Consider the following 57671-nt stretch of genomic DNA (forward strand, 5'->3'; position numbering starts at 1 on the left):
CACATCAAATCAACAGTTGTCGCTGTTGTACCCATACTATGTAATCCTTTTGGTTGAGTCGGAGCCTCTTTATCTGGGATTGCATGTGTTGTCTTAACCTTTAGTTTTTCACTTTCTTTTGATATGTTTCCAGCAGAGTCTAATGCCTTTATTGTATAGGTATATTCCGTATCTGCTTTTAACTTTTTATCAATAAAAGTTGTACCTGGTACCGTATCAATTACTTCTCCATTACGTAACACTTGATATTCTTTTACACCTATATTATCAGTAGAAGCCTTCCATGTTATTTCAACACTATTGGCAGAAACTTTAGAGGCATTTAATTCAGTTGGTTGACTTGGAGCTACTGTATCAGGTGTTTCATTATTTACTAAATTTACATCAATTACATTATAAAAGGCATTTGACGTATCTGCTACATCCCATACAGCTAAAATAACATGATAACCATTACGATCAGTTGGTACATTAATTGTATGTGTTAAATTATTTGATGCAGCCGAACCGTCATGTTTCACAGTTCCAATTGGTTCTAATTCAGCACGCGTTAATGGTTTATTAGGATCCCATCCCTTTTTTGTAATGTAGTAATGCCATTTACTTGTAAGATGTGCAGCTGTATATTTCCATGTAAATGTATTTGCTCCACCCTTAATTGTGTTTTTGAACCAACGATTTGTTGTTTGTTGGTCAAGAGTTCCTCCAAATAATCCTCCTGCCGAAGCAATTTTACCATCAATCGGTCCACCATCTGGAAACCCTTTAGGTGCTTCTAGACTTTGAGGTTCATACATTACATTTCCACAATTTAAATTTAATGCCCCATAATTCTGACTACATAAAGCAGCACGACTACTCGGTTTTTCAACAAACCCATGTGCATACGCACTTTGAGGAATCATTGTAATTGCCGTCATCCCTGCAGCCAGAACACAAGCACCAATTCCTTTTTTACTTTTTCTTAATCTTTCCAATTTAGATGTTAATTTCAAATTCATTCTTGTCCCCCCAATATATTGTTCTCGCTAATATAATAGCAATATAGGGATAAACGAACAAATCACCAATTAATATATTAATATCTCTCATAAATTGGTACATTTATTATTATTTTTAATCTCCTATAAAAATAAAGTAAATACAATTACGCTATTTTGTAACATTATGTATTTAAAGAAGACTAAAAACTCCGTTTAATTTCACAAAAAATTCAAATATTAAAACAGATAATTAAATCATGTAGGAAAAATAAATTTTTTATATTACAAAAAAGCAAAAAAAGTCTGGAAGAAACCGATTATATCCGTTTCTTCCAGACTTTCACTTCTTTTATACCACCACAAATCCTTTAACCTTAAACATATACACTTGAGGTTAAAACCCACATAACTAATATTATCTATATATTGACTAGCTTCTAGATGTTAAAATTCATAAATTAATAGTAACAAATCAAATAAAACAAGCCTTTTAACAAACACATATAATACTCCTACTAATTCAAACTAACGCTTAATTACTCATAAAATAACTTAAGGTATCTAGCTTAACTATATTTTCTTTATTAATAGCCATTTTCTATCCTGTATTTCCTTACTTTAAACAGATTATCAAGAGATTATTAATGTCCAAGAAAAGAGAAATGATTTAAAAATCCAATTTTAATTATCATATTTTAATAATTTATTGTGTTATTTTTATCTAATAAGGTACAGAAACAAAGGATGAACTTCAGTGTGCTTGAGAAATGTTCTTAGGGTGGAACGTTTAAAGGGTACTTTAGTACTGAGTTTTTATTAAATGTTCCTGTACCTAATATTTAAATTAACGTATGTCAAAATATTTTACAATACGAGTATTAAACGTTACATATTTTTATATAAAATGATATATTTCATCAACACGCCTCTTCTAATCTTTATGATAAATATAGAAAATTTAGCTCTTTAGGATTTAATTTTAGAGTTCTCATAAAAGTATATAATAGATTAGACACATAATTGTCACAAATTAATAGTTTATCTACTTTTTGATTAGCTATGAAAACTTTATTACCACTTCAATATTTACCTCTAAACTAAAGCACCTCTATACCTACAATTTCTTAAAATTCTTTTAAATAATCTTTCAAAAGAGTCAATAGTTTTATATTTTTTATTTTTTTATTGTACATTTGTACATTTGATGTTAGGATTATGCCTATTAAAATTGAATCCTAACGATTCTTCTTTATAATTTCCATGTTTTAATTGTTAAATAAAAATATTGATTCTGATATATATTTAAAATCAGAACGAAAATGTCGTTATTTTACAATGATGTCGTGGAATACCTTTAGAATGGAAAGATATATGCAACAACGCGTTAAGGGGTTACAGGGGGAACAAAAATGAGAGACTTTTTTGATGATAAGTATAAAAATATTGAATTGAAAAGGAGGTTAATAAATTTAATAAGTGAAATTAGCGAATTCAAAGGAAAATTAGCTGCTTATCAGGAACAAAACCCGGACATATTTAATAGCTTAGAAAAAACTATACCACTACATTACATAAAAAATTTCACAACTATTTACGAGGATATAAAAGTTCCTAATAAAAGATTAAAAGAACTTATTTTAGATGATATCGTACCTCAAAATATTTCGGAAGATGCTATTTTTTGCTATTATCAAACACTTTCTTTTGTACATAAAAACTCCTGTACTTTATTAATCAATCCAGCAACTATACAGGAATTACATTTTCAACTAATACATTACATTACCTCTGACAGTGCCAAATGGCGTGAAAAACCTTTTATTATTCCAGGAATTCCAGAACATGGAATGCACTTGAATAGTTACCGCATTCTTCCGCATGAACTTATTCCACAGTTTATGGAGCAATTATGTGATCAATACAACTCATTAAATACTAGTAAGGGGCTTCATTCACTTTTATTAATAGCTCGTTTTATATTAAATTTTTATTGCATAGTCCCTTTCAATCAAGGTAATAACAGGTTGGCATTTATGTTAATGCAATTGCTGTTAATTAGGAGTGGACACACATTTGTAAAATATGTATGTTTGGATAAATATATTAAGAAACATGAATCTGATTATTACAATTCGATTTATAAATCTTCGGTGAATTGGTACTGCGGGGAACATAATAATAGCTTTTGGTTAAAAACGTTTTTAACAATTATATTAGAGGCTTACAAAGATCTTCATAACACAGTTCTAGATTCTATATGTAAACATACTAAAGTTGAGAGAATTCAGGATTTTATACTTAAACAAAAACAACCCTTTACCAAGGAAAGTATTCGTAACACTTATCCAGACATTGCAGAGAGTACAATCAGTAAGGCTTTAAATTCCTTGCAACTGTTTGGCCATATTAAGCTAGTTACAAAAGGAAGAAGCGCAAAGTGGATTAAAATTTGACCATACTTTCAAGATACCTGAGGTTCACAAATTCAATAATAACTTTATCATTGAATTTCATTTTCCTTTTAAGCTATTATTACTTTTTTAGTTATTTCTAATTCCAACAAAACAGTTTATAGGAAAAGGTCCGCTTCCCTCCGCCTTTTCCTATAATAAAATTAAATATAAACATAGAATAATTGTCGAAAAAAGTCGCATTTTAATATTTTTTCTTTATTTTCTGGTTGTAAACGTTTCACTTTCATGTTACCATCTTAATCAAACAATAGATGGTAATAAAAATGAAAGTATTTCTTTCCCTTAGAAACATATAAACGTACGGTAATATCAAGAAAATAAGGCCAAAGAAATATTTGATACCTACCAAAATAATGAATAGGAATTTTGTTGCGCTGTTTTTTCTGATAATTAAGAAAATGCATTTTGTCCCTAAACAAAATTTGTTGGTGCGCAAAATTCAAATACACTAGAACATCCAAATAAATGAAATATCCTTTTTCATTGAGTATTAAGGTATGAAAAAAGAATTCTTCCTACAAAATTTAGCTGATTAACATAAAGACATCTAAATTACTACCTTTATCGCCATCTATTGTTGACAACATATTTACCAAATAAAAAGAACCTATCGAGGGTTCTTTTTATTATAATCATTCAAATTTCAATTCTATCTTAATACTTACATTTCCACACAAATTACATCTACTTTTTGCTCTCAATTATTGAATTAATAATATAGCACATCAAATTTATTAATTCTTATCTTCAATTAGTTTAAATTAGTGAATAAAATTCAATCATATAAAAATAATAAATACAACTAATCGTTATATATTAAAGAGGTGTCAATTTTGTCCTTACATGAAGAGACCTTAGAAACTAAGACAGATAAAACCATTGAAAAGATCCAAACAAGTAACTTAAAACAACTTAAAAATACACTAGATAATATCTTTGATATTAGTGCAGATTTAATTGAACATCCTTTGCAATTAAAAACAAACACGAATATTTTACTATATTATTTTGAAGGCCTTACAGATGGTGTTGCATTAAAAACCAATGTTGTTACACCATTATTACAAGAAGTAAATGAAGACAGTCAAATATTTAATTCTAATATTATTGCTACTCATACCAAAATAGTATATACATGGAATGAAATTAAAGAAGGATTACTTGAGGGGCAATGTGTACTGTTTATGGAGAAAGAAAAGCGGTCACTTCTAATAAATACAAAAGGCTGGGCAGAGAGAGCAATTCAAGAGCCAATTTCAGAAGTTACTATTAAAGGATCCCATGATGGATTTATTGAAAATGCCACAAAAAATATAGGTCTTATCCGTCGATATATTCCTTCTACAGAGTTAAAAATCAAAAAGCTGACGATTGGAGAACGAGCCACTTCTTTAGTCTATTTAATTTACTTAGGTGATGTAGCAAACGCAGATGTAGTCCAAGAAATTGAAACTAGAATCTGTAAAATCAAAACAGATGCGGTATTAAGTATTGGAGAGCTATCTAATTATACAAAAGATCAAAATTGGACTCCTTTTCCACAGGCTTATTTAAGCGAGCGCCCAGACGCCATTTCAAATCATATACTTGATGGGAAAGTAGCAGTATTAATGGATAGATCCCCTGGTGCAATGGTTGTTCCTATGAATTTGATTGGATTTTTTCAAACCCCAGATGACTATAATATTCATTGGCTCATCGCATCATTTTTTCGCTTATTACGATTTGCAGGATTTATTATAGCTATTTTTTTACCCGCATTTTATATTGCTATAGTCTCTTTTCACTTTGAAATTATTCCTATAGACTTATACACTTCTATTGCAACATCAAGAGTCAAAGTCCCTTTCTCCCCCTTATTGGAAGCTTTTATAATGGAAATTACACTAGAAATGCTACGTGAAGCTGGTATTCGCTTACCACAACCAATTGGACAAACTATTGGGATCGTTGGAGGGATTGTAATTGGACAGGCGGCTGTTCAAGCTGGTCTTGTTAGTAACGTTATGGTTATTATCGTATCTATTACAGCCATTGCTTCATTTATTGTTTCTAATTATGATTTATCAAGTTCTATACGCCTTATCCGTTTTCCAATGATGTTATTGGCCTACTTTTATGGGATTGTCGGTATTGTTAGTGGATTAATGCTCTTATTTGCTCATTTTGTTTCACTAACTTCCTATGGTTCACCATACGGCATGCCAATCGCACCATTTCGTCTCCAAGAGCTAAAAGATTCTTTTGTAAGATTTCCTATTTCGATGATTACCACCCGCTCGAGTACAGGACAGCCGAAACAAAGAAAGAAAAAAGAAGGTGGTTAACATGGGGAATCTTAAGTTCCAAAAAGTAACTTTATTCGAATTTATTATTTTCATTCATTCGCTGCAACTTGCATCTGGTATGTTAATTATGCCAAGCCCACTTGCTACTACTGCTGGTACAGATGGCTGGATTTCGATCATTCTCGGATGGATAGTTACTTCTATAATCGGTGTATTTATTATATTAATGTTACAAAAAAATCCTAACAAAAATTTCTCACAAATCTTAAAAACATACTTTGGTAAATGGATAGGGACAATTCTTTTTCTTGCATATGCCTTTTATCTATTTTTTGCTGGATTTAATACTTTATTAAAGGCAACTGATATTGTAAAAGTGTGGATATTCCCTTCCACTCCTGCTTATCAAATCACCATATTATTACTATTACCTTTCATTATTTTAGCCCTGAGTGGGTTAAGGGCTCTTACTAGTTATTCTATGCTTGTTTTCTTCTTCACTACTTGGATGCCACTATTTCTTCTTTTTTCACTAAAGACTAACTACAATCCTTTACACCTACTACCTATATTTAAAGAAGGATTATACCCTATTGTAAAAGCAACAAAAGAAACCATTACTCCTTATGCTGGGCTAGAAATTGCATATTATATATACCCATTCTTACAAAAAAAACAAAAAGCCATAAAAGGACTACTAATAGCGAATACTGGAACCATGTTTTTCTATCTATATGTTACTATTCTTTCTTATATATACTTTAGTCCAGAGGGGATAAAAGACGTAATCTGGCCAGTATTTCATCTGTTAAAAGGGGTTCGTTTTTCTTTCATGGAACGATTAGAAATTATATATATCGCTTACTATTTAATTGTATTTTCCACTACGATATATCCGTATTTATTTTTCAGTTTTGAATCTGTGACCATTTCACTTCAAAAAAACGCCCGCAATTGGGTGCTGCTTGCTTTTATGTTATTTATAGTTGGCCTATTTATTTTCCTAAATCCTGATGTGGATCAATATTTGTTTATATATTCTCTTATGGATATCTTAAATGTCGTTTTCTTTATTCTATTACCAATCTTATTTTTCACTTACAGTATTCTTTTTACTTGGATTACTAGGAGGAAACAACTTTGATTCGAAAATGGATATGGATTGTAATTTGTTGTGTATATATAATTGGTTGTAGTCAGAGAATTCCTCTTGAGAAGGTTTCATTAATCCTGTTAATTGGCTTGGATAGAACCCCTAATGGAGATATAAAAGTGGGAACAAGCATACCACTCTTTCATCATAAACAGCAAAAAAGTACTATAGAACATTGGACACAAGCATCAACTGTATATACTGGATTCAGTAAGATAGACACAAAGTTAACGGGCTTTATGACAGCTTCCAAAGCTGAAATCATTTTAATTGGGAAAAAATTAGCGCAAGAAGCAAATTGGTTGCAGGAGCTTGATTCTTCTTACCGTGATCCTTACGCTACCATTAATGCTAAAGTAGTACTTGTAGATGGACCTGCAGAAGAAATTTTTAAAATTCATAAGCCTAGTAAACCATCACTTTCATCTTATATAAATGGTGTAATTGAATCGTCAATTCAAAATAACCAATCCGTCTCTTCTACAATTCAACAATTAATGAGAGAACAAAATGAAGAAGGAATGACGCAAGCTGTTCCAATTATCAAAAAAACAAAGAATGAAATCGACACAGTAGGAATTGCATTTTTAAATCGAAAAGGGAAATATTTAACTCATATCCCTAAAAAAGATGTTAAATTTTTCAATCTTATAAATAAGCAAAAAAGTAGCGGGCGAATGATACTACACCTTGCGCTTCCTCCTAAAAAGTCCAACAAAAAAACAAACACTTCTATCTTCGTACAGAACGCGACAAGGAAGGTAGTTGTTAATTTTCAAAACGGAAAGTTTGTATTTAATCTCGATATATATGCTAATGTAGCTTTAATAGAAAAAACCAATGCGAATTTAATTAAGGGGCACTATGATAATAAAAAAAATATAAATAATTTAAAAAGGGCTATTCAAAAAGAAATTAATAATAATTTACAAAATATGTTGTATGAAATACAGCAGAATAAAATTGATCCAATCGGATTATCCCTATATGCTAGAGCATTTCAATATAAAGAGTGGAAAAAAGTAAAAGGTGATTGGTTGCAAGCGTTAGCAGAGGCTAAAATAAATGTAAAGACGCACGTCAAAATAAAAGATACTGGGACCATTAGAAATTAGACTGGGATTTAATAGCATTACTCAGTAGTATTTTTTCTCTTAAATAATTATTATGTAAAAAATGCTAACGTAAAAAATCTTTCCGTTCTTTTAAAAGAGAAATAATTCAACTACGTTAATCAAACACCAGTTTCTAATTTAATGAGCTGAAGAAATTATAACTCTGTTGTAGTAGATATGCCCGATTCCATTCCGATTGTAATCCATGAAATAGCGTCAAAGCCTAAATTAAGGAATTTAGGCTTTTTGAGTTCGCAAGAATATCTTGGTTTTAGTTCTATGTACCTTACTACAATAATTACAGGGTCTTTGTTTATTTTATTTGCTTTTAGATAATACACACCCAATTTCAGTTAAAATTGTTTAAATGTTAATTAATTTTTAAAATGATATATCTATAAGCTCTTTTAGCAAATATAATATAATATTATACATATATAACCAACTTGGGGACTATTATTAGTTTTCTAAATACAGACTTAATTAACACTATACAAATAGTGTTAATTATCTTAATTGAATATTAGTAATAGTAAGTATAAACATTATCAATTTACTATATATTACATTTATGTAAAAATAGATGTATGTTAAGCTTATTCAAAATCTTTCCCCTAATAAAGATTTGAAGTAGCATTTCATGATTCTCCTTACTGTTAATATGCCTTGAAAAAGAACCCTATAGGGTTCTTTTTCTTTTCATTATAACCTCAGTAAGTCCTTATTTAACATGTAAAAAGGACTGCTAATTACTTGCAGCCCTTTTACACGTTAATATACACTTGTATTAAATACTTAACACTTTATTGTATTAAGGTGTTTATAAAAACTAAACATGCCATTATCATTTAAATATATAACACTTCAAAGTTTAGAAGTATACAATAACAAATCTTTCCCAGCTTCCAGCTACATAACTAGTAGCTGTTAATTCTCTACCACCATTTGCTGATATATATCTACCATTACTTAGTGCTTGTAATACATATATCCTATTGTCTCCACCATTATATAAGATAAACTTTTCCCATGCCCCAATTGATGTACGATCTGCTACTACTCTACCATTTGGCTCAAACGAAACATACTTCCCATTACTTTTAGCTTTTAAAGCGTACGTATATAATTCCCCAGTCGGAATTAATTCGAATTTCTCCCATTCATTAACTGCATTACGATTTGCTATTACATTTCCAAAAGGCTCAGCGGAAACATATTGTAAATTTGCTGCCTGGATAGCAACTGTCCAACTTCCATTAAATAAATTCACGCCTTTTAGTGAACCTGCTTTTGATAGGTTGGCTGCCGATACATCATTCGATGGGGTAATCATCAATATCATTAAAACCATCGACAACACCATTAAAACTAACTTTTTTGAGATTGCATTACCACTTACACGTGTTATGAACCTTTTCATTCCCATTCCTCCCTTAATATACAGAACTCATATACATCATACTAAATATGTAAAATATTGTAATATAAAAGTTGATTTATCAACAAATACCTTACTATTCTGTTTCTTTTTTCTCAAATCTATAGCACTTAAACATGTATCAATTCTCAAGCACATTTTTAAAATTATTTTCTCCTGATAAAAGAATGTAGCAGTTGATAGCAACGAGAGTATATACAAAAGAGAGAATCTTTTCATTTCACTTCTCTTTAAATAAAAGCCAAATAGCCGTTCATAATGAACGACTATTTGCATCTAACTAATAATTAGAATGTTTTTCATGTTACTCTATTTTGTTTAATCCCGTTGAAGTAACTTGATAGGTTCTTTTTTTGCCCATATATTCTTGTTTATTATTCTCAAGATTAATAAGTATAGCGCGTGTTTTTTCTTTTACTGCTTCCCCTTCTATATGGGTAAACTCAATGTAATCTCCCACTTTTACGGGCACGGTTTGGCTTTCAGCAGTTTGCTGTCTATTTCCCACTATTCCCTTATTGTACAAAATACTACCGGTTGAATTCTTTACTGTAATACTTGCATACGTATTATTAAAGTAAGAATGTGGTACGCCCGCTTCTAAATTCACCTGCATTTTCTCTGTTGTCTTATTATAATCTACTTTTGCGATTTCTCTATCACTATATCCTTTTAATGACCACCCAAAATGATTTCCATCTAAAACCGTTGTTTCTGGCATTTTTTCTACTTTCTTCAAGCCTTCTTTTGTAACTTGATATCTTGCTGTTTTTCCAATGGTTTCATTTTTGTTATTTTCAAGGTTAATTAAAATTGCTCGCGTTTTTTCCTTTGTTGCTTCTCCTTCTATATGGGTAAATTCAATGTAATCCCCTACCTTGACGGGCACAGTTTGGCTTTCAGCATTTTGTTGTTTATTTCCCACGATCTCCTTATTGTACAGAACGTTACCAGAAGAATTCTGGACCTTAATACTCGCATACGTACTAGCAAAATAGGAATGTGGTACACCTGCTTCTAGTTTTACCTTCATCTCTTCTACCGTTTTATCATAATCTACTTTTGCAATTTCTCTATCACTATATCCTTTTAATGACCATGCAAACTTGTTTCCTTCTAAAATTGTTGCTTCTGGCATTTTTTCTACTTTCTTCAGGCCTTCCTTTGTAACTTCGTATATGGCTTTTTTTCCAAAGCTCTCTTGTTTACTATTATCTACATTTGTAAGAGTAGCTCTATGTACACCTTCTAGATGTGTTAACTCTATATAATCGCCTACTTTGACTGGAACTTTTTGCGATTCAGCATTTTGCTGCTTGTTTCCATAAATCTCTTTGTTATAGACCACTTTACCTGATGTGTTTTGCACTTTAATACTTGCATATGTACTATCAAAGTAGTCATGTGGTACACCTGCTTTTAGATCAATTTGCATTTCTTCTGTTGATTTATTTAAATTTACTTTCGCAAATTCAAAATCTCCAATCCCTTTCAGCGACCATGCAAATTCATTACCTTCAAAAATGTTTGGAGACTCATTTTTGATTTGTACCTTTTTCTCAACAGTTTGATCAAATATATCCGTTAATACAATCTTTGCATAAGCATTTGTTGGTAATGATATAGATTGACTGATTACATTTTGATAGGATTTAATATCATTAATTACGTTAATAGGTTGGCCCGTCATATTTTCATTGTTATAAATTTCAATTTTCCCCTTAAATTGCGGTGTACTATTTTCTTTTAGTTTCCAAGATACATTTAATTTTTCATTTTCATAATATATAGATTGGATATCAAAATCTAGTTTTCCTATTTCAGGTTGAGTAGGTTGATTTAGCGTGAATATTTTTCCTGACCCAATAGTAGACTGCGTATTACCTCCTGCTTTGACCCATACATATTCTGAAGTAGATCCTCCATCATATTGATAAGTATTATCATGCGTCCCAGAAATACTTTGATTATTCCAAGAACTCCATTGTTTATCAACTAATTTTCGGCTATAACCATTTTTTAGGCGCGCTTCTCGAACATTCTGTCCACTATCAGCCCAGTCTTCTTGAAACATTCCTAATCCATGATTAAATGCAACATTAGCAACCGGAAAGTCCATAATTGCAATTTGATGCCATTTATTCTTTGTTACATCTTTCATCCATTGTCCAAATTTAGTATGACCATTTTCTTGCCATGAACGCATTGTCATTGTGTACCAATTGTAGTCTTTCCAACCATAAGTTGTTTGAACCTTCATTCCTGTTCCTTCTCCTCCAAAGGGTCCAGCTTGCGAATTCGGAGATAAGTATTCGGCCTTTATTGCTTCTTTAGAGGAAATTGGATCCCATAAGGCAAAATGTAAAGTACGTTTTCCATTTTCATCAAACCCACTTTGTTGTTGAAAACCAGCATATCCTCCAGCTTCACCACCTGCATTCCAGTTGTGTACAGCCCAGTACGTATAAGGTGGAGTCTGAACTGGTGACCAGTCTATACTAATAATATCTGAGGCAGGTATATTTTGGGGACTCACATAAACTGCTGGAGCAGCTGAATGTGTTGCAGCTTTAGTGTGCGAAATAGACGTTCCAAACATAGAAAACATGCTACATGCTGCGGTCATTATAATAACTTTATTAAATCTTTTCTTCGTTTTCTGACTAATCACTAATCTACATCCTTTTCTAATTTTTATTATTGAATAATAACTTAGTAGAGAAATCTATCAAAATTCAAACAACATCCAGTAAATCTTTAAAATACTGCCCCAATTTTATGTTGTTCTATCTTCACATCTGATTCTTACATGTTATTTGATTGTAAGTGGTTTCCATAAAGATAACGCAAATATCCAATTCGGGTCACCATTTCCTTGATGATTTTGAACCGCTTCATACACTGTCCCTTGATGTTCTACTTTATCGCCCTTTGTATATGCCTTCTTTGGATCCCATTTTTCATAAGATATATTTTGATCTTTGGTTTTTACCGGAAGAATTTCACTTTGAATTGATGTATTTCCAGCTGCATCTACAGCCTTCACTGCATATTTATATTCCTTATTAGCTGTTAAGTTTTGATCAATAAATGTCGTTCCTTGTACGGTTTGAATCAATTGTCCATCACGTAATACCTGATATTCTTTTACACCTATATTATCTGTAGAAGGATTCCATTTTAGCTCTACACTGTTAGAAGTAAGATTGTTTGCATATAATCCTTGTGGCTGTGTGGGAGCTTCTGTATCTGGTTTCGGATTAACAATTTGATTTACTTTTTTCAGGCCATCCTTTGTAACTTCATACATTACTTTTTTATCAAGACTTTCACGTTTATTATTATCTAAATTTATTAATGTTGCCCTCTCTCCGCCTTCTAAATGTGTAAGCTCAATAAAATCGCCGGTCTTTACTGAAACTTTTTGTGTTCCAGCATTTTGCTGTTTATTCCCATAAAACTCCTTGTTATATACTACTTTACCTGATGTGTTTTGCACTTTAATACTTGCATATGTACTATTAAAGTAGTTATGTGGTACACCTGCTTTTAGATCAACTTGCATTTCTTCTGTTGATTTATTTAAATTTACTTTTGCGAATTCAAAATCTCCAATCCCTTTCAGCGACCATGCAAACTGGTTTCCTTCTAATATATTATTTACATTAGGCATATCTGGTTTAATTGGATTAGCATCCGTACCCTTCCAAATCTCTGCTGTTAAAATTGGATATCCTAATGCAGCTACTTTTTGAATGGTATCGTTATTTGGACGTAATCCCCACTTCTCAAAGAAAGGAATCAAATTTTGTTTGGCTACTTTTGATGCTGAAATCATAAATAATTGTTTTTTATTTTCATCAGTTTGTGGAAGTTCACTTGAAGGCATGTCTCTATACAATTGATGCAATTTAGGATAGAAATCCTCTCCATACGCTAACTGTAGTTGCCAAAGCATAACAAGCTTTACAAAAACATCGCTAATTTCATCATAATTTTTATTCACTTGCTCTAGATATTGAAATGCTTTTGGATAAATTCCACTTTTCTCTAAGTTGGATGGTTGATTAAATGCTTTTTCTACAGAAAGGCTGTATATATTATTTTGTACTTCTGTCATATTATAAAACTTCCAGGGCGATTGTTGTCTCAAATGTCCTGCCTCATGCCAAGGGCCCCAGCCATCTGTTATAAATTTATTAATATCTAACACGTATTGGATTGCATCTCCTACATATGCTGTTCGATAAGAAGTTGCATACATATAATAATCAGGAGAATGATTTTCTTCTACGTAATGAACATAATGTTTATCTACCTGTTCTTCAGATAATCCAGCTACTTTGTCTTGAATTCGAGTAGCTTCATCCATCTTTTTTAAGAGTTGTACAGGATCTGTATTAGAACCCAACAAATATTTCTTAACACGTGCAGGGCTGGCCGTAATTAATACACGTTCTCCTTTTAACTCCACTGCATGTGCATTAGGATACTGGTCCAGCATGTTTATTAAATCTTGTTTCGTATGCTTTCCTAGTTCAAAGAAAGGCGTAGTCGTTCCACCTGTTGTAATTGTTGTTCGAATGCTATCTCCTGGTTGTTTATTATAAAAATAAATCATCCCCCCATTTGGAGATTGGATTGTGTTTATACCAGGTTTTAATGTAAATGATTTTATCTTAGAATCTTCTCTCCAAGAAGCATCATACGAATACGTTCCAATATATACCTGAATATCTTGATTACCTTCTACATTAATCGTTATTTGTTCATTTGGCTTTGCATATAAACCAGTTGGTTCGTACGGACTAAATGCCATACTTTTTCTTTCCTGTTGTTTTAATACCTCAACATCCCCTTTTCCTGGGACTGTAAATGTTCTATTTTCTGATTTAACTGACTTTTCACTTTGCAGTGATGTCGATAAATTTTTTTGCTGCTCCTTTTGCTCTGCAAAGACATCTGATGAAGAAATCATTCCAGTCGCAAGCATAGTTACTGTAGCAGTAGCTGCAAGTATTTTTCTAGTTTTATGTTTTGAATTATTCCCCATATTATCTCCCTCATTTTTCCTTAGTACTCTTAAGGATTTTTTGTTTTCTTCTTCATGTTTTTACAATCAAAACTATTCATACTATTTAAGTTGTGTCTATTACTCTATATTTTTTCATAAATATCTCCTTTTCTTTATTTATTATTGTATATAAATGTTATTTGATGACACATTAAATAACAACTTTACGATAAACTCATCGATAACAGCCTATTATGTTTTGATTCTGTATTCTAAACTTCCATCTATTTGGAGAAATACACCCAATTGGAGAAATAAGTAAATATTTTTCAGCATTTAAGGGTTCGGATCTCACAAAAAAATTCATAAAACTTTTTTCACTTTAAAGGTTAATACAATTGCAACCACATTTGTTTAAGCCTCCACCTTTTTTGAAAAAAAAGCATCTAATTCCATTTGAATTAGATGCTTACATTTAGTCCTTAGGACAAATATTCTAAACTATTTATGTACTTGTAAATCTTTTTTTATTACTTCCCAGAGTGAATTATCTTGACGCATTGGTTTACCCTCTTCATCCCATTTTATTTTTCCTGTTCCCAATTCATAATCCATCCCTGTCCATGTGTCTTCACGAAATGCATAGAATGATTTATGCCAACCTTTTTGGTTGAAGATAGAAATAAGATCTTGCATGTATTGGGTAGCTCCTGGAACAGTACGGTTAATTCCAAACTCTTCTGCAATAATTCGATTAGATGATACATGATTTTTCTTAGACCATTGTTGGATTGGCTTCAAAAATTGCTCTAATCCCTGCTTATTCCACATTACAGGTTTCTCTAAATCTCCTACTTTTACTAATCCTGGATATTGATACTCCTTATTTTGTTTTTCACCTTGACTCGTTAATTCATATGGTTCATACATATGAAATGCATATAGGGTTTTTTTATCATTTACTGGTTTTAAATATTTAAAGGCCCATGGAGTAGCATATAAACCTGAATCTAAAATAATCGGTGTTTCTTGGTCTACTTCACGAATGGAATTGATTACTTTTTGATAAAATCTGTTTAAATCCGCTGTCGTTCCCTTCACTGTTGAATACCATTTCTCATAATCTTCCGTCCAAAAATCATTATATCTATTATTTTTAGCTGTTTCTGGATGTGGTTCATTTATAATATTATAACCAACCACCGCAGGGTGATCTTTTAATTCCAGAGCAAGATCCTTCCAAAATTGACTTGCTTGTTCTTGATACTTCTCTTCTTCCCATATTCTGTCGTCATTCTTGTTATTATTAAATTGGCGCCATCGATCACCAGGTAAGGATAACATTGTAAGAACAACTTTCATTCCTTGTGATTGTGCGGCATCTAAATCCGCCTTTAATTTTTCGAAATCCTCCTTTACTAATCCCTGATAGTTATCTGCATTACCTATCAGAAAATCCTTTCCAGAAGTATCTGGTTTATCCTCAAATAGAAAATCTTTATCTTTTGCCCATTTATCAGGTGCTAAACGTACATATTCAATATTAGCTTCTTTTGCACTTTTATAGTTTTCAGGTAATGACGTACTATTCATGAAATTAGTACCCTTTCTTTTCGAATCCCAAAAACTAATTTTTGAATCGCCTTTGTGGTATGTATCAGCTCTTACATTCATTTCCTGTACTCCGAAACTCATCATGCCTAATAACGCAACAATTGGCAAAATTTTTTTCACAACTTTTCCTTCTTTCTCTTTATATTTAACACACATAACATACCTTTGTTTTGTTACAGGAATATGGCAATTTTCCAAAAATGCCTTTTTAGTTTATAAGATCGCAGCGCATTCATAAAAATGAAAGAGATAATTAGAACATTGCTTCATTTTCAAAGAAACAAAAAAGGAATCCTTTACGGATCCCTTTTTGCGATGCACTCTTTTTCAAATGGTACATTTTGCACCTATTTTTAGTATACCTTATAATTCCTATAAAATAAATAAGATTAAATGAAATTCACTTCAAATTGTGATAGAAAACATAATTAAGAAGCGCAGATAACTAAATATTATCCCTTTTATTAAATAAAAAAGATTAAATAATTCTCCCTCCAAACTAGGACCCCTTTACATTTTTTACAAATATTGTTATAATTAGATAAACCAGAGCATTACCCCATTAACAAAGGGACTCCATAATTGGAGTCCCTTTGTTAATTAGCTATTAAAAATGATAGCATGTGATTATTGTATAATTTCTTCCTTTTTTAGATCTGCATATTCTTCTACGAAATCCCATAAACCTTGCTTTTCGAAGTAAGAAATACTTTTTTCACTTCTTCTAAGAGTTTAATTGCTTCATCTTCATTAAGAGAACGTAAAATATTGAAATGATATACATACTCTTCATTTCCTAATTCCATACAAACTGCTAATCCTTTTTCAAATTGCTTTAAGAATATACAAGCTGTCCCTAATGCGTTTTCACAAGAAGCAATTTTCACCTCATATCCCATTAGCCCAAAATACCAGGAATATAGATACTTATTTTACTTTCAAAGGCTGAAACCTTGCTGCACAACTACTGAAAATAAACATAAGAAAGACGTTCAAATCCATATGGATAGAACGTCTTTTCACTTTACTTTATACAGATACTGATTTTTCACTTATTCATTTTGCATTGTACTTAAAAAATCGATAAATTCATCTTCATTTACAGGTTTACTGTAGTAATAGCCTTGAATTAGATAACATGCATTACGTTGCAACACTGTTAATTGTTCTTTCGTTTCTACCCCTTCTGCTATCACTTTCATGTTTAAAGTATGAGCAAGTGAAATAATGGTTTGTATAATTTCATCTCCATCAGTAAAAGTTCCGATCCTATTAACAAATTCTTTTGGAATTTTCAAAGTATCAATTGGATAAAGAGGCAAATACGCTAGTGAAGAATAACCTGTACCAAAATCGTCAATTGATAAATGTACACCATATGATTTTAATACTTTTAACTTCGATAAGGTTTCTTTTTCATCTACCATTGCTATTCGCTCTGTTAATTCCAAATCAATTGAATTAGCAGGTACTCCTATCTCTTCTATGGTAGATATCATTGTTTGAACAAAATCTTTCTGTTCAAACTCTATAGCTGATAAATTTATCCCCATCTTTAGATTTGAATAGCCCGCAGAATACCATTCTTTCAGTTGTCGACACGCTTTCTGTAACGTCCACTTCCCAATTGAAATAATCTGCGCCGTTTCTTCTGCGATAGGTATAAACTCAAAAGGAGAAATCAGCCCAAGCTCTGGATGTTGCCAGCGTATTAAAGCCTCTGCACCAATAACCTTACCTGCCTTACTATCAATTTGTGGTTGATACAATAAAAACAACTCATTATTTTCAATTGCATTTGGTAAATCCTGTTCTAATCGTAATCGACGAGTTACTTTTTGTGATAATGTCTCGTCATACATACAAACAGCATTGTTACCTTTTTCCTTTGCGCTATACATAGCGATATCAGCGTGTTGTAAAAGTGTAGTAGTATTTATTCCTCCAAATGGATACACTGCTATTCCTATACTAAGAGATAAGTAAAAACTATGCTGATTTACTACAAATGGTTCTTCAGTTATACGAAATAGAGTTTTACACAAATCCAATAGCTGTTGCTCTGTTTGGTTATGGACAATGATTGCAAACTCATCTCCACCTATTCTTGCTAGAGGAATAGTCGGTGACAGACATGTCCTAAAACGTTTGGCAACTTCTTTTAAAACTCTGTCACCAATCGAATGACCCAATGTATCATTAATGGTCTTAAAGCGATTTAAATCAATATACAGGAGCCCGAACTTATCCTGTGTTTTTTGTGCACGCTTAATGGATCTATCTAATTCTTGTTGGAAGAATATACGATTTCCAATCTCCGTCACCGTATCATGGAATGCAAGATAATTTATCTCATCCTGTTGTTGTTTCATCCTCGTTATGTCTTTTACCATTACATAACTCCCAAAGGTTTGTCCTTCTATCATAATAGGAACTATAGTGACATACCAAAAGAGGATATCCTTCTCATTGTTATTTTTCACACGTAACTGTAACGAAGATGAACTACATCGTTTCCCTTTCTTTATAGCCGATTCCAATTCAGATTTATCTTCATCTAAAAAAATAGAGAAGCACTCTTTCCCTATTAATGCAGCACTTTCTTTTCCTAATAACATACTTCCAGCCTGGTTTATATTTAATACGATACCATTTGAATCAATCGTTAAAATAGGATCTGGATGATACTCATATAAAGACTTAAATCTCTCTTGATTTTTTACCAAATCATTAGATTTGTTTATTAAATCCCGTGTTCTTTGAGTTACTGTTTGTTCTAATTGATTATTAAACACTTTTAAGGCCTCGGTTAAATCCTTGTTTTGCATTCGTACAATTGTATGACGAATCAGTACAAATACAAAAGCAATACAATTTCCCGTAATCAATGTAGCTGAAGAAGTTTGTTCTTTCAAAGTAAAGCCAATTAAGACTGCAACTGCAAGATAAGGAAATATGACAAGAAGTTTCTCTCCAAATGTTGGATTGACAATAAAATAATTTCTTTTAGAAGAAGTATTCTTTGGAATTGTAGCAGCAATAGCGATAAATAATAGGAAAACTCTATACAAACACCTTAATAATATAACTGAACGATCTGACAAATCATCTTGTAAGTAAAAATATAAGTAGTCCGTAATAGCCAATCCAGTTAATACTAGGATAAAAATAAACAATTTACTTTTTGCATTGAAAATAGCAGGTCGAAAGATTAGTGTAACTCCAAGTAATAGAAGCAATAAATCTATAATCGGAAAAATAAATGAAAGAAAAACATCTCCAATTGAAAAGAATAAGATATTTGCAGAAGGTTTATTAAATAGGTACCACTCTAATGTAAAAATAGCAGTAACAACAATGCATAAATCACAAAGTAAATACGCTTTCTCCCATTTGTTACATTCCATCATAATTTTATAAAAAAACGCAAAGAGAAAGAAAAATAAGAAAAACAACAAAAATACATCAGAGATACTAAAATTTTGTATTGGTAATTCTACATTAAGTACTTGAAAAGCAGATATGAAATTTCCTATCAGGAAACACCCTATCGCAATAATTATGCAAATCCAGAATACTCCTAACTTAATTTTTCTGGATAATATAGAATACAGTAATGAAATAAATACAGTAGTTTCAACAACTAAAGATGATAGCCGGATATTAAAATCTGATACGAAATAATGATTCGGAAGAACAAATAAAAATATACAGCAAAAGCTTATATAAGCTATTAAAGCCAATATCAATACATAAAATTGCACATATGCATGTTTACGCAATGGACTCACCTTCTTGAGTTTTTTCTATACTTTTATTAAGAAATGTCTTGATAGTGGCACAACTCCTACTAATTAAAATGTGTGCTACCTATTATCCATATTATGACCTTTTTAAAAGATTTTTTTCTACATACAACAGTCTTATTAACTTTTTGTAGATTTTTACAATTTCCAATACTGAGGATTCCAAAAAGGATCAGTTAAAAAATGTAGTTTTTCAAGTATTTGTGCATCGTAAATTTGGATTGTACAACTTATCTACTCTTTAAATATGAGATAAAATCTAATCCTCTATTGAATTATAGTTAGTTTCTAACTGTCACACTTAAAAAGGAATGAAAATATACTATCTTTAACATAGAAATTCGAATTAGTTTTCGAAACCAACTGTAACAATTATAGTTACAACTTAGATTGATGTCAATTTCATCTTTCCTCCTTACTCAAAGAATTATAAATAATCTAGGATTAGGTGAAGCTGAAGCTGATATTGCATCTCTCTAAAAAGAATGTTACTCTAAAAATAGAATTATGAAAGGAATGATGGATGAATAATGATTAACTAATTTATATTTTAAGTTGAATTTTATAACTTCAAACTACAAAATATAGGGTTAGTCTATCCATTTTTAAAATTCAGTTCATACTTTATTTGTCATGATTCAAATGATTAATAAGTACTTATTAAGTATAGACGAAAGACTAATCCTTCCGATTACAATTGGGGGATTTTTTTATTCCCGTTTATGTTAGTTGGAACTTATTAATTGTTAAATGTACCTAACAAATAAAGGAGCGAGAAAAATGAGTACTTCAGACACTATTGTTACACATGTAATGCTCTATATAAGTCGTTAATATCCATCAAACTTATATAGAGCAATTAAAAAATGGATGGATGTTCCGACTTTATACGAAACGTTTCGATATATAAAGGAGGAATTATTATGTCAATGATAAAAGTCCAAGATTTAACTTTTTCATACCCAGGTAGCTTTGATAATATTTTTGAAAGTGTAAACTTCCAAATAGATACGGATTGGAAGCTAGGATTTATCGGTAGAAACGGACGAGGTAAAACGACATTCTTTAATTTATTGTTAGGGAATTATGAGTATGGTGGGAAAATCCTTGCTTCGGTAGAATTCAATTACTTCCCCTACTCTGTTGCAGATAAGAACAAATTCACTCATGAAATCCTTGAAGAAATTTGTCCCCAAGCAGAAGATTGGGAATTTCTGCGTGAGATATCCTATTTAAATGTTGATGCTGAGGTCATATACAGACCATTTAAAACATTATCAAATGGGGAACAAACAAAGGTGTTGCTTGCTGCACTGTTTTTAAATGAGGGCCAATTCCTATTAATTGATGAACCAACAAATCATTTAGATACTGATGCACGAAAGATAGTCTCTGATTATCTAAGGAAGAAAAAAGGATTTATTTTAATTTCACATGACAGAATCTTTTTAGATGGGTGCGTTGACCATATCCTATCTATAAATAGAGCAAATATTGAAGTTCAGAGTGGTAACTATTCTTCTTGGAAGTTAAATTTTGATAGACAGCAAGAGCACGAAGAGGCTACAAATGAGCGTCTACAAAAAGACATAGGGAGATTAAAACAGTCTTCCAAGCGTTCAGCAAGTTGGTCTCATGATGTGGAAGCTTCAAAAAATGGAACGAGGAATTCAGGCTCTAAGTTGGATAAGGGGTTTGTAGGTCATAAAGCAGCCAAGATGATGAAAAGAGCAAAAAACCTTGAATCAAGACAACAAAAAGCTATTGAAGAAAAGTCAAAATTACTAAAAAATGTGGAGAAAACTGAGTCCTTAAAATTGGAACAATTACAATTTAAATCAAATGAATTGATTACTTTGGTTGATGTGTCCGTTAAGTACAATAACCAAATTGTGAATGATTCGATTAGCTTCATAGTTGAACAAGGTGACCGAATTGTACTTGATGGAACGAATGGGAGCGGAAAAAGTAGTATCCTAAAACTAATTCTAGGACATCCGATACAGCATACAGGCTTAGTTATTTTAGGTACAGGACTCATCATTTCCTATGTCCAACAAGATACTTCTCATTTAAGGGGATCGCTATCAGACTTTATTGAACAGCACAAGATTGATGAGACCTTATTTAAATCCATCCTACGTAAGATGGACTTTGACCGAATTCAATTTGAGAAAGATATATCTCATTATTCTGGTGGACAAAAGAAAAAACTGCTTATCGCTAAAAGCTTATGTGAAAAAGCTCATATATATATATGGGATGAACCACTAAATTTTATAGATATCTATTCCCGTATGCAAATCGAAGAGCTTATTCAACAATTTAATCCCACAATGGTTATTGTTGAGCATGATAAAGCATTTCAACAAACAGTTGCAACAAAAACTATATCTATGTAGCTCAAAACGAATACTTGAAAATATAATCAGCAAATTGAGTCATTGAATTATAAATACTTTAATGACGTGTTGAAAAAAGCCTAATTTCTCTACAATACATTGAGAAATTAGGCTTTAAATAGTAATAATAGAATTCATATACACTGAATAATTTACACGTTAGGTTTATCTGTTAATGCAGTAACAATCCTGTTCACTAAGTCTTCTGGCATCCATTCATGATTTGTATCATTCGTTTCATTTGGCCCTAAAGAATCAATAAACTTTTTAAACTTTGGAAATAAAACAATAGAAGTGATCCAATGTATCGTATGATTTATGGAGAAGAAATGAAAAACTCCTTGCTTTTCACCCTCCTGTAATATTTCTTTTAACTGTTCAAAATTACCTATGAAATACGGTTTAATCTTTTCTAATCGTGCACTTTCCTTAATAATCTCCTCATATGCCAATGATCCAATTTCAGGGTTCTCTTTTATATGTGTAGTAAAAACCGTTAAATATTCTCTAAGGGCATTGATAGGATCAAATTGATTCTTCTCAAGAAAATTGGGTAGCTCATTAGCAAGACCATATTTCTTAAACACCTCATAATATAGGTTTTCTTTCCCATTAAAATAGTAAGAGGCCATAGCAACATTCACTTTCGCTTCTTTTGCAATTTCTTGTATGCTCGTACCTTCGTAGCCACGCTCTCCAAATTTTTTCTTAGCAGCCTTTAAGATATTTTCCATCGTCTGCTCTCGAGATTTCCCCATTTCACACACCTCAAATAGTATATATTTCACTTCAAAAACCCAATAAGGACTTTGAATAGAGTATCTTTTTAATGAAATTTAATTATATATTTAAAGTGATAACTTAACAACCGATGAGGTTCTGATTACTTTAAACAATATCCCCTTGCGTAGCATCAATAGCTTTCAACTACTTTACGCTCTTTTCTAATTGAGTAAAAGAATAGACAAAAAACATCTAATTTCATCTTAATTTCGTGCGCGAATAAAAACATAATAAGGACCAAAGTTTATTTATTTTATAGATAAACTTTGGTCCTTTCGTTACATTATACAGATTTAAAATAAAGTGAAACTTTAATCAGTGGGGGTTTTGTTCATCCACCACTGATTATTAGGTGAACCAATCGGGCTGCCCGTTAATGCGGGATAAACTAGTATACTCGTATCTTGATGAGATAATTATCCATCAATCGTCCATCATTTTCTGACTAAATCTGTTTAATCTCGATATAAGGTCCTTTAATGTTTAATTTGTTAATATCATTAGATATATTGCCTACAGTTGATTTTTCATTAAAAGTATAGACCTTTTCACCATTTACAAAGATACCCCAATTTTTATCTTCGTAACTGATACCATAACCAGCATTGCTAGACGTAGCTTTGAGTTGATTTCCATTCATTGAAAGAGATAATTTCCCTTTTCCTTTGTTAAGTTTATCATTCACGCTGTTGATACTATCCATTTGTTCTTCAAGGGCTTTTTGGTTATCAAGAGTAACTTGATGATTTTTCCAGTCTAATTTATAGTGGTTCGTAAAGAATTCATTATATGTATCTTTATTATTTGTTCCCCACCATTTTGAACTTACCCATTCGATATTGTACTGATCTGAAATTCTACGATTTGTTATTTTTAAATCTGATGTAGTTTCTGTTTTATCAGCAGTAATAACCGCTACTACGTTTGGAGAAAAACCATATCCTGTTAAAGCTGGTACTGTATCTTTTGAAACAAAATTATTCGTTCCTTCATTATAACTACGTGATTTCATAAATAGTTGATTACCATAGAAAGTATTGAATGAATCACGATTATAAATTCCCCACTCTGGGAAATTAAATGATTGGAATCCTACTTTCCAATTTAATTTTTTATCTGTGTGAGTCTCTAATACCGTTTTATAATCTACTTGATCATAAGATACACTTTCTTTCCAAGCAAAGCTACCTGTGATACTTGCATCGGCATTTGGCCCTTTATCATTTACTCCTACTTTAACACTTCCACCAAGTGTATACCCTACCTCAGAAGTGACCTTTGCTGAAGTCATTGTATTAACTGGGGCAGCTTTATGGAATTGAGCACTATCACCACTTGTTATTTCTGCTTCAGTATGATAGGCTGATGGCCATTTTAAACCTGCGTTATAGTATCCGCTATTAATTGTATATTTAGCATCTATATTACTACCATCAGTGGTAACAATTGCAATCTTTTTATCTGCGTAAGGATCCTCAATAAAAGAAACTTTTATTGAATTTTTGATATTCTGCTTCATGTCATAAGTAGTTTTAAAACTATTATAGACCTTCCCACCATTTTGAAGATTTTCCACAGTTCCTTTAGAATCTGCAAATGCAGATGTTGCTTGTAAACCAAATGATCCAGACATAATAACGGACACTACCGCAACGCATTTAGCTATTTCTTTTGCTTTTTTCATGCAGACAGCCACTCCTTCTTAAACATTTAAAAGATATAAATATATTATTTCTAGTTCACAAAAATAGAGATAGATTCATAGCCATACAATATAGAAATTCATTAACTTTTATGACACTAACTAAAAACACATGTTTCACTAATCTTCCTCTCACTATTATTGATAACTATTATCAACATTATTAAAACATAAAATAACGATTTAAACAACAATTTTAAATACAAATTTAAAATTGTTGTTTGAAAAACTGCAAAAAAATTATAGAATTCTTCATTTCGAGAATTACTATATTTTCAATTACTTATTACAGCCTATATTCAGATACATTATTTCCTTTCCATTCATAATAATCTAAAATTCCTTCATAAATGGCTTCTGCTGCAATTTGTCTGCCATTTTCCGTAGATAATTTACTGTAATCAATACCATTATCTATAAACGCCAGTTCCGTCAACACAGCTGGCATGTCATTTTCTCTTATAACATGAAGGTCTCCATGTTTAACTCCTCTATCTCGTGTTTGAAGTGCCTCTACTAAACGTGTTTGAATTTTTTCCGCTAAAACACGACTTTCTTCCACATGAGGATTTGTTTTTTCGGATTTAGAAGATTTATAGTAATATGTTTCTGTCCCTTTTGCATTACCATTAAAAGCATTTGCATGTACGCTTATAAAGATATCACCCTGATTTTTCTTAGCAAATTTAACACGTTCCTGTAAAGAACTTTTTTGATCATGTCCTGGTCTATTATCAGATTGACGAGTTAATAAAACTGTAAATGGTGTATGCTTTTCAAGTAATTGTTGTAGACGTAAAGAAGTGTCTAGTACAATCTTACTTTCAGGTAATCCCTTTGTGGATTTCCCAGGATCTTCGCCACCATGTCCAGGATCAATAATGATTATTTTGCTTTCTAATGGGTTTTTTGGACGATGTTGCATCATATCTGTTTTTGCAGTAAGTTGAGCAGCTTCAGCACGTGTTATAAATCTATTTGGTTGCCAACCGTTCTCAGTACCATTAGAAATTTTCAAACCGATTAAAATATTGGCATATTTTTCTCCCCAATGGCCTTTTAAATCTTCAAATTTAACCTGCTCGTTATGATTTGGTGTGCTTTGTAGTTTATATGCATTTACTAGCATCGTAGCCATAGCAGCGCGAGTTACTTTTCCAGATGGATTGAAGATTCCATTACCCTCACCTTTAACAATACCAGCTTTTTCAGCAGCAGCAATATACGGAGTAGCCCAGTGGTTTTGTGAATCTGTAAATGATGGTTTTGCATTAGAGTCAATTTGTATACCTAAAACTTTTGTCATAATTTTTGTAGCTGAAGCTCTGTCTAATGAGTCATTTGAACCGAAAGTTCCGTCTGGATAGCCATTCAATACCTGTTTATCAACTAAATAATTAACGGATTTGTCCGCCCATGCAGGAACATCTGGGAACTTATGAGTATTTGCAAATGTATTAGATGAGTAGGATAATAAACTTCCAGCAAGAATTCCTGTAGCAATTAATTTGTATTTCAAAATGAACACCTCTATCAAGTTATTACAATTTGGTAAATATATCATTTATAATTAATCTTTAAATAATACGACCTTGAATAAAGAATAGATTAATTCGTTAATATTAATATATAACGGATAACGAATTTAAAATCGAACTATTACTCTAAAAATAATCCTCGGACATACACTTATAGATAGAGATTATTAAATATGCTCACCAACATCGTGTAACCAGTATAGTTACTTATACATACGAGTGTCAATTAAAATAACCTTACAATTTTGTAAGATAACCACCTTAATAGTAAACCAAGTAATTATTAAATATTATAAATAGTTACTAGATATAATAAAATAACAATCTTAAATTTTGAACAAAGACTAATTATTTTAATAGGAAAATAACTTATAACAACCGCATTTTCAACAATGCTTTTGAATCCTACTTTACTCTATAATTCTCTGTTATATCCCAACGTGAATGCTCCTATAATATAGGCGATTGCTGCAATGAATACTAGTATTTCCTCAAAAAACATCTCTAGAAGCCACCTAAAGTAGCCTTTATTAATACACTCACACAATCCATCTTTTCACTCCCTTAAGACATCCTCAAATTTTACAAGGACTGAAAAAAGAAGAGGGATACCTTCCCTCTTCACCAAAAAATTAAAAAACACCTTAATTTATATCCCCTGCCTTTTACAATCTCACGTCTATTGATAGCCAGTTTAATTCTTCAATTCTATTTTCATAGATTCATGTATTCTTCTAAAGTCTGCTTTTGTTTATATATATTTTCAGCAATATCTCCTACATAGCGAATATGCCAAGGTTCATAGGCATAACCTGTAATACTTTCCTTTCCCTTAGGATAACGAATGATAAACCCTGCGCGATGCGCGTTTTCTTTCAGCCATTTTCCTTCCTTCGTATTAGCAAAGGATAACTCTAGTTCATTGTTCGCACTTTTAGAAGAAACGTCCATTGTTAACCCTGTTTGATGTTCGCTATGTCCTGGTTTTGCCGAGAAGCGATCCGTATGCTCTTGTCCTTTTCTTTTCACATTGTTTGCATACAGTCGTTGTTGATAGTCATAGGAACGAAATCCCGAAACAGCATTTAACTGAATCCCCTCCTGCTTTGCTAAATCAAATAACTTTTCCAGTGCTTCTGCCGCCTCTTTACGGAGGTGGCTCTTTTCTACCGTTCCACTAAATGAGAATGGTACATTTGGTACAACTAAATCCTCTGGTTTATAGTCTTCGGGTAATCCATATTCCTTATTAACTACAGCCTGTATACTAGCAAAAGAACTTTCATTGTATTTTGATTGCCCTTTTCCTCTACTATCTTTCTCTTTATTTATGGAGTTTTCACGAGATTCATAGTTCGTCTTATCTGGTTCTTTACCAATAGATTGATTGGTGTAAATTATAAAGATACCTAACATCATAATTACACAAATGAAAATCCCTACTAATTTAAGTCTCATTATTCATTTCCTTCCTGCAACTCTTACTATTTCTCGTTCATAATATCTCAACCATATCAAATTCATATTAATTTGAAGTGAACTTTTGTTCTTACCATATTTCTTAATAGAAAGACTGTATATCCTTCTATTTGTTTGACATCATTAAGATGCTCACAAATATAAATAAATTCTATTCCTACATATAGATAAAAAATCTAAAAATTTATATAATAAGATTAGAAGTGTAGCGTATTATTATTGAAGGGTCTTGGTATAATGCTAGGCATTAATGTAAAAAAAACAAATGAAGAGTTAATTATTTCATGGCAATTGGCGGAGATTACAATTCCATTACGTGATGTGATTGAGATTACCGAAGATGCTACCTATGCTGGTGTTGAGGAAGTAGATGTCATACGTATTGGAACAGCTTATGGAACAACAGACCGTATTTTAATTAAAACAGTAAAACAAAATTATGTATTATTTACTACAAATAAATTTGCTATTTTAAATGCCATTCACGCTTAAATATAGGAGTCTTCTTGGCTAAAATGATAAAAATAAGCACATCTTGTTATAAAAACAGATGTGCTTATTTTTTAATTTCTATGCATTTTTACGTTTTAAGAAAATCACTCCACCAACAATTAACAGTAATGCGCCTGCAGCCATAGAGATCCAACTTGTAAGATTAGTACCTGTTTGCGGTAACCATCCAATTTTAGATTGAATTTCTTGCTTAGGTTGTGGTTGTTCTTTTACTTGCTCGTTAGGCTGCTCTGGTGTTGGAGTATTTTTATCTGAATTTGGCTGTTCTGGTTTAGGTTGTTCCGGCTTTACCTCTTTAAATTTCACTGTTTGTCCCTTATCTTCAATTTCAGCGTGAATAGCTACTAATATATTATCTTGATACAGTTCTTCAAACACTACTACTTCTTTACCTTGTAATGCAGAAGCATTAAATGTGAAATCTAGTGTGATAGAACCATTCTTCTCTTTAGCAATAAACTTAGATTCTACTGTTACTTCTTTACCATCAACTAATAATGGCTTGTTTGTTGCTTTATCCATTAGTTTACCTTTTACAACATACTCTTTACCCACGATTAAGTCTTTGTATTCCACTTTATCTTGGATTGTTACAGATTTAGAAGCGTCTAACTCTTTAGAACCATCAGCTTTGTTTATAGCTGTCGTTTTAATAGAAGGTTCTACAAATCGAACTGTTTGACCTACATCGTTAATGTCAGCATGCGTTGTAATTACTTGCCCTTCATGTAATAAGTCTTCAAACACGACTACTTCTCTTCCTTGCTGTTCAGCACCAACAAAAGTAAAGTCTAATGTTACAAAACCGTTCTTTTCTTTTGCAGTAAACTTCGTTTCAGCTGTTACTTCTTTTCCATCAATTAATAATGGTTTGTTAATAGCTTTGTTCATTAGTTTACCTTTTACAGTGTACTCTTTACCTACAACTAAGTTAGTATACTCCACTTTGTCTTGAATAGTGATAGAATCCTTTGAATGAATCTCTTTTCCACCATCAGCTTTGTTTGTTGCTGTCGTTTTTACTGATGGCTTAACGAACTTAACTGTTTGACCTTTATCATTGATATCAGCATGTGTTGTAACAGTTTTTCCTTCTTTCAATAACTCTTCGAATACTACTACCTCTTTTTCTTCTAAACCAGTTGCATCAAATGTGAAGTCTAATGTAATAGAGCCATTTGCTTCTTTTGGTGTAAACTTCGTTTCAGCTGTTACTTCTTTACCATTTACAACTAATGGTTTATTAGTCTCTTTATTCATTAATTTACCTTTTAAAGTGTATTCTTTACCTACTTGTAGGTCTTTGTATTCCACTTTATCTTGGATTGTTACAGACTTAGACGTGTGCATTTCTTTTGTGCCATCTGTTTTATCAGTAGCTGTTGTTTTTATTGAAGGAATCTTTTCATCTTTGACAATGTGTTTAATGATTTGACCATTCTCTTTAATTTCAAAAGAGAACGTTTCTTCATTTAATACATAACCTTTTGGTGCAACAGTTTCTTTATATGTGTATTTTCCAAATGGTAATTTTTCAAATTTAGCGATTCCTTTATCGTCTGTTTTTCCTTTTACTACTTCTTTTCCTGCTTCGTTATAAATCGTAAATTCTGCATTTGGAAGCTTGTTATTTCCATCAGCTACATCTACCTTTGTAATTTCTAGATCACCTTTGATAAGATGATTAACTGCCAATAACTCAATAATCTTCCCATGTTCCTTTATTTCGAACAGAATTGGTTCTTTAACAAGAACGTAACCATTTGGAGAAGCCTTTTCTACAAATGAATATTTACCATACGCTAAATCTTTGACGTTAATCTCGCCATTTTTATCTGTCTTATATTCCCCAACTACTTTTCCACTTTCATCTTTCAATTCAAATACTGCACTTTCTAATTTTTTGCTAATATCTTCATTATCTACTTTTAGTAATTTTACACTACCTTTCACTTCGGTATTTTCCACTGTAAAAGTAAGTGTTTTATTGTGCTCTTTAATTTCAAAAGGATACTTTGTTTTATTTCCAATATATCCATTAGGTGTTTTTGTCTCTAAGAAATAATACTTACCATACGTAAGACCTTCAACGTTTGCAATTCCATTTTCTTTTGTTACTACTTTTTGCACTTCTTTTCCATCTTCAGTAAAGACTGTGAATTCAACATTTGGTAAAACCTTTCCTGAATCACTGAGCTTTTTAATTTCGATGTTACCTTTTACTTTGTTATTTACTATTTGGACAGCTCCTGTTTCTCCTGTCTTAACTTCAATAGTTTGTGGTTTATCATCTGAAACATATCCTGTTGGTGCTTTAATTTCTTTTAATGTGTAAGTACCAATTGGTAAGTTGTTTAATTCTGCCATACCATCAGCACCAGTCGTAATTTTTCCAACTGATTCATTATTTGCATTAAAGACCTCAAATACTGCACCAGCTAAAACTTCTCCACTTTCTCCAACCTTTTTAATTTTTAAAGAACCAGCTGCTTCCCAATTTACTGCAAGATCACTACTAAGCTTTTCTTCATTTCTTTCTAATAATACTGTAGCGTTCTGAACAGTATCCGTACCACGGTAAGCAATTGCTTGAACTTTAGTTAAATTAGCAGCTACACTTAAATTAAATTCACCCGTTTTTGTATTCTTAGGAATTTGGATACGAAATTTTTCTCCAACTGAAAGCTGATCTTTCACTTCTCCATTTTCACTAACAATTCTAACTCCATTAGGTGCATTTTTCGCTACTACCTTATAAGAACCACTCTTAGCATTTGTTTGTACTGAATATAGATTTGTTTCGAAGAATTCACCCTTTAATTCTGCTTTTTGCTTTTCAGCAGGAATCACATTCATAAAAACATCTTGAGTCTCTTCACTATTGTTAGCATTACTAATAATAGCCTTAGCTGCTTTTTCAACATTTTTATTCTCATGTTTTAATTCATTTACATCGAGTTGACCTAATGCATTCCAAACCGCAAGTTGCGTTGCATAATGCGCTTCATTTTTATTAGCTACTCCCAGCTGTTCAGCACTTTTTTGTGGGAAACCATTTAATAAGACTCTATATACTACATTATCTGTTTTCCCCATTTCAGGAAGATCTTCACCATTTGGTGATTTTAATCCAAGAGTTAAGCAATAAGCAATTTGACCACTTGAATTTTTAATCATTTCAGTGCGAATGTACTTACCTAGACTATTACTATAACTCCAGTCCATTGAATATTTCTCATGCGTCATAACCTCTGCACTAGCCCTAGGTAAAAATACATTAAGGAATAATGCCAGTACTGATAATAATGTAAAAACTCTTATAATGACTCTCTTACCCAATTTTGTAACCTCCCTAGAATAAATTAATCCGAGTATATATCGCAATATCTAAAACATTCACGATCGACCCGATTATCATTATAAAACAATAAATTACAAATATTAAATAATTTTAATGAAATAGTCAAAAAATTTACACATTTTATTATTTATCAAGTTTTTTAACGAATTTACTATATACAAATTCTAAAACACGCCTACAAGTTAAAAGACAAATATGTATGTTAAATATATAAATAGCAATTCCTTCACTTCAGTTATTAAGCTTTCCCACTATTAAAAATAGCCTTTTCATTTTCTGGTTAATCCGAGTAATTTATACACCTCTTTTAATCTATTAATTCTCTATTACGCTCCTTCATTGAGATATAAGGGTGACTCCTCATTTAAAGAATAAAGTAAAACTTTATTCAGCTCGATCCCCATCTAACTTCTTTACTTTCATTGAATTTTTGGGCGTGAGTCTTACTGCCCACAAATAGCGGGATACATTATGCAACATTGCATTTGATAATCATTTTCAATGTAACTATAATGATTACAGGGTTACTGTTAATCCAATATTCTACATGGAGGTTTTATTATGTTTAAAAAAATTATTGTATCTTCTATGGCGCTTACTATGTTCGGTGGAGCTGCAACTATGCTAGAGGTACCTACTGCTCAAGCAGCTTCTTATAACTCAACATCATCCTCTTACTTTGATGTTACTCCTGAAGAGGCCGTGGCTTTCTATCAATCTCAAGACTATAAAAAATTAAAAGTATTTTTGGATGACTTTGAAGCTAGAAACCCTTATACTCCTGGTGGAGGCTACGCTCAAGGTAGTGTACGTATGCAAAAATTCAACGATGCTCTTAGAGATGCCAAATTAACAAATGTCTACCAAGAATTTATTAGAATCTCATACTACAATCATTATCCAGAACCAAAATAATAACAACGGATAAAGTGAAACTTTAATCAGTGGGGGTTTTGTTCATCCCCACTGATTATTAGTTGAACCAATCGGGCGTTTACTGGCAGTTGATACGGGATTAAATGTTTATTATTTCTATAACTTAGCCTAATTTTAAATGTATAATCTAAAAATAATTACTAAAAACCACTCATATAAGGGTGGTTTTTCTATTTCCCCATATCATTTAGCGGAATGTTACATCATCTTTATTTTGATATCTTTTATAGTAGACATTCTCTCGTTGACACAATCTAGTAGGTTAGCAATGGAAATATCAAAATGTATTTATAATTGTTTTCTGTTTAATAGCAAAAAACGAACACCCTCTCACAATTAGATAAGGTGCTCGTTTTCATTTTTATCGGTAATTCTCAATTCACTTTAGCTTCTTTCCAATAAGTAAAGATTAAATTAACTTAAAAACAAAGCGTTTTAAATTTAATTCATAGATCTTACTGAAACTTGGAATTGCCCCTTAGAACCATCATCATTTGAAACGTAAATTTTATATGTTCCATTCGGTAATGGAGATAAAGCATTCCGTACATTTGTAACATTAATTTGTTGTTCTCCAGGTTTTATATAACCACCAACAATTAGCTCTGTATTTGGACCTTTTACACTATATCCCATTGTATTTTGACCATTATTTTTCATAGAGAAGCTTAAGTCAGTACTCCCATCATATACGAAAGAAGTTTCAGCCTCGCCACTATAATCCATTGTTTGGGTTAATAATAAGTCTGCAGAAACATGTTCAACTACATGAATTGGATCATTCGTTTTGTGTACTTCTTCAGCATAAGTATTATTCCCTAACACACCAAGTGTTAATGCTGAAACTACTCCACAACTAAGCACTAGTTTATTTAACTTCATTTTAAGTTCCCCCTTGATGTTTGTATTCTATTACCATCATACATCCTTTTCCAAGTGCGTTTTTATGTAATAATTCATATCTATAAACCTATATATCTTAACTTTTCATCTTAATAGTTATTAAGAAACCCACATAGATAAAGCTACAATATTACGCTTCATAAAAAACATGTGAATTTTAAAGTCTTTTTCTAACAAAGTTTTATACGAGTAAGTACTAAAATACTCACATAAATAGCATTTCTATTTCAGATAAAATGTACTAATAAAATTTTTCTAAAATTTCACTTTGTAATTTAATATATTCCATGTTAATATAACGAAGGCTACAAAACAGGAGTCACCACGCATATCATTTTCACAGAATATTCATACTTAAAAAACCTTATTTTATCAGTAACTCAATCCAAATTTTACCTATACAAAAGTTAGTTTATAATTTCATATGTACATAAATTTAAATAGATTTTTTCTATTTTCCTTATCAATTTTAATACGAGTAATATAACAGCATGTTTTTCAAGTACCCTTCCTTTTTTAGATAAAAAGTCTACTAATACTAAACATCTATGTCCAACTCATACATAATTCTACTTACAAACTATCGGAGATGCAAAACTATGGGAATTTCTACTCTTTTATTAAATACCTTTATTATAATAATTTGTATCCTTAGCTATCACGTATTTTGGCTAGAGTTTAAAGAAAAAACAACATGTAATAATATATTATTTTCTATCCTTTCCTCCATTGCTATTATTTTTTGTATGACTTTTCCTTTTCATTTACATGTGGGATTTATTTATGATTTACGTTTTATTCCTATAATATTAGTTTTTCTATATGGAAATACAAAAAACATTGTTTTTATAGGAATTTTATATCTTTCTTATCGGTTTTACTTAGGCGGAAATGGCGTTCTTCCATCATTTATTATCTTCACTATTATTTTTGGTATAACAATGCTCTTTCGTTACTTATTACCTATGTATGTTAAAGAAAAAAAAGTATTATTAAGCTTATTCCTTATTTTAGTATGTACAACTTCACTTTCTATTTGCGGTATTGTAACTCAAATACATACAGGAGGGAAAATAGACTCTACTCTCATAGAATTTTTATTAAATTACATAATCATTAATATTTTCACAGTATTATTATCAGTTTATTTAATAGAGGGAATGATCGAGAAATATAAAATGAAAGAAAAGCTACAACGGGCTGAAAAATTTTATATAGCTAGCGAACTAGCAGCGTCAATTGCACACGAAATCCACAATCCACTAACCACGGTACATGGATTCACTCAATTATTAAATGAAAAACATGCCTCTAAGCTATCTCAGGATCAATACTTAGAAATCATGTTAATTGAAATGCAGCAAATACAATCTACTATTAATAACTATTTATCTTTAACCAAACCACAGAACACCCTAAAAGAGAAAATAGATATTAATCACATTTTAAATCAGGTGAAAGATACTATTTCACCACTCGCTCTATCATACAAAGTTGAAATCAAACAAAATAGTACAGATTCCTTTTATATAAATGGGGACCCCGAAAAATTCAAACTCTGTCTAAACAACATCATCCAAAACGGAATTGAGGCTATGAAAAATGGTGGATTATTACAAATAAATATACAAAAAGTAAAAGGAAATATCATAATTGATATTATTGATTCAGGAATTGGGATGTCATCTCAACAAATAAAACGAATTGCTTTGCCATTCTATTCAACAACAGAAAAAGGAACTGGACTTGGTACTATGATTGCTTATAGTATTATTAAAGAATTAAACGGAGATATAGAGATAGAGAGTAACTTAGGTAAAGGGACACGCTTTTCTATTAGTATCCCTTACTAATGCGATAAAAATTTTCTGTTTAGTTAATTACATAAATGAATTTTAAGAATCCCGCTAGCGCTAGCTTACTTATTAATTATCTTAAATTCATGTGTGTTAATTAAAAATAATAAGGATCAGGGCTTATCTATTGTTACAGATATACTCTGATCCTTTAGTTTAATTCAATTAAAAACACTTAATATTTATAACTTTTCTTACATCGTGATGAAATACTAGTTCATCGACTTTATCTCATTTACTGATTAGATTTGTTTAATGTAAATATAACATCTCTCGACACTTAATTTGTTATTATCATTATAGACATTTCCTACAGTTGTTTTTCCATTAAAGTACAGACCTTGTGCCATTCATTGAAAAAGACAACTCCCTTTTTACTACTTCACTTCCACCGTATAATTCCCTGTCCCCCCGCCATACTGATACACATGTAAATAATACTTCCCTGGATACGTGTAGTAACTACCTACTAGTTTATTCCCTTGCTGCTGAGCATACGTAACATAATTATTTAAATCTGCTTCAGAATAAAGTACCCAGTTCATTCCGATATTATTTTCATTCGTTACGTTAATTTGAAGGTTTTTAGCAGTCTCCACATTAATTTCAAAGAAATCACTTGTATCGCCATTTCCTAAACTAGCACGTAAGACTTGATTTAACTGCAGTTTGTTTGCTGTTTGGAATGAGTTATTCGGTTCTTTTTCTACACTGTTATCTTCTTTCTTTTGAACAGTTACAGTCGCTGTAGCAGTATTAGTTGCTCCTTTATCGTCTGTTACCGTTAATTTCGCCGTATACGTTCCTTCTTTTATATATACGTGAGTTGGATTTTGCTCATTACTTACAGTACCGTCTCCAAACTCCCATTTATATGAAATAATTTTCCCGTCTTCATCTTTTGATCCGTCGCTTTTAAATGAAATTGCTTCATTTACATTTCCACTATACGGACCGTTTATAACCGCAACTGGCGCTTTATTCTCTGCACCTTCTTCTGTATTAATACCGTGGAACACAACATCATATTCAAATTGTCCTGATGCATTCACGCGATAATTTACGAAGTATGCTGTTACTGTTTTATAACCTGTCCATTCTTTTGCACTTAAACGTTTTAACGTATCATTAACGTTTTGTGTAATTGTTTTCCAGTCTTCATATTCTCCTTTTGCTGCAGTTCCTGTATATGTTCCTTGTAGTGTGAATGTATTAAAGAACTGTGATTTATTTTTCTTCACTGATACATTTTTCAATTTTGCTTCCGCCGTTATTTCTGCCGCAATATCTGAAACTGGTTTCGGTGCATGATTTGCTAAATAATCGTCTGATACTAATGGCACGTTATATTTCTCACGATTATCAACTAGCATTTGCATATAGTCTTGATATTCTTTATTTAAATTCGCATCTTTACTTAATGTAGAGCGATATGCATCATATGCTGTTACATCATTTTTCCTAATAAGATCATGTATTTTATCAAACATATCATATCTCTTATTGTACATATAAGATTGTAAAGCAAAGGAATAATTATAGAAATCCCACGTTCCATACTTTGCATTTAACGTTCGCTCTGCCGTATAACGCTCTGCTGGATTTGAAGATAATCCTCCTATAATACTCTTTCTCGGTACAACATTATCCGTTCTCGTTGCCCCTGCAAAAAATTCAGCATTCCCTTCTTCAAACCAAGATAATCTTTCATTTTCATATATTTTTCCTTGTCCCCATAACCCTGGTACTTCATATCTACCTTGTAAATAATGTGTGAACTCGTGTCGGAATAATTCTTCTAAACTATAAATACTTTCTTCTGGCGTACGCTCATAAGTAAAGAACGTACCTGTTCCTTCTATATAAAGACCACCGTTATTCGTTTCATATCCGTACAATTGACGATTAAATTGATATTCTGCTGGGCTATTATAAATAACCATCGTTAATACATCATCAGGATTTCCTTTTTCTAAAGGTTGATCACTTTCAACCGTACGATGGAATTGTGCCTTCACTTCTTTTGCCGCCCAATATAAACGTTTTACTTTTTCTTCTGTCACTTTATCTCCAGCTTTTAAAACAATTGCCCCATCATCAAACGTATACGTTTTTGGCAAATATTTTTTCTTTCCATCTTCTCTTATTTGATCTAAATTCACCACTTTACCATTTGCATCTTTTCCGCCATAATTCGTTGCGATTTGCTCAGCAGCTACGAAATATTGCTCCCCTAAATACGGATAAATTTTCATCGCATCTGTTACAACTTGTAACCCTTTCGTTCCTGTACTATGGAACGTACCGAGTCTACCTGTATAATAAATGCCATTATTAATAAGCCAACCGTTTTTTGCTGTAATCGTTCCCATTAATGCAAAACGACTTAATTCATTAATATAACTATCTATTTTCTGATACCATACTGTATCTTTCGGTGCTTTCCTCGTATCGTACAAATACGATTGAATGTCGTAGTCAACACCTTGCATAATATCGTAAATAGCATTTCCAGCTGAAAGATTATCTACTAATGTAGAAAAATTATCATTATATTGTTTAAAAATTTTTGCAGCTGATGTTATCGTTTCCACATCACTCGAAGCGTTTCCTATTAACTTTCCGTATGATGATACCACTCTATTTTGCTCTAATGTACCCAGCTTGAAATTTGAATTGTTAGCCATCGCTTTTAATGCAGGTAAGCATTTATCATGATAACTTCGTTCATTTAATTTACTAAGTTCCGAATTATAAAATCCTAAATAAAATCCTGAACGTAATACCTCTACTAATGTCTCAATCCCTTTTGAATCATCCTTCGTATAGGCTTGTCCTTGCTGCTTCAATTTATCAATAATCGCCTGCATTCTACTATCATTTTGATAGAATGCTAGACTGTCTGTATTAAACTGAAATAGCCCCGTAATCTGCTCCCAATCAATTGTTACAAGTAAATCTACTAACTGCTGATTGCTTAATTGATTTAACTCAGCAATTGTATAAGTTTTCGCTACAGCTAATTGCTTACTTTCCTTTTTTACCTCAGGCGGTCTTTGTGATAAATCGGCAAATTGTAGCCTTTTCTCAAAAGACTTGCTTTCGAGCACTTTCGATGAATGAGCTAATTCTTGTACTGGTAGTTGTACACCGACTGGCTCCATTTTGAGCACATTTCGATAAGAAACTTGCTCTCCCTTAGTATCTTCTGCCAAACTTACCCCTTGAAAACTCCCTAACATTAAACTAGCAAAACTTACCCCTACTAACATTTTTTTTGAATAGCCTTTCATACTCTCCCCTACCTTACATTTTTAGTGTCCCGCTCCATTATTTTACTATTTTTACTTTTTGTCCTGTATTGAGAAAAAATAAGGTAACGTTCACACATGTATCCATTCCATGTAAAATTAACGCTTGACTTTCCGTGCATTTTATATCAAAAAAAGATAGATAATAGCAAAATTCCTGCTACATCTATCCTCGTTTTCAACACTATGATTTTAACTTTATAAACGTAACTTCCGGTAATGTTTGCATATACTGAATAAACTCATTCTTTTCTTCTGACGATATATTTTTCAGTTGCATCCCTACCTTATAAACAGTTTCTGTACCTTGCTGTGAAGCTTCTACTTCATATGAAAGTATTGGAATACCTTTCACTTGTAATGTTTCTAATATTTGTTGTACTGCTTCATGTTTATTTACAAACATTTGCACTGTTATATTTTGTGGAAATAAAAATTGCACTTTAAAAATACGACTTACAATTTCTAAACCAATTAAAACGAGAATCGTCGCTCCAATCCCTACTACATACATGCCAGCCCCAATTGCTAATCCAATTCCTGCTGTGGCCCATAAACCAGCCGCTGTCGTTAATCCTTTCACCGCCTGCTTTTGAATAATAATTGTGCCTGCACCTAAAAAGCCAACTCCACTAACGACTTGTGCTGCAATACGACTTGGGTCTAGAGACATATGCTCTTCAAACACAATATCTGAAAAGGCATATTTCGAAACAACCATTATTAACGCACTTCCTACCGCTACGAGGAAATGAGTCTTTAATCCAGCTTCTTTCGATCGAATTTCTCTTTCAATACCAATCATTGCTCCTAACAAGCCAGCAACACCGATTCGTATAATAAAATCAAAATCTACACTCACGGGCACTTCCCCCTTTCATTCATTATAGATAGATAAAACAAAAATTATCACAAACATCCATTTATCGATACGAAAGAATACCACTAAAACAAACTTAATACTCCGACCGTTTTATGTTAATATTTTAAATATTAACATAAAATAAATAACTTCTAATTTTAAACCTCCACTAATTTTCTAAAAAAACAAAGGTGAATTACATGAAATTAGGTTGAGAAAGTTTAGAAAACGCTTTCATTTTGTGTCATAATTTTTTATAAAAACTACATAACTAAAGGAGCTTACTAACAATGAACGTCTCGTTACTTACACCTACTACTGATTTACAAGAAGAATACTTAGATTTCTATAACGAATGGAAAGATAGCGGTGAAACAATGATCCCGTGGGTTATCACAAAAAATCCTGCCAACTTCCCAGCTATGGTTCAAGAACTTCTCGATGCGCATAACGGAATAAATATCCCTGAAACTTGGGTACCAGATTCTACATATTGGCTCGTTACAGATAATAATAGAATTGTCGGAGCTGTTAATATACGTCATCGTTTAACTGAACATCTATTTAACGCTGGCGGTCATATTGGTTATGGCATTCGCCCTTCTGAAAGAAGAAAAGGTTATGCTACGAAATTACTAGCATTATCATTAGAAAAAACGAAGGAATTAAACATCACGAAAGTACTTGTCGTTTGCGACGCAGTGAATACCGCTTCTGAAAAAACAATTTTACATAACGGTGGACTTCGTGATGATGATTTCACTGAGGAAGATGGAAATGTAGTAAGAAGATTTTGGATTGAGCTATGAAGAAGCCATCTAATGAAAATAATCTTATTATAGAGAAATATAGTAGAAGTAACGAGCTAAAAGTAAAACAACTTATTGATTTATATAATGAAGACTCTTATCTATTTAACTTATTACGAGATAGTAAAACAAAATGTGCGTATGTTGCCTGCTATAAAAAAGATGTAGTAGGCATCTTTCTCACCTGGAACAGTAGCTTCCATCCATACTGCACATACTTTCGAATATACACGAACCCTTTCTATTCAGAGCTACGTATTGAACAATTCTTATTTACTGAGATTCAAAAACGAGAACAATTTAATTTACCATTCCAAACTTCTATATGGGAAACGTCAGCTCATTTAAAAACTTATTATGAACAAAATAAGTTTATTGAAATCCGAAGAACATATATGCCAATATTAGACTTACAAAAAATAGTTCCTATCGATATAGTTCCTAATTCAAATTATCATTTACAAACTTTATCAAACATCTTATCTAATAATAACTTACTAGAAAAACTAGCCTACTTAGTAAAAGGCATTTACGAGCAAACCCACTTAGCAAATCCCGTTGCTCTATATCCTCTCGAAACTTGGAAAGAAAAGATCTTAGCTGATGACGTGTTACTAGATGGGAGCTTTCTAATTATAAGTGAAGAGAACGAAATTATTGGGTACTCTTTCCTCCATACATTGGAAAAGGATGATACGTTAGAACTAGGATGGTGCGGAACTCACACTACAGACAATTTACCATTACTAAAAATTCTCGTTTTCGAACAAATTATGTATGCAAACAAACACGGCTATTCTTTCATTCAAGGTGAATTCGATTCAACTAGTATATATGCAATGGAACTATTAAAATCCTTCCCTTTTAACCCTTGTGCTACTTGGATTACGTATCAAAAATAAGCGAGAAAGTGATTATACACTTTCTCGCTTATTTTACACTGCTTCTATTTCAAACTGCACTGTAATACCACTTGGATCTACTACCGCAAACCCATTTGTAGTTTCATTTATTTCATGTTGTTTTTCTATTAATCTTTCTTTCACTTCATCTAACGCTTCTTTATGCGGTAGTACAATCGCATATACCTTTAGTCCAGTTGCATGTACTGGCGGGTGTGGATTGTTTACTCCGTTCCACGTATTTGCACCAATATGGTGATGATATCCCCCTGCTGAAATAAATAAGCAATCCTCTTCACGCTGTTGTACTTCAAAACCTACTGTTTTCACATAAAATTCATGTGATTTCTCTACATCAGCTATTCTTAAATGTACGTGCCCAACGACAGTATTAGCAGGCAAACCATCAAACTCATAATCAACGAATGTTGCCAATTCTTTTAAATCAAGTGGTGTACTTCCTCCTGGCCCTTCTCCCCATCGATCGCGCGGACGGTCTGCATAAATTTCAATACCATTCCCCTCTAAATCTTGCAAATAAAAAGCTTCGCTATATGTATGATCACTTGCACTATTAAACCTTGAAATTGGTAAAATTTCATTTGAATATGTATAACGCCCTTCTTGCTCAGCCGGGCTGTCAATTACATTCTTATTACGAAGAACCCCAAATAGCGCAGAAGCAAAAGCTTCACGAGTCGGAACTAAAAAGGCTACATGATATATACCAGTCGTACGCGGTTCTTGCAGTACCCCGTCCTCTAACTTTTCAAGAACAAGTAACGCGTTCTTTCCACCTTTTCCAGATAAATATGCTTTATTTCCCTCTTGCTTAATTACCTCTAAGCCTACAACATTTTCATAAAAAGCAATTTGACGTTCTAAATCTTTCACTTTAAATTCAACATGACCAATACGTGTTTTCGTATGAATTTGTACCATGAATAACTTCCTCTCTAGTTTCCTTTAATTTTTTATATCAGTTGATAGGCGATAACTCCATTCAACGAATACACCTTAATTTTGTTTTTTCGTAGCATCAACTTTTAGCCATTTTTTCGATATATCACTTAATGTGCCATCTTTTTCTAATTCTTTCAACGCTTTATTTATATCTTCTAACTTTTCACTCTTTTTTGCAAATGGAAATGCAATCTCTCCCCATTCAAGTGGACCAAATCCTATTTTGACGTTGTCCAATTTCGCCTTTGTTATAGTTGTTTCTACTTGAACTTTATCATTATAATAGGCATCGACGCGTCCAAGTCCTACTTCATTCAATTCCGCTGTCGGATCCTCTGAGAACGTTTTAATTGTAAAAGCATTATTTTTATTTAATGCTTTTAATTCTTGCTCTCCAGCTGTACCAAGCCCGACACCTACAGTCTTACCTTTTAAATCTTCTAGCGATTTAATGGTATGATTATCTTTCTTCACCGCGAATACAGAACCAGAATACACGTACGGAATTGAAAAATCATATTTCTTTTTTCTTTCCGGAGAAACTGATAGTTCATTTGCAATTGTATCAATTCGTCCTGAATCTAATAAGCCAAATAATCCCTCAAAATCAGAAACATTCCATTCTACTTTATACCCAGCCTTTTTAGCAGCCGCTTCAATAATTTCAGCATCAAAACCTTTTACTTTCTCACCCTCTTTAAAAATAAATGGACTACGACCTGCAGATGTCCCAACTTTTACTACTTTTTCATTTGTTGTTTCGCTTGCTGTATTTGAACCACAAGCTGATAAAACTCCAACTGATACTGTTAATACTAATGTTAGTAATAATGATGATTTCCTCACAATTCTTCCTCCTAAATAACGAAATGATTGCCTTCTTCTGAAGCATTCAATTGTCGTAAAAACTTTTTCGTACGTTCATTTTGTGGGTTTCGGAAAATTTCTTCTGGTGTTCCCTGCTCTACAATAATGCCATCAGCCATAAATATAACGCGATCCGCCACCTCTTTTGCAAAATTCATTTCATGTGTAACAACAACCATCGTTATGTGCTGTCTTGCCAAGTCTTTAATAACTTGCAATACCTCATTCACCAATTCTGGATCAAGTGCGGAAGTCGGTTCATCAAACAATAATACTGCGGGATTTAAAGCCATTGCCCTAGCAATACCTATCCTTTGCTGTTGCCCTCCTGATAACATTGTTGGATAAAAATCTTCTTTATCAGCTAAGCCTACTTGTTTTAATATTTTTCTCGATATTCCCTTTGCCTCTTCTTCACTTTTTTTCTGTACAACCGTTAATGCCGTTGTAATATTTTGCAATGCTGTTTTATTTTTAAATAAATTATAATTTTGAAAAACCATTGCCGTTTTTTGACGCAATTGTATTATTTCTTTTTTATAAAGTCTCTTCGCATAAATCTCTAAATCTTCAATTCTAATACTGCCATCATTCGGTTGTTCTAATAAGTTTAAACACCTTAATAATGTCGATTTACCCGAACCAGAAGGTCCAATAATGACTACTACTTCTCCCTTATTTACAGTAAGTGAAATTCCTTTTAGTACTTCATTATGTTTGTAAGACTTATACAAATCTCTTATCTCAATCATATATATCACCTCATTTCTGTTACAAATATGGTGCATCCAGTTTCTTTTCTAACTTTTTCTGTCCCCAGCTAATTACGATTGTAATAATCCAATATACTATCGCTACCGCTAAATAACTTTCCATATAACGATATGATTGTGCCGCTAGCATTTTCGCTTGTGCTAAAATTTCAGCCACCCCAAGTGCAAAAGATAACGAAGATTCTTTTAACAATCCAACAAAATTATTTCCAAGTGACGGTACTGCGACACGAATAGCTTGCGGAAAAATAATTTGTCGCATCGCTTGCGCCTTTGTCATTCCAACTGATAAACAGGCATCCATTTGCCCTGATTCCACAGCATTTAATGAACCTCGAATAATCTCTGATAAATAAGCAGCATTATTTAAACTTAGGCCAATTAAAGTTGCTTGCATAGCTGTAAGCACTGTAAATGTCGGAAAGATTTGTGGTAATCCGAAATATAAAACAAACAATTGAACTAATAACGGGGTTCCTCTAAAGAAAGAGATATACACTCTTGCAATTGAATATAAATATTTCGTTTTATTTTTCGTTATGATCGCCAAGCCGATCCCTATAACGAAGGAAATAATCATTGAAACTACAGTAATCCCTAAAGTTATGTATACATATTTAAATAATTGCGGAAAACTTTCTAAAAAATACGTTACATCAAACTTCACTCTATCCCCCCTCTCTAAACAAAAAACTCTTCTTACGCATATAAGAAGAGTTAAATGTGAATCCATTTCTTCTCATCTTTCAAACGCCTATTGCGTTCGCTGGAGTTAGCACAGTACTTTGATACAGCCTGTTGCTGAGATTTCATCGGGCCAGTCCCTCCATCTCTCTTGATAAGAAAACCAATAAATTTTTCCATTTATTTAGTTGTTATTATGAAGAATACACCCCATTACTAATAATGTCAATAAGAAAACTATGAATTAAATTTAATGCTTTTTTTAGACTGTCTTACTCCTATTAAATTTCCTCCTGTTCATTATATCTTGAGGTGTAATATTGATTGCACAAAAAAGCCATTAATTCTATCAAACTTAGAAATAATGGCTTTTTTATAAAGGTATTATACTTATCTCATTTTATGTACTTCAGCAACTAGCTTTCCACCCTGAATGCCCATATAAAGCTTCACAGGTGCATCATTCGTATTTTCAAATACTAAATCTAAATATGGATATGCAATTGTAGCATCTCTTCCTTGTGGAACATAACCTACCGTTTTAGAATGTGTAGTTCTCTCCACCATTTTCAGGCCAGCTTGATCTGCTGCATTGTATAAAGTTGAAGATGTTTGACAAACACCACCGCCATATCCATCTACTAATTTACCATCAACTATTTCTTTCCCTAATTGATATCCTTTATCTGGTGTTGTATCACCGATTAATGAATTAAAAGAGAAACGGTCTCCTTTTGCTAACACAACTCCATTTATGCTCGCTGCTGACAAACGAATATTCTCAATACGGCCACCTGTTGAACCACCTAAGTTCGTTTCATATCTACCAATTACCGTACCATTTCCTTGCGCATCACTTAATGTTGCGACTGGTTTTTTCTCCACGATCGGCAACTGATACGTAGCATCCCACATACCAACATTTAACAATTTATCTACTAATTCTTTTTCCATTAATTCATAAGAAGGTTTTCCTTCTTGCCAACTTCCATCAGGTGCTATACGTGAAGGAACCATTTTTTTGTCGACGCTTTTTCCAACCTCACCAACAACCTTTGTTACAGACTTTTTAAATTTCGCTTCATCTTCGAAATAGCCTAAACCAGATAAATCTAATTTTTTCACTTCAGTACCAGTTCGGCCATCAACTAAACTAATAGTATCCTGCACTTCTGCTTTAGCCTCTACAGTGTGCCCACCAATATCACTTACCAATGCAACATCACTTACTTTTGCACCACAGCCACTCACTACAGCTACACATAACACCCCAACTAATATACCCTTTACTTTACGGAACAATATACTCTCTCCCTTTCCCCAACATCACTATTATGTATTTATTTCATTTTTATGTATGTTTTGTTACAATCATTTTACAATATGTTTATAAAATGTTACAAGTTATTTTTCACTCTATATAAATTACTCTTTTCTTTTATAAATGTCTATACATATTTACATAAAAGTTTGAGTTTGATAGAATTGTAACTTTTATGTAAACTCTCCCCTTTATCCAGTATATACCATTAAGCAAAAGAAATTCAAATCAAAAACCTTCAAGCTATTTTTTATAAAGTGAAACTTTAATCAGTGGGGGTCTTACTGCCCGTTAATGCGGGATAAAGAGAAATCTCATCAACATAAATAGGTATTTGCCGTGCCACCGCTCCGCTTTTGCACATACATTATGGTGAATTCAACCTATTTTAAAGAAATGGAGGATGTTATTATGTATCCCTACAATCCATATGATCCATATAATCAATATGCATACCAACAACCACAGTATGACTTACAAGCACAATATCAATCTTATATAGATCAAGCAGAGCAAACGAATCCATATGACCAAAATAGACAATTCCAACTTCCAATCTCTTTTCCTGGCACTGGAAATCGTCAATTAGAAAGACGCGTAAATGAGCTTGAACAAAGAGTACGTCAACTAGAAAATACAGTTGAGCGCCATACACGTAGACTAAACCGCTTAAACCAACGTTTACGCACGGTAGAAAACAGACTAAACATTCCATTCGCAGCATTAGAAGACGGATTTTAATCGGAAAAATAAAATTTATATAAGGAAGGGGCTCCCCCTTCCTTATATAAATTGACGAAAGTTTTTTCCATCTCTATACTGATAAGAGTTAATGAAATGAAACAAGGTGATAAATATGGATTTTGAAATAAATTATCTTTCCTTTTATGTTGTACAAGTAGAAGGAAAAGGTGAAGCAGTTGATAAACGCTACAAACATTTTCAAACTTTAGACGCTGAAGAATATGAAGATAGCTCCTTAAAAGAATTTTTGAATGGCGAGTTATTAAAAATATCGAAGCGAAAAGTAGAACGTCATGCAAAAACAGAACAAGCCCCAACAAAAATTGGTCGCTTTATTGTAGAGGAGGGGCACGAACTTGATTCAAACCCTCATTACAACCTTTTTAATCGTATTCGCTTTGCAGAAACAAAGGACAACTTTAAAGATATGAGCGAACCTCTCGTTTATACATATCTTGACACAAGCGCTGTACGCGGTGGTGTATTTTTAATTGCTCAGGCAAAACTACGCAAATACTTTGATGACCCATTCGTATTCGTAATGAAATGCGACTTCGAACCAAAGGTTGCTTCTATTTCTGATGAATCAACACTGATTCGTAACGTTGAAATGGCCATCACAACAAAGAATATGAAATCTATCCAGTATCCATACATGCCTGAAGAAGGTATGGTTGAAGTAGGCGAACTAAAAATACACCAAGCATCACATGCCCGCTACTTTGAAGACTTCTTAAAATTCGTCGAATATGAACGCTCTATGCCTGAAATTATGAAAACACAGGTAATGGACATGGTATACGACCAAATTGAAGATGTATTTGAAGAAGGTACGGAAGAACGCGAACAATTCGACCAAGCGATGGAAGTATGGGCTGCCAGTCCGAAACGCGAAATTATGGAACAATTTTCAACCGAAGAAGTAATGGAAGCAACTGCCCAAATCGTCGAGCACGCTCCTGAAGTGGAATTAAAACTAAAAGCAGATCATATCTCTGTGAAGGCTTTACTTGCTGATTTCGGGGATCAAATACATATTGCGAAGGTAAATGACCGATATGTACTTATGATTGAAGCAGACACACTTACGTTTGAAAAGGGCTTCTCTCCTATTGAGTTTCTGAAGCCAGATGAGCTGCAAGATGTGATTGAGCGAATTGAGAATAAGCAACAGTATTCTTATGATCCGAACGGGATTGAATAAATCCTTCCATATATCTGTTTTTACTGGGCGCTTTTAATAAGCGCTCTTTTATTTTGAGCTTAATTGATGTTTATATTAAAAAACGATTCTTAATAGAATCGTTTTTCCTGATTTATAACAAAAATATGCTTATTTTTAAAAATTATTATTGATCCAAGATATCAATTGTCGCAGAATCAAGTAAATTCCTTCCTTGTTGTACAAGCGTATTTCCATTAGAGTAGTCACTATATATGTTGGTAAAATGAAAACTTCACTTCACTACCTCAAATTTATTATACTCGTAAAAAGATAATTGAAAACGATATTCTGGATGCTCTCTCACCCAATCATAGACTTCTTCTAAAATATCCATTTTGTTTTGCAAGTCATTAAGTTCACTACATTCGTCCCTTTTCTGTTTGCACAGAGGGCAGAATCCATTCACTATGTCGGCACTTGTGGCCCTAATAGTTTTACTTTTTAAGTCAACTACTAAACGAAGAAGAAGAGAATGCTCAGCTTTTGTAGTCACCGTCATTTCAGCAACCCCATCCTCATTCCAAAAGACACCGTTTAATTCCATCTGTACGGTGACGTCTTTAATATCCAAGTCTATCACTATCACACCTCCCTTGTATAAAACTCATATTTTACTCTTCGATTTTAATCTTTAATACACCACGCTTTAAAGATATATTAAGCTTTTTCCAATTCTTCTTTTTTGCTATGAAAGGAAGTATAATTACTGCTGATAGCGTGGTAAATATTATCCCCAAAACTACAACTGTTACAATGTTAAAGATTGCTTCCATTTAACTCTATCCTCTTTCATTTCTATGGGCTCTAATTTTATGAATGTATTTAAAAATTCTTACCACCCCTTAATTTTCAAAGCAATTATAATGGCCCAATCACAACAAATCAATTCCTATTTAATATGAATACTTTATTCATCCATCAGTATAATGATGTTAAATTTATGTAGCTAGAAATAGAGGAGAATGTCATTTAACCTCTACATTCTCCTCCATCTCAGCCAAATACCTAATCTGCCGTTCCGCTTTTCTCACTGCCGTACGAAAATGTTTTTTCAGGAGTTCTACTGTATTTTCACTTATATAATATCTTTCCGTTATACTTTCCCACGTGTCGCTACTTTCAAATGTACTCCATTCAAAAGGGCGTTCTGTATTTTTCTTTAGTTCTTTGAACACCCATTTCCGCATCTTTTTTTTCGCTTTTTCTGTTAGTTTTCCGTTTTTTACAAGTTCAAGTTCACCATGTCTTTTGTATCGCTTATTAATATCTCTCTCGCTATACACTTTAAGAAGTATATTTGCTGTATTTTCGGCATCTGCTAAAGCACGGTGCTGTTTCCCTTCCCACGTTAAAGCGAGCTGTTCTACCGCAAATTGTAAACTTGGCGTATGTTCAAACAATTCCTCATATGCTTGAAAAACAAATTTTTGCAAATCAATTCTACTTTCTTTTTCTATACTGGGGCATTCAACATCATGTAATGTACAATCATGAGATAGAAAGCGATAATCTTCTTTTCCCCATGAAACAAATATAGAATCTTCGCCGATGAACTGAATAAATTTCTCTATAATTTGAGGGAATTTTTCTACATCAATTAAATCTTTCTTCGTAATACCGGTTAATTTTGTTGTATGACGAGTTAATCTTGCACTTGGTTTTACTAACTCTGAAAATTCTTCAATTATCTTCATTGTACCTATTTCTATTTTTACAGCTCCGATATCAACTATTTCTGACGGATCTTCTGATTTATACGGTCTGAAATTCCTCTCAATATCAAACACAATGAAATGTGTAGCGTTTTTCAATTTATTTACCTCTTTCTAAATTCCTTTTCACACAAACACTTTATTTTCAGTATTTATTTATTCATGTACTTTATACAAAAATACTACGAATAAATAAATGAAAATTCAGTCTTGTTATGATATGTAAGTAGGAGGACATCTATAAAAATGCAAAAAAAAAGAAGGGCGAGCCCTTCTTTTTTCAAAAATTACTTCTTGTTTACGTTAGTAGCTTGAGGTCCACGGTTACCTTGTTCTACTTCGAAAGTAACTTCTTGACCTTCTTCTAAAGTTTTGAAGCCTTCGCCTTGGATAGCTGAGAAATGAACGAATACGTCTTCTCCGCCTTCAACTTCGATGAAACCGAAACCTTTTTCTGAGTTAAACCATTTTACTTTACCGTTTTGCATGAAAAAAATCCTCCTACAATGTACCTATATGTACATATTCATTTTCAACCACCTTACAATAATAAGCCAGATATTAAAAAACTGCAACCCCTGAGGAGATTTAACATTGCTATCCTCCTCGGAAGTTACAGCTCATTTAAATCTCTATATTATTAAAAGTAAAATGGTTTAAACATACTATATCATATCAATATAATAAAAGTAAAGTTTTTTTCTCAAATTATTTTTTGTTCCCACTGCATTGCTTTTAATTCACCTGATCCAGCTACTACATAACCATCTTTTTGATTAACAATGCGCCATCCGTGCCCTTTAACTGAATCACATACTGTAACAATACCTTCGTCAAGAAGTACACGGCACACACTACTAATACCCGCCTTATTTTGCGTTGAAGTTGTATATAAGACATGTTGGTCTACACTTAAGTCTAAATAGCTACTTGCTTTCTGCTCACTTTGACATGTATGCCAATATATTTTTTCACTTGCAATACTTTCATCTATTTTACAATAAGAAATATTCCCGCTAACTCCCTTGCACGATCCACTTGCCGCTACTAAATAAGAATTGTGTAAAGTCAACGCAGAGATCATTTGATTCATCGCAATTTTAATCCTCTTTAATTTACGTGTCTTCAAATCAAAGAGCCAAACACCACCATACTTAGCATGTATTTTCGTACCAATAAATAAGTAATGTTTATATAAAAATAATGATCGAATAGACGGTGCCGCACTGCCATACTCAAGAAACGGATGAATAGTCTCCCATGTCGAACCGAAATTATTAGAAAGATACAGCGTTTTTTCTCCATGAGCAATGACAGTTCCTTGTACATTGCTACATACATTCCAACTCGTTGCTTTTGTTGGAAAACGCTGAATTGTCCAGTTCTCTCCACCATTCATACTACGAATAAAAATCCCTTCGTCACCTACACCATAAACTACATTATCTTCGCTATGTAAATCCCTAATTCGTTTTTGAAAACCATTTAAAATTCGTTTCCATTCTCCGTCTTGTTCAACAAATAAGCCATTATATGTAGTAGCTAACAACAGTTTTCCATCTCTTAACTTTGTAATAGCAGTTGCACTTAACATTGTCTCCACGTTGACACTCCCATTCTTAGAACTTCTCAGCAAATGCAATTGCAAAATTACTGCATTTTTCAACATCCTCTTCATCTTCTGGAGCTAATTCAATTTTCAGCCCTTCTTGTACAAGCTCTGCACCTCGTTCTACAAGGCGTTCTTCAAATATCGTTACCGCTTCACAAAACAGTTCATACGCCGTATCACCTGATCCGAATACCGCTACCTTTTTCCCAGCTAAATCTATATTTTCTAAGTCCTCATGAAAATCTTCCGCTTCAAATGGTAATTCACCATCGCCCCACGTATAAGATCCTAAAATGATTCCATCATAAGCTAATAATTCTTCAGCATCCATGCCTTCCATCTCTTGCAATACTACTTCATGATCAAAAGCATCTAAACTAACTTTAATTAAATCAGCAATACTCTCTGTATTTCCTGACATACTTGCATAAGCTATTAAAATTTTTGCCACTTTGGCATCCCCCTCTAACAATAAATGATTCTCATTATCATTATATTAATAATGAGAATCAATTTCAATTGATTTTTTCTACTTTTATTTACATTTCACATCTGACTATTTATATTTCATTTTAAACATCTACATTCATATTCAACTATTGCCAAATCTATCTTCAAACATTATTGTATTATCATCATTTCACATTACTTATTTCAAATAAAAAATGTGTTTGTATCATGCTCAATCATTAATCAACTGTTCACTTTACAGAAAGAGGAGTCCTTATGATGAGAAAGTATTTTATTAGATTTTTAAAAGCAACCTCCCTTTTAACAATATTCTTACTAATAGGAGCTGCTATTATTTTATTCGGTACTGCATACGGTCATAATTTACGTGTTATCGCCGCCGAGAGTATTTTGACTTCTCAGCATCCTCAATATGCAAAATTCACGTTATTGTCTGATAAAGAATTAAATGATATTTCTCAATCCATCACAAATCCAAAATGGAAAAATAGTGAATTTTTAACTTCTAAACTTTCAAAAAAAGAGTTAGAAAGACGAAAAGATTTACCACTAAATGTTTCTATTGAAACAATAAAGAAAAAATATAATGACCATTTTTTTGAAGGGAAATTAATGACAATTAGTAATCCATTCAACGTAAAACTTGTTACCCAGCAAGGTTCAGAAGGTAAAGACGTCGGAGAAAAAATATACGTAATGGCAAAGCGAAACCATGCAGTTGCCGCTGTCAATGCCAGTGGATTTTGGGATGAAACCGGGCATGGTGGTGGTAAAACTGGAATCGGTATTGTTATTGAAAACGGTAAAGTTATAAACACTCCGAAGGATATTAATACCCCTACCCTCACTAGTGGTATTACAAAATATGGACAAATGGTTTCTGGGGAGTTTTCTGCTAGCCAATTGTTAAATAAAAATGTTGTTTCCGCTGCTGGATTTATGCCTCAGCTAATTGTAAATGGAGAAAAAATGATTACAAATGATGGTGGTTGGGGATATGGCCCTCGAAGTATTATGGCCCAGAAAAAAGATGGCTCGATTATGTTTTTCGTCATTGATGGTAGACAACCTCACAGCATTGGTGCTTCCTTGAGAGATTGTCAAGATATTCTTTATGAAAAAGGTGCTGTCAATGCGATGGCAATGGACGGTGGATCATCAGCAACATTATATGCAATGGGAGATATTTTAAATATCCCTTCCACCTTATCTCATAAATCACGCTATTTACCAAACGCATGGGTAGTTAAAGCGAACCCTAAGCAACAAGTTCATGTAACAATAGACGGTAATTCTGCGAGCTCTCAAAAAATTTCTGAATTAACAAGTACGACCGCTATAGCTATCAATAAATAAAAAAAGCACAGATGACTATACAATCATCTGTGCTTTTTTATTACTTTTTAAAAATACCAAAAGGCTTTCCTACTGGTAAAACAACTTTTCCGAAGTGTGTATTTAACACTGCTGCTGCTGAACCATAGAAAGATAATAATGAAATAAGAAGTTCAGAATATGCTGCTAAATTATGCATTGCGTGCGGCATAACACCTAAAGTACTTAATGAAAGACCAATAAATAAGAAATCAATAAGGACGAAGATCATAAATAATACTTTATGTGTTTCCATTGCACCAATCGTCATAAAGATTGTGAAAATCAAATATCCGATAAAGGCTACACCAAGCTGTTTTGAATCTGCAGCTTGTGCTAATTTTTCGCCAAATACTCCAAGTTGAATTAACCAAGTCATTCCAACACCTAACCAAAATAGGCCGTACGCACCAAATGCTGTCGTACCGAATGTATTGTTATGCTTTGCATCGTGAATGCAAGCAAAGATTTGTGCAAATCCTCCTAAAAAGATTGCCCATGGTAATACAAGTGAAACGCCATCTGTTAAGCCTAACTTTTGAGATGATGCTACAAGTGTTACCATCGCTAATCCAAATAGACCAATTCCAGATGGATCCGCTGTTGTCATTTTCACATGATGTGTAGTAGTTTGATTGCTCATATAAACCTCCTGATTATAAACATACTCGAATACAATACTTAAATCAGAGGCCTATGTCAATGGTTTTTTTTGTATGTTGTCAGACGTTATATTTTATAATGATTAAATATATTTCCGACCACTTCATAAGGTTTTATATTCACTTTTTCCAACTCGTTTATCGGTAGCCATAACGGAATATAACTTCCTCTATCTTCCCGCTGAAATTCCTCAGCTGTTCCACTTCCAAACACTCCGCCTGTAATATAGGCACCATAATAATATTCATTTCCTTTATATTTTACCTTTGCAATAAGGTGCTCCACTTGTATATGTACCCCTAATTCTTCGTATACCTCTCTTTTCGTTGCCTCTTCAGGCGTTTCACCTTCCTCAATCCCTCCGCCAGGAAAAACATAATATGTTTCCTCTTCTCGAATACGTTTTATAAGAGCGATTTTCCCTTCCTGTACAATGATAGCCGCCCCGCGATTTCTTATCATTTTATTTCCTCAATACGAATCGCGACTGTTCCCCACTCTTTTTCTTGTTCTTTCGTATATATTTTGTATGTACTTTCTAACATTTCCTCTAAACTATCATTTTCACAATCCAATAATTTTTTATCAATTTGTTCATACATAGATTTAAAGCTCTCGTATCGCTTTATTTCCGTTACTTTTACCGTCATCATTTCTGTTGTCGTAAGATTCGTAAATACGATTTCATCGCCTTTGTTTATTAGTTGACGTTTTTTATCGTATAGGCGTACTTCATATACTTTTTTTCCTGATTGAATTGACTGAAACGGTTTATTATATAAACCCATTTCGTATCGCATACATCCCACTCCCTTTTGGTCATTTCACCTATTAATACAGTTCACATTACTACATCTTGCATATAATATTCCATACGTATCACTTAATTAAGAAAGGAGGCTGAAGAAGCATGTTATATTTAAATCAAAAACCTGAATATAATAAATATGATATTGGTGATTATACTTATAGTAAAGTAGGGCCAACCATTTTTTCTTGGAACGATGAAACAAAATTAAAAATAGGTAAGTTTTGTTCATTAGCAGAAGAAGTCGTTTTCATACTTGGCGGTGAACATCGTGCAGACTGGATAACAACTTATCCATTTAATGCACTTTTTGATGAAGGAGCACATATTACTGGTCACCCTTCTTCAAAAGGTGATATCGTAGTCGGCAATGATGTATGGATTGGTTATCAATCCTGCATTTTATCTGGTGTTACAATTGGTAACGGGGCCATTATCGGCGCCAGGAGCGTTGTTACAAAAGACGTACCCCCGTATGCAATTGTAGCTGGTAATCCTGCAAAATTTGTTCGATATCGTTTCCCACAAGAAACGATTGACAAACTAGAGAATCTCGCATGGTGGGACTGGGACATTTCTGTTATAAAAGGAGCCATTCCATTACTACTCTCCGACAAAATCGACGAATTTTTCACCTCACCCGAAAATGAATCTATATGATTAAAACAGAAAGAGCATCCAATTATTTTTCAGGATGCTCTTTCTGTTTTTATTTTTTATGTCCATGCAAATGATTACACGGAGAACATTGAAATGGAATTTTATCTAAGCAATTAAAGTTTGTTTCACAAATTTGTTCAATAGTTGGAACAAATGGAATGACAACTATGTTACTTTCTACTATTTGTGTAACAGGTGGCAATACTGTGCCTACTTGATGTTCAAAACGAATACTCGCTTGATTTATATAATTTCCTGAACCATTTGGCGCACTCTGTACTGCTACTTGGAACGAAACTGTCCTTGCTTCACCAGGATTTAAACTTCCGATAAGAAACCCTACTGCCGGGCTTACATTCGGCACTGGCGTATTATCGACCGTTACACTTCCAGGAACAAATCGAACACTACTATCTAACATATCTTGAAAACGAATATTTTGCATTACAGTATCACCCGTATTTGTGATGACTGTCGTAAACGTAATGACATCTCCAATTGTTGCTGCCTGTAAATCTGCAGTTTTTACGACTGTCGTTGAGACATTTTGAGGAATAAACGGGATAACAACTGTATTACTATCACCTTCAACTACTACTGGCGGCTCATTCGGATTTACAGTTGCGAGCCCATTCGCTGTAGCAGTATTTGTAACTAAATTATTTATTTGCCCTCCTGTTATTACAACTTGGAAATTAATAATTGCTGCATCATTTGGCTGAAAATCACCTAACGGAATACCAGTATTCGGATTAGCGAATGGAAGAGGTACATCATTTACCGTTACCGTACCATTTATAAATAGCGTATTCGGATCAATGATATCTGTTAACACAATATTGGTCACAGGAACTGTACTATCATTTATAACAGCGATTCCGTAAGTGACAACATCCCCTATCATCGCTACTTCAAAGTTTGCTCCTTTTGCAACAAATAAGATTGCAGTATTTACCGTTACAATAACTGTATTGCTCGTGTCCATCACTGTAACTGGCGGCTCTCCTGGTACTAAAATATATTCTGCTAACGCTCCAGCAACGTTTACTACTGTTCCACCATCCGGAAAACTTGTAATCGTAGCTTCATATGTTACAAGTGCCGTCTCACCAACTGGTATATCAGGTATCGTAAATCCAATCTGCGGATTTAACCCCGGTTGCGGAACCCCATTTATTGTTACACTATTTGGAACGAAATCAGCTTCCTGAGATAGCACATCGATAAATTGAACATTCATTGCATCAGCAGTACCAGTATTTAATATACGAACAGTATACGTTACCGTTTCTCCTACACCAACAACTGAATGGTCTACTTCTTTTAGCATATCTAAGCTGCCTCTATTTACCGGCGTAACCGTCGTATTACTTGAATTTGTAATTGTAGACGGAGGTTCTCCTGGAATCAATTCGAAATCACCCGTTACTCTTGCTGTATTCATAATGCTACTAGAAGGCGGAACTGCGATTACATTTACTTCAAATGTAATTAATACACTATCCCCTACTGCAAGGTCAGGCAATGCAAAGCCTACAAATGGATCTAAACCTACTTGCGGAATCCCATTTATTTGTACACTTCCAGGAACGAATTCTAAACTAGGTGATGGAACATCGATAAACTGAACATTCGTTGCTGTTACTGTTCCTGTATTTGTAACTTGCACACTATAAGTTAACGTATCTCCTAATCGTGTAGCTTCTTTATTTACAGATTTTATAACGCTGAATCGTCCTCTATTCACTCTAGTTATCGTCGTATTACTCGGCTCTGTTACTACAACCGGTGGCTCTCCTGGCACTAAAGTAAAGCTTCCTGTTATATTTGCAACGTTCGTAATTGTTCCTGATGACGGGATGTTTGTAACTGTCGCTTGAAACGTCACTATAACTGTTTCACCTACCGGTATATCTCCAACTCCAAATCCAGTAATTGGATTTAAGTTTGGTTGCGAGGCTCCATTTATCGTTACACTATTTGGTACAAATGACGCCCCTGCTGAAATGGTATCAACAAACTGAACAGCATTAGCTGTTACTGTTCCTGTATTCGTTATTTGAACCGTATACGTTAATATATCTCCAACGAGAGTAGCAACCCTATTTACTTGTTTAATAACATTAAATTGCCCTCTATTTACAGTTGTAAGTGTTGTATTGCTCGGCTCTGTTACTATAACTGGTGGTTCTCCTGGTACTAATACAAAACTTCCAGTTACATTTGCCGTATTGGCAATTGTTCCGTTTGATGGCGCACTAACAACGGTTACTTGGAAGATGACTTCTACACTTTCACCTGGATTTATATCTGGAAGCGGGAATCCGTTATTCGGATTGAATCCAGTTTGTAACACACCATCTATCGTTACACTGTTCGGCACGAATGCTATAGAGGAAGGTAATACATCACTATATTGAACATTCGTTGCTGGCACTGTTCCTGTATTTTGAACTACTGTTGTATATGTGATTGTATCGCCTACTGCAACAACCGGCTGACTCACTGATTTTAAAACATTCAAACCAGGCTCATTGATTTCCGTTAATGTC

At 32.9% G+C, this 57671-nt stretch carries 44 protein-coding genes and 1 riboswitch (2 of these 45 running past the window's edge); of the genes, 14 read left to right on the forward strand and 30 right to left on the reverse strand.

All coding sequences use genetic code 11. The features are described 5' to 3' along the window. Nucleotides 1-1001, reverse strand: partial view of a lytic polysaccharide monooxygenase gene (locus AC241_RS17210; RefSeq protein ID WP_029442943.1) — the 5' portion only. The gene continues 376 nt to the left of window position 1, outside the view; 1001 of the gene's 1377 nt are visible here — the first part of the coding sequence; it begins with the start codon at nucleotides 999-1001; its stop codon lies beyond the left edge, outside the window. Between the two features lie 1391 nt (nucleotides 1002-2392). On the opposite strand from AC241_RS17210, the gene AC241_RS17215 reads away from it, so the two are divergent. The 4 genes from AC241_RS17215 (at nucleotide 2393) to AC241_RS17230 (ending at nucleotide 8013) form a co-directional block, all read left to right on the forward strand. Continuing rightward, nucleotides 2393-3436, forward strand: coding sequence for a Fic family protein (locus AC241_RS17215; RefSeq protein ID WP_050844387.1), 1044 nt, complete (start codon nucleotides 2393-2395; stop codon nucleotides 3434-3436). Between the two features lie 854 nt (nucleotides 3437-4290). After that, on the forward strand, nucleotides 4291-5784 hold the full coding sequence (locus tag AC241_RS17220) for a spore germination protein (protein WP_029442944.1): 1494 nt from the start codon (nucleotides 4291-4293) through the stop codon (nucleotides 5782-5784). Nucleotide 5785: 1 nt separating this feature from the next. Continuing rightward, nucleotides 5786-6889 (forward strand): GerAB/ArcD/ProY family transporter, encoded by a 1104-nt coding sequence (locus AC241_RS17225; RefSeq protein ID WP_016080746.1) that lies wholly within the window; start codon nucleotides 5786-5788, stop codon nucleotides 6887-6889. Next, nucleotides 6886-8013 (forward strand): Ger(x)C family spore germination protein, encoded by a 1128-nt coding sequence (locus tag AC241_RS17230; protein WP_016080745.1) that lies wholly within the window; start codon nucleotides 6886-6888, stop codon nucleotides 8011-8013. The genes AC241_RS17225 and AC241_RS17230 overlap by 4 nt, the downstream gene beginning before the upstream one ends. Nucleotides 8014-8884: 871 nt before the next feature. Here AC241_RS17230 and AC241_RS17235 read toward each other — a convergent pair. The 6 genes from AC241_RS17235 to AC241_RS17260 form a co-directional block, all read right to left on the reverse strand. After that, nucleotides 8885-9433 (reverse strand): fascin domain-containing protein, encoded by a 549-nt coding sequence (locus AC241_RS17235; protein ID WP_016080744.1) that lies wholly within the window; start codon nucleotides 9431-9433, stop codon nucleotides 8885-8887. A 322-nt stretch (nucleotides 9434-9755) separates the two neighbouring features. Further along, entirely contained in the window at nucleotides 9756-12122 is a 2367-nt protein-coding gene (locus tag AC241_RS17240) for a putative mucin/carbohydrate-binding domain-containing protein (protein ID WP_029442946.1), read from the reverse strand. A gap of 141 nt (nucleotides 12123-12263) precedes the next feature. After that, nucleotides 12264-14504 carry a M60 family metallopeptidase gene (locus AC241_RS17245; protein WP_050844388.1) on the reverse strand — a complete coding sequence of 747 codons (2241 nt, stop codon included), beginning with the start codon at nucleotides 14502-14504 and terminating at the stop codon, nucleotides 12264-12266. Between the two features lie 462 nt (nucleotides 14505-14966). After that, nucleotides 14967-16235 (reverse strand): glycoside hydrolase family 5 protein, encoded by a 1269-nt coding sequence (locus tag AC241_RS17250; RefSeq protein ID WP_050844869.1) that lies wholly within the window; start codon nucleotides 16233-16235, stop codon nucleotides 14967-14969. 512 nt (nucleotides 16236-16747) lie between these two features. Continuing rightward, on the reverse strand, nucleotides 16748-16978 hold the full coding sequence (locus AC241_RS17255; RefSeq protein ID WP_042969022.1) for a hypothetical protein: 231 nt from the start codon (nucleotides 16976-16978) through the stop codon (nucleotides 16748-16750). Between the two features lie 153 nt (nucleotides 16979-17131). Then, complete coding sequence (locus tag AC241_RS17260; protein ID WP_029442979.1) at nucleotides 17132-19861, reverse strand: sensor domain-containing protein; 2730 nt, start codon at nucleotides 19859-19861, stop codon at nucleotides 17132-17134. Nucleotides 19862-20808: 947 nt separating this feature from the next. Between AC241_RS17260 and AC241_RS17265 the strand changes: the two genes are divergently transcribed. Then, a complete protein-coding gene (locus AC241_RS17265; protein WP_050844389.1) occupies nucleotides 20809-22287 on the forward strand; it encodes an Lsa family ABC-F type ribosomal protection protein in 1479 nt (492 codons plus the stop codon). Between the two features lie 152 nt (nucleotides 22288-22439). On the opposite strand, the gene hlyIIR is transcribed toward AC241_RS17265, so the two are convergent. The 4 genes from hlyIIR to AC241_RS17285 all read right to left on the reverse strand — a co-directional run bounded on the left by hlyIIR (nucleotide 22440) and on the right by AC241_RS17285 (nucleotide 27768). Continuing rightward, nucleotides 22440-23045, reverse strand: coding sequence for a hemolysin II regulator HlyIIR (gene hlyIIR, locus AC241_RS17270; protein WP_016080734.1), 606 nt, complete (start codon nucleotides 23043-23045; stop codon nucleotides 22440-22442). 470 nt (nucleotides 23046-23515) lie between these two features. Further along, nucleotides 23516-24754, reverse strand: coding sequence for a hemolysin II HlyII (hlyII, locus tag AC241_RS17275; RefSeq protein ID WP_029442981.1), 1239 nt, complete (start codon nucleotides 24752-24754; stop codon nucleotides 23516-23518). Nucleotides 24755-25058: 304 nt separating this feature from the next. Next, the gene (locus tag AC241_RS17280; RefSeq protein ID WP_016080733.1) at nucleotides 25059-26291 is read right to left on the reverse strand and encodes an N-acetylmuramoyl-L-alanine amidase; all 1233 of its coding nucleotides are present in this window, start codon (nucleotides 26289-26291) and stop codon (nucleotides 25059-25061) included. A gap of 733 nt (nucleotides 26292-27024) precedes the next feature. Continuing rightward, the gene (locus AC241_RS17285) at nucleotides 27025-27768 is read right to left on the reverse strand and encodes a M15 family metallopeptidase (protein WP_029442983.1); all 744 of its coding nucleotides are present in this window, start codon (nucleotides 27766-27768) and stop codon (nucleotides 27025-27027) included. Nucleotides 27769-28026: 258 nt separating this feature from the next. On the opposite strand from AC241_RS17285, the gene AC241_RS17290 reads away from it, so the two are divergent. Beyond that, nucleotides 28027-28281, forward strand: coding sequence for a SunI/YnzG family protein (locus AC241_RS17290; RefSeq protein ID WP_000900689.1), 255 nt, complete (start codon nucleotides 28027-28029; stop codon nucleotides 28279-28281). Nucleotides 28282-28359: 78 nt separating this feature from the next. Here AC241_RS17290 and AC241_RS17295 read toward each other — a convergent pair whose 3' ends face one another. Continuing rightward, on the reverse strand, nucleotides 28360-31641 hold the full coding sequence (locus AC241_RS17295) for a VaFE repeat-containing surface-anchored protein (protein ID WP_050844390.1): 3282 nt from the start codon (nucleotides 31639-31641) through the stop codon (nucleotides 28360-28362). 583 nt (nucleotides 31642-32224) lie between these two features. Here AC241_RS17295 and AC241_RS17300 point away from each other — a divergent pair. Next, complete coding sequence (locus tag AC241_RS17300) at nucleotides 32225-32578, forward strand: hypothetical protein (protein ID WP_016080730.1); 354 nt, start codon at nucleotides 32225-32227, stop codon at nucleotides 32576-32578. Nucleotides 32579-33040: 462 nt separating this feature from the next. Here the strand turns inward: AC241_RS17300 and AC241_RS17305 are convergent, their stop codons facing one another. Next, nucleotides 33041-33481, reverse strand: a complete 441-nt coding sequence (locus AC241_RS17305; RefSeq protein ID WP_000773517.1) for a hypothetical protein — start codon at nucleotides 33479-33481, stop codon at nucleotides 33041-33043. A gap of 620 nt (nucleotides 33482-34101) precedes the next feature. Here AC241_RS17305 and AC241_RS17310 point away from each other — a divergent pair. After that, nucleotides 34102-35355: a sensor histidine kinase gene (locus tag AC241_RS17310; RefSeq protein WP_029442985.1), complete on the forward strand. Its 1254-nt coding sequence runs from the start codon at nucleotides 34102-34104 to the stop codon at nucleotides 35353-35355. Nucleotides 35356-35735: 380 nt separating this feature from the next. Here the strand turns inward: AC241_RS17310 and colA are convergent, their stop codons facing one another. Together colA and AC241_RS17320 are read right to left on the reverse strand one after the other, a co-directional pair. After that, nucleotides 35736-38651 carry a collagenase ColA gene (gene colA, locus AC241_RS17315; RefSeq protein ID WP_029442986.1) on the reverse strand — a complete coding sequence of 972 codons (2916 nt, stop codon included), beginning with the start codon at nucleotides 38649-38651 and terminating at the stop codon, nucleotides 35736-35738. A gap of 202 nt (nucleotides 38652-38853) precedes the next feature. After that, nucleotides 38854-39531 carry an MgtC/SapB family protein gene (locus AC241_RS17320; protein WP_016080727.1) on the reverse strand — a complete coding sequence of 226 codons (678 nt, stop codon included), beginning with the start codon at nucleotides 39529-39531 and terminating at the stop codon, nucleotides 38854-38856. Nucleotides 39532-39821: 290 nt separating this feature from the next. On the opposite strand from AC241_RS17320, the gene AC241_RS17325 reads away from it, so the two are divergent. Both AC241_RS17325 and AC241_RS17330 read left to right on the forward strand, forming a co-directional pair. Further along, entirely contained in the window at nucleotides 39822-40340 is a 519-nt protein-coding gene (locus tag AC241_RS17325) for a GNAT family N-acetyltransferase (protein ID WP_050844391.1), read from the forward strand. Further along, complete coding sequence (locus AC241_RS17330; RefSeq protein ID WP_050844392.1) at nucleotides 40337-41242, forward strand: hypothetical protein; 906 nt, start codon at nucleotides 40337-40339, stop codon at nucleotides 41240-41242. Before AC241_RS17325 ends, AC241_RS17330 begins: the two co-directional genes overlap by 4 nt. Nucleotides 41243-41275: 33 nt before the next feature. Here the strand turns inward: AC241_RS17330 and AC241_RS17335 are convergent, their stop codons facing one another. The 5 genes from AC241_RS17335 to AC241_RS17355 form a co-directional block, all read right to left on the reverse strand. After that, nucleotides 41276-42184: a VOC family protein gene (locus AC241_RS17335; RefSeq protein WP_050844393.1), complete on the reverse strand. Its 909-nt coding sequence runs from the start codon at nucleotides 42182-42184 to the stop codon at nucleotides 41276-41278. Nucleotides 42185-42259: 75 nt separating this feature from the next. Then, nucleotides 42260-43051, reverse strand: coding sequence for an amino acid ABC transporter substrate-binding protein (locus tag AC241_RS17340; protein ID WP_050844394.1), 792 nt, complete (start codon nucleotides 43049-43051; stop codon nucleotides 42260-42262). Between the two features lie 11 nt (nucleotides 43052-43062). Next, a complete protein-coding gene (locus AC241_RS17345; RefSeq protein ID WP_016080723.1) occupies nucleotides 43063-43824 on the reverse strand; it encodes an amino acid ABC transporter ATP-binding protein in 762 nt (253 codons plus the stop codon). A 19-nt stretch (nucleotides 43825-43843) separates the two neighbouring features. Continuing rightward, nucleotides 43844-44512 (reverse strand): amino acid ABC transporter permease, encoded by a 669-nt coding sequence (locus tag AC241_RS17350; RefSeq protein WP_000667177.1) that lies wholly within the window; start codon nucleotides 44510-44512, stop codon nucleotides 43844-43846. A gap of 69 nt (nucleotides 44513-44581) precedes the next feature. Continuing rightward, nucleotides 44582-44690: riboswitch (SAM riboswitch) on the reverse strand. 229 nt (nucleotides 44691-44919) lie between these two features. Then, nucleotides 44920-45831: a VanW family protein gene (locus AC241_RS17355; protein ID WP_000488980.1), complete on the reverse strand. Its 912-nt coding sequence runs from the start codon at nucleotides 45829-45831 to the stop codon at nucleotides 44920-44922. Nucleotides 45832-46261: 430 nt separating this feature from the next. Here AC241_RS17355 and AC241_RS17360 point away from each other — a divergent pair, with 430 nt between their 5' ends. Both AC241_RS17360 and AC241_RS17365 read left to right on the forward strand, forming a co-directional pair. Then, nucleotides 46262-46591, forward strand: coding sequence for a hypothetical protein (locus AC241_RS17360; RefSeq protein WP_000283711.1), 330 nt, complete (start codon nucleotides 46262-46264; stop codon nucleotides 46589-46591). A 115-nt stretch (nucleotides 46592-46706) separates the two neighbouring features. Beyond that, complete coding sequence (locus AC241_RS17365) at nucleotides 46707-47798, forward strand: DUF3900 domain-containing protein (protein WP_000345035.1); 1092 nt, start codon at nucleotides 46707-46709, stop codon at nucleotides 47796-47798. 253 nt (nucleotides 47799-48051) lie between these two features. Here AC241_RS17365 and AC241_RS17370 read toward each other — a convergent pair whose 3' ends face one another. From AC241_RS17370 to AC241_RS17395, 6 genes are all read right to left on the reverse strand, one after another. Beyond that, complete coding sequence (locus tag AC241_RS17370) at nucleotides 48052-48399, reverse strand: hypothetical protein (RefSeq protein WP_050844395.1); 348 nt, start codon at nucleotides 48397-48399, stop codon at nucleotides 48052-48054. A 31-nt stretch (nucleotides 48400-48430) separates the two neighbouring features. After that, on the reverse strand, nucleotides 48431-48592 hold the full coding sequence (locus AC241_RS34845) for a hypothetical protein (protein ID WP_000387294.1): 162 nt from the start codon (nucleotides 48590-48592) through the stop codon (nucleotides 48431-48433). A 192-nt stretch (nucleotides 48593-48784) separates the two neighbouring features. Then, nucleotides 48785-49630 (reverse strand): exonuclease, encoded by an 846-nt coding sequence (locus tag AC241_RS17380; RefSeq protein WP_050844396.1) that lies wholly within the window; start codon nucleotides 49628-49630, stop codon nucleotides 48785-48787. 188 nt (nucleotides 49631-49818) lie between these two features. After that, entirely contained in the window at nucleotides 49819-50019 is a 201-nt protein-coding gene (gene cspB, locus AC241_RS17385) for a cold shock-like protein CspB (protein WP_001179150.1), read from the reverse strand. A gap of 215 nt (nucleotides 50020-50234) precedes the next feature. Further along, the gene (locus AC241_RS17390) at nucleotides 50235-51134 is read right to left on the reverse strand and encodes a WD40/YVTN/BNR-like repeat-containing protein (protein ID WP_048564501.1); all 900 of its coding nucleotides are present in this window, start codon (nucleotides 51132-51134) and stop codon (nucleotides 50235-50237) included. Between the two features lie 16 nt (nucleotides 51135-51150). Beyond that, nucleotides 51151-51594, reverse strand: a complete 444-nt coding sequence (locus AC241_RS17395; RefSeq protein ID WP_001062758.1) for a flavodoxin — start codon at nucleotides 51592-51594, stop codon at nucleotides 51151-51153. Nucleotides 51595-51872: 278 nt separating this feature from the next. On the opposite strand from AC241_RS17395, the gene AC241_RS17400 reads away from it, so the two are divergent. After that, complete coding sequence (locus AC241_RS17400; protein ID WP_050844397.1) at nucleotides 51873-52970, forward strand: phosphodiester glycosidase family protein; 1098 nt, start codon at nucleotides 51873-51875, stop codon at nucleotides 52968-52970. Nucleotides 52971-53010: 40 nt separating this feature from the next. Here AC241_RS17400 and AC241_RS17405 read toward each other — a convergent pair whose 3' ends face one another. The 3 genes from AC241_RS17405 to AC241_RS17415 form a co-directional block, all read right to left on the reverse strand. Beyond that, nucleotides 53011-53631, reverse strand: a complete 621-nt coding sequence (locus AC241_RS17405) for an acetate uptake transporter (RefSeq protein ID WP_000070938.1) — start codon at nucleotides 53629-53631, stop codon at nucleotides 53011-53013. 86 nt (nucleotides 53632-53717) lie between these two features. After that, nucleotides 53718-54113, reverse strand: coding sequence for an NUDIX hydrolase (locus AC241_RS17410; protein WP_043937947.1), 396 nt, complete (start codon nucleotides 54111-54113; stop codon nucleotides 53718-53720). Further along, nucleotides 54110-54451, reverse strand: a complete 342-nt coding sequence (locus tag AC241_RS17415; protein ID WP_001268365.1) for an ASCH domain-containing protein — start codon at nucleotides 54449-54451, stop codon at nucleotides 54110-54112. Before AC241_RS17415 ends, AC241_RS17410 begins: the two co-directional genes overlap by 4 nt. A 110-nt stretch (nucleotides 54452-54561) precedes the next feature. Between AC241_RS17415 and AC241_RS17420 the strand changes: the two genes are divergently transcribed. Beyond that, the gene (locus AC241_RS17420) at nucleotides 54562-55119 is read left to right on the forward strand and encodes a CatB-related O-acetyltransferase (protein ID WP_000966308.1); all 558 of its coding nucleotides are present in this window, start codon (nucleotides 54562-54564) and stop codon (nucleotides 55117-55119) included. Nucleotides 55120-55168: 49 nt separating this feature from the next. Here AC241_RS17420 and AC241_RS17425 read toward each other — a convergent pair whose 3' ends face one another. Next, a protein-coding gene (locus AC241_RS17425; protein WP_050844398.1) for a DUF11 domain-containing protein crosses the window boundary here: on the reverse strand, nucleotides 55169-57671 show its 3' end. The gene runs 4970 nt beyond the window's last position; the window shows 2503 of its 7473 coding nt (coding positions 4971-7473); its start codon lies off the right edge, out of view; its stop codon occupies nucleotides 55169-55171.

This window comes from Bacillus thuringiensis (assembly GCF_001182785.1).
In the GTDB taxonomy this organism is placed as follows: Bacteria; Bacillota; Bacilli; order Bacillales; family Bacillaceae_G; genus Bacillus_A; species Bacillus_A thuringiensis_S.

What these genes read in the sequence shown, in the direction of transcription:
- AC241_RS17215 (WP_050844387.1), top strand. Translation starts at nt 2,393, where the DNA reads ATGAGAGACTTTTTTGATGATAAGTATAAAAATATTGAATTGAAAAGG.
- AC241_RS17225 (WP_016080746.1), top strand. Translation starts at nt 5,786, where the DNA reads ATGGGGAATCTTAAGTTCCAAAAAGTAACTTTATTCGAATTTATTATT.
- AC241_RS17235 (WP_016080744.1), bottom strand. Translation starts at nt 9,433, where the DNA reads ATGAAAAGGTTCATAACACGTGTAAGTGGTAATGCAATCTCAAAAAAG.
- AC241_RS17245 (WP_050844388.1), bottom strand. Translation starts at nt 14,504, where the DNA reads ATGGGGAATAATTCAAAACATAAAACTAGAAAAATACTTGCAGCTACT.
- AC241_RS17250 (WP_050844869.1), bottom strand. Translation starts at nt 16,235, where the DNA reads ATGTGTGTTAAATATAAAGAGAAAGAAGGAAAAGTTGTGAAAAAAATT.
- AC241_RS17255 (WP_042969022.1), bottom strand. Translation starts at nt 16,978, where the DNA reads ATGGGATATGAGGTGAAAATTGCTTCTTGTGAAAACGCATTAGGGACA.
- AC241_RS17265 (WP_050844389.1), top strand. Translation starts at nt 20,809, where the DNA reads ATGTCAATGATAAAAGTCCAAGATTTAACTTTTTCATACCCAGGTAGC.
- hlyIIR (WP_016080734.1), bottom strand. Translation starts at nt 23,045, where the DNA reads ATGGGGAAATCTCGAGAGCAGACGATGGAAAATATCTTAAAGGCTGCT.
- hlyII (WP_029442981.1), bottom strand. Translation starts at nt 24,754, where the DNA reads ATGAAAAAAGCAAAAGAAATAGCTAAATGCGTTGCGGTAGTGTCCGTT.
- AC241_RS17285 (WP_029442983.1), bottom strand. Translation starts at nt 27,768, where the DNA reads ATGAGACTTAAATTAGTAGGGATTTTCATTTGTGTAATTATGATGTTA.
- AC241_RS17290 (WP_000900689.1), top strand. Translation starts at nt 28,027, where the DNA reads ATGCTAGGCATTAATGTAAAAAAAACAAATGAAGAGTTAATTATTTCA.
- AC241_RS17300 (WP_016080730.1), top strand. Translation starts at nt 32,225, where the DNA reads ATGTTTAAAAAAATTATTGTATCTTCTATGGCGCTTACTATGTTCGGT.
- AC241_RS17305 (WP_000773517.1), bottom strand. Translation starts at nt 33,481, where the DNA reads ATGAAGTTAAATAAACTAGTGCTTAGTTGTGGAGTAGTTTCAGCATTA.
- AC241_RS17310 (WP_029442985.1), top strand. Translation starts at nt 34,102, where the DNA reads ATGGGAATTTCTACTCTTTTATTAAATACCTTTATTATAATAATTTGT.
- colA (WP_029442986.1), bottom strand. Translation starts at nt 38,651, where the DNA reads ATGAAAGGCTATTCAAAAAAAATGTTAGTAGGGGTAAGTTTTGCTAGT.
- AC241_RS17325 (WP_050844391.1), top strand. Translation starts at nt 39,822, where the DNA reads ATGAACGTCTCGTTACTTACACCTACTACTGATTTACAAGAAGAATAC.
- AC241_RS17330 (WP_050844392.1), top strand. Translation starts at nt 40,337, where the DNA reads ATGAAGAAGCCATCTAATGAAAATAATCTTATTATAGAGAAATATAGT.
- AC241_RS17335 (WP_050844393.1), bottom strand. Translation starts at nt 42,184, where the DNA reads ATGGTACAAATTCATACGAAAACACGTATTGGTCATGTTGAATTTAAA.
- AC241_RS17345 (WP_016080723.1), bottom strand. Translation starts at nt 43,824, where the DNA reads ATGATTGAGATAAGAGATTTGTATAAGTCTTACAAACATAATGAAGTA.
- AC241_RS17360 (WP_000283711.1), top strand. Translation starts at nt 46,262, where the DNA reads ATGTATCCCTACAATCCATATGATCCATATAATCAATATGCATACCAA.
- AC241_RS17365 (WP_000345035.1), top strand. Translation starts at nt 46,707, where the DNA reads ATGGATTTTGAAATAAATTATCTTTCCTTTTATGTTGTACAAGTAGAA.
- AC241_RS34845 (WP_000387294.1), bottom strand. Translation starts at nt 48,592, where the DNA reads ATGGAAGCAATCTTTAACATTGTAACAGTTGTAGTTTTGGGGATAATA.
- cspB (WP_001179150.1), bottom strand. Translation starts at nt 50,019, where the DNA reads ATGCAAAACGGTAAAGTAAAATGGTTTAACTCAGAAAAAGGTTTCGGT.
- AC241_RS17400 (WP_050844397.1), top strand. Translation starts at nt 51,873, where the DNA reads ATGAGAAAGTATTTTATTAGATTTTTAAAAGCAACCTCCCTTTTAACA.
- AC241_RS17405 (WP_000070938.1), bottom strand. Translation starts at nt 53,631, where the DNA reads ATGAGCAATCAAACTACTACACATCATGTGAAAATGACAACAGCGGAT.
- AC241_RS17410 (WP_043937947.1), bottom strand. Translation starts at nt 54,113, where the DNA reads ATGATAAGAAATCGCGGGGCGGCTATCATTGTACAGGAAGGGAAAATC.
- AC241_RS17415 (WP_001268365.1), bottom strand. Translation starts at nt 54,451, where the DNA reads ATGCGATACGAAATGGGTTTATATAATAAACCGTTTCAGTCAATTCAA.
- AC241_RS17420 (WP_000966308.1), top strand. Translation starts at nt 54,562, where the DNA reads ATGTTATATTTAAATCAAAAACCTGAATATAATAAATATGATATTGGT.